Below are 54,076 nucleotides of genomic sequence, written 5' to 3'. Positions count from 1 at the left end.
CAGCTCTGCGGTTTGGGGACCCGCCTGCGCCGAGCCGGCGAACACGTACAGATCGTCGCCGTGCACCTTCACGGCCGTGTCAATGCCCAGGCCGTGGGCCAGGGCGCCGTCCAGGAAGGGCGCGTTGAGGACCGGTGCGAGTCCGGTGATCTGCCGGTTGACCGCCGTCACCCAAGGCCGGACCTCATTCCCGCAGGCGTCCCGCAGGATGTGCTGCGTCTGGCAGGTGCCCCCGAAGCTGTGATTGAAGTAGACAATTCCCCGGGCCCCGTGGATCAGGCTGCTCCACACGGCGGCACGGATCTGCGGGCCGCTGATCGTGGGCGCATGGTCCTGGGTGAACGGGTGCCCGACCTCCACAAACGCCCACACGGGCTTACTCACACCAGGCTTGATGAGGGACCTTACCTTGCTGACCGTCCAGCCGTAGTTGGCTGCGAGCCTGCACTTTTCGGGCGCCAGCTCCTGCCCGCCGCCGAGCACGGCGCCGCCCTCGCTCGGCCCGCAGATGTAGGGGTCCGTGAACCAGTAATTGTCGGCAGAGACAACGTGCTGAAAGTCGTTGACGAATGTGGTGGCATTGGCTTCGCCTTCCCAGAACGTCACGCCTTTACCGTAGTTGCTGTAGACGAGGGCCTCCGGCGGGATCGTCTTCAGCAGCTCGCGCTGGACCGTAAAACCACAGCCCTGGTCCACCGGCCTGCAGATCTCGCCCACACCGGGCCAGGACCCGGTCCACTCCGCGTCGCCCCCGCGGGCCCACATGTCCACTTCGTCGGAGAGCACCCTGCCCACTGCACCGGGCAGCGGTTCCTCGGTCAGGGCGTACGATCCCACTTCGGTGGCAAACGCCACGTCCGAGTCACCGGTCAGCTCCACGTACGTGTTGAGGAGAACCGCCCTGTCCTTCGGAGCGTCGGCCGGGTCGGTCAGGCTTTCTTTCCAGACGCCGATCGGGAAATAGGAGGGATCGGACGGCAGGGAGTTGGGAATTCGGTTGAAGTAACCGGGGCCGCCATCAACGTCCCGGAGGGAGATGGCTTCCGTGACCTGGGCCGGGGTTCCGGTGCCGCCGGAACCGGTGAGACCGCCGTCGGCCGCGGTTCCGAACGCTAGAAGGGCTGACACGCCGAGGACGCCCAGGCCCTTTGCTCCGGTTGTGATTACTACGCGTTGCTTCATAGTCATCCCGTAACTTCGCAGAGGGTGAGACCCTTACTGACTTGCTATGGTGCCCGCCATCCTGCAGCGGGTCAAGGCTCCGCGGATGGGCTGCCGTGGGCCGTGGCACTACCGGGCCTGACCCGCCGGCCCGCGCCCGCCACGGGGCGGGAATTGAAATCGTCGGCGGGAGCGGGGCCCAGGACCCGGCGCAGCCGCGTGGTGAGCTGATATTCGGCGAACCTGGCGAAAGCCCGCGCGTCCTGCCCGATGCTGGCGTCCCCGGCGGTTGCTGCGGCCTGCGAGTAGAAGTCCTCCACGGCAAGGGCCGCCCGCTCCAGTGAGAACCGCTCCTGGACCGTGGACAGCCCGAAACTGCCGAGCGTCTTGCGGCGGGACCCGTCAGGAAGGAGGCCGCGCAGCACGTGCGCCAGCCGTGCGGCGCCGTCGTGGGTCCCGGACCCGACGCCGTACCAGCCCTGGTCGAGGAAAAGCGGCAGGGTGTCCGGTGTGAGAAGCTCCCAGAAGCCCTGTTCGCCCTGCACGATCAGCGGTTTCGCAAAGGCCAGCGCCCGCAGCGCCGACCCGCCCATCCCAAGGGCAACATCCGCCACTGCGTAGGCCGGCCGGGGATCACTAAGCTCGCCGGTGAGCACGATGGCCCGCCGGCCGCTGGCGGCATTGACCGTCCGGGCACGGGCTTCCACCTGCTGCCGGGCGGGTCCGTCGCCGGCAATGACGAGCTGCACCCGGAGCCCCGCCGGAAGCAGTTCCACGCAGTCCATCGCGGCCAGGATGCCCTCGAGCTTGAGCTCTTTCGCCAGCCGGGACACCAGAACCACGGTGTAGGCGTCCGGATCCAGCCCCCACGACTCGCGGAAAGTCTGGCTGTCGGTGTTCCGCGACGGGTTGTTGGCGTCCAGGTCCACCGGCGGCTCGAGGAGCCCGGTCAGGCTGCGGCCGAATTTCTGTTCAGCCGCCAGGATCTCCCGGGTGCCCACCAGAAGCGGCATCGACTTGGGAATGAAGGGGGCCACCGACATTGACATGACCGTCGCCACGGCTGCGGTCCCCGGCGACCGCCGGGAGGCCAGGAGGCTTTCCAGCGCCGGGGGCCATTCATAGCCGTGCAGGATGTCGAGCCTTCGCTCCCGGGCCAGCCGGACCAGCGATTTCACGATTGACGGGGTCGGCCGGCGGTGCGGTTCCGGAGACGGTATGAACTCCAGTCCCAGCTCGTCGATGCGCGCGTTCAGCGCCCCCGGCCGTCCGTAGACGATGACCTCATGACCCAGCCGCTGCACGGCGGCGGCCAGCTCAATGGCGTTGAGCTGGCTGCCACCGATTCCCAGATCATGCGGATAAACCAGAACTCTCATACTGTCGCCTCCACAGTGGGCTGCTTCCCGATGGACCGGAGCTCCCGGACCTTGTCCCGCTGCAGGTACAGGAGGCCGGTTGTCGCCAGCGCCGCCACAGTTCCTGCAGCGCAAAGTGCCACGAAATGGTTGGGCACCGCGAGGGCCAGGACGCGTGCCGCCGCACCCGTTGCCAGCCCCGCCGCCACGGGCAGGATGAGTCCCTTGGCGATGCCCCGGAGGGCCAGACCGTGGCGTCTCAGTTTCCAGAGATACAGCGGAAGAACCACACATCCCGTGACGGCGGCCTGTGCGGCGGCGAGCCCTTCCAGCCCTCCCCAGGAAGCTCCTGCGACGAGCGCGGGAACCAGCACCAGCAGGCTGCCGGCCTGGATGGCGAAGACCGTCCCGGACCGGCCGAGGACCACCAGGTAGTCGTAGGAGAGATCGCAAAAGACCTTGCACATCGCCGCAATGACCAGCCAGGAAAGGGCCGCCGCGGCCGCCACCCAGGCCTTACCGTAAACAAAACCCACCAACGGGACTGCGGCCCCGGCCAGGAAGAGGATGACCGGGAGTGTCGCCGCCGCCAGCACTGCGACGATCGACCCCATGGCCGAGTTCATCTTTTCCCGGTCCCCCTGCAACGAGGAGAGCGCGGCGGGCGCCACCCTGCGGAGAGGTTGGGCAAGAATGCTCACGGGCCAGTTCGAGAGGTTGAAAGCCATGACGTAGAAGGCCAGGACCGTGGATCCCAGGACGGCTCCGGCCGTGAGCTGGTCGGCGTAGCCGACGGCGAAGAAGATGATGCTGGTCCCTGCCAGCGGGAGCCCGAAGCGCAGGAGGGGCCCCAGTTGCGTACGGTCCAGGCCAAAACGGTACGGCAGCGGGGAAGCGGCCAGGAACATCGCCCCGGAGACCAGGCTGCCCGCCAGGCGGCCGACCGCCAGCGCCATGGCGCCCATGCCGGCGAGGACCAGGGCCACCGACAGGACGGCACCAATCCAGACATTCGCCTGGTCGATGCCGAGCCGTTCCTTCTCCCTGAAGTCCCGCTGCAGCAGGGCCGCCGGCGAGGCAACCACCCCGTTGATGAAGACGCTCAGTATCAGGACCCGTACGACGTCGGTGGCGCCGGGGTCTCCCATGGCCGACGTAAACGCGGGTGCTGCGGCGATCGCGGCAGCGCAAAAGAGCGTGCTGCCGGCGACGGAAATGGTATTGACGGTCGGCGTGATTTTGGCCGGATCCCCGGGCCACCGGACGATGGCAAGGGAGACGCCGAGTTCGTTAAAGCTCAGCACCGCCATCAGGGCCACCATGGCGACGGCAAAAGTGCCGAAGGATTCGGGTCCCAACAGGCGGGCGAGGACAATTCCGATGCCGAGGGTCCCGAGCCGGGAAATCACGGTGTTCAGCAGCCCCCACGCGAATGCATTCGAGGCGCCGCTTTTCCGGTTGCCGCTGGCCGCCATATGCGCCCCTATTCTTCCCCAAAAGACCATTCAGGAGGGTTTGCGATGTTTCCCGGGAATGTTCGTTTCCCGCTGACATTTCACTGCTGCAGGCCAATTGCCAGCCCAGAATCGAAGCGCGGTCACGCTGGCCGGCGGAGGGCCTCCGGCCGGATGGCTGTAGCTTTTTGCAAATATAGCCGGGGCACAGCCGGGGGACTAGGCCGCAGGAATAGTCGAGTAGGCCGCGGCCCGAAGTCGAGTAGTCAACGTCCCCGTACTCGGTTTCCGTCCGGACACGGGGAAGGGTGACTGGCTCACCCGGGTTCCCACAGGCACGGCGAACGGCCGGTCAGCCACCGGTGGCCGGCCAGGGTTGTCCACATGGCGCCCCGTTGGGCTTCCGTCCCGCTCCGGGGCGTGCGTACGCTGGGCAGGCGTGGAATCGTGGAATCCGGTACCGATGCACTAAGCTATTGAAGTCTGTGCTGCGTCCTGCCCCCGATCCTGGGGGCCTGCGGGCACATGGCACCGCAAATGAACCTCCTGTTACGGAAATGCCGTAACCGCTTAGCCCAAAGGAGGTGGGTTCACATATGCGTCCTTACGAATTGATGGTAATCATCGACCCCGAGGTCGAAGAGCGTACCGTTGAGCCAACGCTTCAGAAGTTCCTGAACGTCATCACGACCGATGGTGGAACCATCGAAAAGGTTGACATCTGGGGCCGTCGTCGCCTGGCTTACGAAATCCAGAAGAAGTCTGAAGGTATCTACGCCGTGGTGAACTTCACCGCTGAGCCGGCTACCGCCAAGGAACTTGATCGCCAGCTGAGCCTCAATGAGACCATCATGCGCACCAAGATCACCCGCCCCGAAGAGCAGAAGGTCGTTGCTGAGTAATTCAGCTCCCGATTTTCACTCTTCACCCCCGCAGGAACGAACAAGGAGGCAGTAGATGGCAGGCGAAACCACTATTACGGTCATCGGTAATCTCACCAATGACCCCGAACTGAGGTTCACACCGTCCGGTTCGGCAGTAGCGAATTTCACCATCGCGTCCACTCCCCGCACCTTCGACCGCCAGTCCAATGAGTGGAAGGACGGGGAAACCCTGTTCCTCCGCGCGTCGGTCTGGCGTGAAGCCGCCGAGAACGTCGCCGAATCCCTGACCAAGGGCATGCGTGTGATCGTTTCCGGCCGGTTGAAGAGCCGTTCCTACGAAACCAAAGAAGGCGAGAAGCGCACCGTTATCGAGCTTGAGGTCGATGAAATCGGCCCCAGCCTGCGCTACGCCAACGCCAAGGTCAACCGCACCCAGCGCTCCGGCGGTGGGGGTGCCGGAAGCGGCGCCCAGGGTGGCTTCGGCGGCGGCAACGGCGGCGGCTTCGGTGGCGGTTCTGGTGGAAACCAGGGCGGCAACTCGGGTGGGAACTGGGGCGGCAACCAGCCCGCGCAGCAGGATGACCCCTGGGCCACGCCCGGTGTCAGCAATGCAGGCGGTGGCTGGGGCAACGGCCCCGATTCCGAACCTCCCTTCTAAACAACATCTAAGGTTCGACGGCGTAAACGCCGGAACGCCGCAAGGCGGACTGGCACGCAGCGCCGTCGGATCACCACCATCCCGTGGATCAATGTCCACGGGCTCCATCGAATAGGAGCTCCACGATGGCTAAGGCTGAACTCCGTAAGCCCAAACCAAAGTCCAACCCCTTGAAGGCCGCTGACATCACTGTCATCGACTACAAGGACGTAGCATTGCTGCGCAAGTTCATCTCCGACCGCGGAAAGATCCGCGCCCGTCGCGTTACCGGCGTCACGGTGCAGGAACAGCGCAAGATCGCACAGGCAATCAAGAACGCCCGCGAAGTTGCTCTGCTGCCTTACTCCGGCGCTGGCCGCGGCTAAGGAAGGGATTAACTAACATGGCAAAGCTCATTCTGACCCACGAAGTAACCGGTCTCGGTGCTGCTGGCGACGTTGTCGAGGTCAAGGACGGTTACGCACGTAACTACCTGCTGCCCCGCAACTTCGCCCTGACCTGGTCCAAGGGTGGCGAGAAGCAGGTTGAGTCCATCAAGGCTGCCCGCGCTGCCCGCGAGCACGCTTCCCTGGAAGATGCTCAGAAGCAGGCTGCTGCACTGCAGGCCAAGCCGGTCAAGCTCGTTGTCAAGGCTGGCGAGACCGGACGCCTGTTCGGCACCGTCAAGCAGGCCGACGTGGCTGACGCTGTTGAGGCTGCCGGCCTCGGCCGCATCGACAAGCGCAAGGTTGAACTGCCGGCTCACATCAAGTCGACCGGTTCCTACCAGGCAAACGTCCGTCTGCACGACGACGTTTCCGCTGTGATCGAACTCGACGTCGTCGCCAGCAAGTAGCGTTACGTAGCGCAGGGCGCCGTGCAGTAGCCTTCACCAGCTCTGCGGTCCTGAACTGCTGAAAGGCCCCCGTGCCCGGATTCCTCCCGAGGAACCGGACGCGGGGGCCTTCTGCTTAAACCAGGTGTCCCTGCCTGTGGAGGGTTCAGCCGTGGTGCAGCACCGTGGTCACATGCCGGTAGCCCGACCGGACCAGCTCCGCCAGCACCGCCTGATCGACGTCCTCCAGCTTGTTGATGTACAGGCATCCTGCACCGGTCCTGTGCTTCCCCAGCCTGCCGAGAAGTTCCGCCGCCTCGGGGCCGTAGGTCAGCCCGTAAAGGGACAGGCTGGCTTTCCGCGGCGAGAATCCGACGGCGGCAGCGTCGCCCTCGCGTCCGGACTCATACCTGTAGTGGTAGCGTCCGAAGCCGACGATTGTCGGACCCCACATCTGCGCGGGCTGGCCCGTGATTCCGGACATCAGTTCCAGCAGCCGGCGGCCGTCTTCCCTGCGCACAGGATGCTCGACGGCGGCCAGGAACTCCTCCACGGAGGCTCCCGTGGCCACAGTCTTGTTGTCGGTCGTCTTCGCTGCCATGGGGGCAGTCTCGCAGACCCCGCCACCCGTTGTCAGCCGGAACCGCCGCGGTGGTAGCCTGCTCCGGTGACTCCGACTACGCCAGCTGACCCCCGTTTACGGCCCTTCGGGCAGGTGGACGTCTTTTCCGCCGAACCTTACCGCGGCAATCCGCTGGCCGTCGTCGTCGACGCCGAGGGGCTCTCGCCTGCCGTCATGCAGCAGTTCGCCAACTGGACCAACCTGTCCGAGACCGCGTTCCTGCTGCCGCCCACGGAGCCCGGGGCCGACTACCGGGTCAGGATCTTCACCGGCAGCGAGGAGTTCCCCTTTGCCGGCCACCCAACGCTCGGCGCGGCGCATGCCTGGCTCGAGGCGGGCGGCGTCCCCCGTCAGGACGGCATGCTGGTCCAGGAGTGCGGGGCGGGGCTTGTCCGGGTCAAGCACGACGGCGGCCGGCTGGCTTTCGCGGCCCCGCCGCTGACACGCTCCGGACCGGTGGCCGGCGAAGTCCTCGCCCGCATCGCCGCCGGCCTGGGCCTGCCGCGGGAGGCGCTGCTGGACGCTTCCTGGCTTGTCAACGGCCCCGAGTGGATCGGTGTTCTCCTGGCGTCCGCCGAACTGGTCCTGTCCATCAGGCCCGACTATGCCGCCATGGCCGGCCTCAAAGTCGGTGTGATCGGTCCGCATCCGGCCGGTTCCGAAGCGGACTTCGAGGTGCGCACGTTCATCCCCGGCGATGCCGCGGCGGAAGACCCGGTAACGGGCAGTCTCAACGCCGGCGCAGCCCAGTGGCTGATCCGCAGCGGCCGGGCTCCGGAGTCCTATGTAGCGGCGCAGGGAACGGTGCTGGGCCGGGCCGGACGGGTCCACATCCAAGCGGCGGCGGACGACATCTGGGTCGGCGGCAGCGCCGTGAGCTGCATCGAAGGCTTTGTGCTGCTCTGAGGGAGGGAATAAACGGGGGTGAACCCGCCTTCTATGGATAGATGCAAACGCATATACTGAATCTGTCCCACTTCACCCCAGGAGCATTCCGTGGAAACCCGACGCATCACTGTTCTCTCCGCCGGACTCGGCGTCCCGTCGTCGAGCCGCCTGCTGGCCGACCAGCTGGCCGCTGCGGCGGAACGCCAACTCGCGGCCGCGGGGTATGGCGCGGACATCGAGGTCATTGAACTGCGGGACCTGGCGGTGGACATCGCTAACAACTTCGTAACCGGCTACCCGGCTCCCAAGCTGGCCGCTGTGATTTCCGGCGTCGAGGACTCGGACGGCATTATCGCGGTCAGCCCCGTCTTCAGTGCTTCCTACAGTGGACTTTTCAAGTCCTTCATCGACGTCCTGGACCCCAAGTCCCTTGAGGGCAAGGCCGTCCTGCTCGGCGCCACCGCGGGGACGGACCGGCACCAGCTGGTCCTGGACTACGCCATGCGGCCCCTGTTCACGTACCTGCGCACCCGCATCGCCGGCACGGCCGTCTTTGCCGGCCCCCAGGACTGGGGGAACAACGACGGCGGCGGTGCGGCGCTCTCCACCCGGATCGACCGGGCGGCGGGGGAGTTTGCGGGACTGCTGCAGGGCCCACAGCCCCGGCCGAAGCCGGGCGCCGCTGAATCACTGCCGTTCGAACAGCTGCTGGCAGGAATTTCGGGCGGTCAGTGATTCCGCGGCGGCGGGCTGTTCCACGTCCGAACGCCCGGCCCGAGGTCAGTCCTCCAGCAGGGCGATGAACTCGCGGGCCTGCTTGAGCGAGATGTCCGAGTGGCGGGTGAGTGCCTGCGCCGCCGCCTCGGTATCGCCGCTCCTGGCCAGGGTGCGGATCCTGCCGTAAATCTCATCGTTGAGCATGTTGCTGCTCACTTCGCGGGTCACATCTCCCTTGCTGGCAATGGCGCGGTAGCGGTAGGCGAAACGCTGCGGAGCGTCGTCCTCGTCCTCGGCAGGCGCCTGGACGGGTGCCTCGGGCCGGAACGGCTGCGGATGGGCGGCCAGGGCCCGTACGGCGTCGTGGGAGGCCCGCAGGCCGTCGCCGGTGGCCTCGAAGTAGACCTTCACGGCAGCCATTGCCTGCCCTTGGGCGATCAGCGCGTACAGGCGGCGGTGCTGCTCCTCGGTGAGCTTGGCTGCGGAGGAGCGGGCCAGCTCGATGGGGTCCAGTGCGGGCTGGGGCGTGGCCTCCGGCCGGGCATGGTCCTTCCGGCGGCCAAGGGCCCGGGCGGTAAGCAGCACGCCGACGCCGACGAGCGCCAGGATCAGGAGGGGGACAAGCAGGGATTCCATGAAACTACAGCCGATCTACAAAATTCTTGGCGGTCAAAAGATCTAATTGGGGTGCCTGCGGGCGTGGTCTGCCTGCTGGCGCTGCTGCTGTTCATTCTGGCTGGGCCGCGTGACGGCGTCCACGCGCGCACGGGCGGCCGTTGCGGCCTGTACCTGTGCGGCGTAGTGGGCCTGCGAACGGGCGGCCAGTTCGTGCTGGTATCGCTCCGCCTCGGACATGCCGAAGTCGCGCGGCTTGAGGGCCGTGACAACCGCCCACAGGACCGCTGCGAGAATGAGGGCAGGCAGTATGACCAGCAGTACATCGCCCATATAAAGAGCTTATGCCAGATCGCAGTTATCCACAGCACATTCCGTACCTGGCATGGCGCCGGGCGCGGCGCAGCCGCCGTCCCGGGCACTTCTGTGGGGACCATCACTTAATGTGCATATTTCTGCGGATGTATGGCCTCATGGGCCGCCGGGTATCCCCAGCCGCCCCGGTGGGCTGTGGATGAGCCGCGGCGAAAATTCTTTTGTGTCCACACGGTAAATACAGTGTTTCCCCAGTTCAGAGGCCTGTTATGGACTGAACATTTTTTCTATCCACAGCTGTTCCCACAGGCTGTGCACAAGCAGTGGACCGTAGTGCACAGGTTATCCACAGGCCCGGCGGCCGGCCGGGTTGGTGCCTGCCGGATCGGGCGATACCGTTGCTGGAGATCGAACCCTGGACACAGAATGCGGGTCCCGGCTGCGCGCGGATCCCACTCAAGTGCGGGCGCACAGCACGGGCGCCGGGCTGTGGACAACCGGCCCTTCCGCGAGCCAGCCAAAGTGTCGGAGCCGGCTGATAGGAATGAGCCAGCCGGGCATCCCGCGGGGGACGACGGCACCGGGCACTTACGCCCACGGCACACCGCGCCGCCGGCGCACGGACACGGCCGCGGCACACAACGGAGGACGGCAGTTTTGTCAGTAACGCATCTGGACTCAGTCGAGGGGACCCGGGGAGCCGAAGGCAGCCGCAAGCCGCCACAGGACATTCCCGCCGAGCAGTCGGTGCTGGGCGGCATGATGCTGTCGAAGGACGCCATCGCGGATGTCGTCGAAATCCTGCGCGGTGTCGACTTCTACCGGCCGGCCCACGAGACGATCTACGAGGCCATCATCGACCTCTACGGACGCGGCGAGCCCGCGGACGCCGTCACCGTCTCGGATGAACTGACCAAGCGGGGCGAGGTCAACCGGATCGGTGGCCCTGCCTACCTGCACGAGCTCATCCAGACCGTCCCCACCGCCGCGAACGCCGGCTACTACGCCGAGATCGTGGCGGAACGAGCGGTCCTGCGCCGCCTCGTCAATGCCGGCACCAAAATCGTCCAGCTGGGCTACGGCCAGGACGGCGAGGTCGAGGACCTGGTTAACCAGGCGCAGGCCGAAATCTATGCCGTGGCGGAGCGCCGCACCGCCGAGGACTATGTGGTCCTCAAGGACGTGATGGAATCCACCGTGGACGAAATCGAAGCGTCCGGACACCGCGAAGAGGGGATGACAGGCGTTCCGACGGGCTTCTACGAACTCGACGAGCTCACCCACGGACTCCACCCCGGCCAGATGATCGTCATCGCGGCGCGGCCCGCCGTCGGCAAGTCCACGTTCGCGCTGGACTTCGCCCGCTCCGCGGCCATCAAGAACAACCTCGCCACCGTCATGTTCTCGCTCGAAATGGGCCGGAACGAGATCGCCATGCGCCTGCTGTCAGCGGAGGCAACCATCGGCCTGCAGGACCTGCGCAAGGGCACCATCAAGGACGAGCAATGGTCCAAGATCGCCACCACGATGGGCCGGATGAATGAGGCTCCGCTCTTCATCGACGACAGCCCCAACATGTCCCTGATGGAAATCAGGGCCAAGTGCCGCCGCCTGAAGCAGCAGCACGATCTCAAGCTCGTCATCCTGGACTACCTCCAGCTGATGAGCTCGGGCAAAAAGGTGGAGTCCCGGCAGCAGGAAGTCTCCGAGTTCTCCCGCGCCCTGAAGCTCCTCGCCAAGGAACTGCAGGTCCCGGTCATCGCCCTGTCACAGCTGAACCGCGGTTCCGAGCAGCGCCAGGACAAGCGCCCCATGGTCTCGGACCTGCGTGAATCCGGCTCCATCGAGCAGGACGCCGACATGGTCATCCTCCTGCACCGCGAGGACGTCTACGACAAGGAGTCCCCGCGTGCCGGCGAGGCGGACATCCTCATCGCCAAGCACCGCAACGGCCCCACCAAGGACATTGTGGTCGCCTTCCAAGGCCACTACTCGCGGTTCGCCAACATGGCAGCCGATGCAGGGGGCGGCGGCTTTTAGCTGTCCCGGCCGGTTTCCGCCGGCCGCAGCAGGTGGTTGGGCAGCCGGTTACCCGGGGCCCGGCCCCGGATCTCCAGCAGCTCGCGGGCATGGGCGTGCAGCCGCTTGTCCTCGTCCGAGACCGGTACCCACTGCGGGACCGGGACGGACGTGCCGTGCTCGTCGCGTGCCACCATCACGGTCAGGCAGTAGGTGGTGAGCTCCAGCTCGCGCCCCTTGGGATCCCCGGAGCGGACATGGACCGCGATGTGCATGCCTTTGGTCCCGGTGTAGACCAGCCGGGCTTCCACTTCCACCACCTGGCCGATCAGCAGCGGCCGGTAGAAGCGCACGCCGCCGGAAAAGACGGCCACCGTGTCCATCCCGCAGTACCGGGAGGCGCAGACGTAGGCCGCCTCGTCGATCCACTTCATGACGATGCCGCCGTGCACCTTGCCGCCCCAGTTGACGTCCGTGGGGGCCGCCAAAAAGCGCAGGACCACGTTCTCGGCCGTCCCGGCCGCGGTGTACTCCTGTCCGCTCATCGCCTGGACGATGTCCTCGCGGACCTTGATCCGCGCCAGCGCGTGGTCGCGCTGTTCGATTTCCTCCGGCGTTTCCGGCTCAAACTGCGCCACCGGAACGGGTTTCCCGTCCTCGCCCACGGCCACGAAGATCACCATGCACTGGCTGCGCATCGTGGCAGGGCCGCCCTTCGGATCGCCGGAGGACACCACGGTGCGGATGTGCATGGAGGACCGGCCGGTGTAGACGATGGTCGCCTCCACTTCCACCATGTCCCCGCTGTTGACCGGATCCGCGAAGTGGATATTGCCCACATATGCCGTCACGCAGTAGGACTTGGCCCAGCCCACCGCGGCGGCGTAGGCGGCTTTGTCCACCCATTCGAGCACGGTTCCGGCGTCGACCGACCCGCTGTGCCCGACGTCGGTGGGGGCGGCCAGGAAGCGCAGGGTCACGGAATTGGCGGCTTTCTCACTCATGCGATGAGTTTACTGACCTGCCGCGGCCAGGTCCCGGCCTGGCCCTTAGGCCAGCGCGTGGAGCCTGCTGCCGCTGCGGCCGAAGAGGGCCTTGTCCACCGAGACCCTGCCGGCGCCTACGAGGGCCACGGCCGCAGCCGCGGCAGCCAGGAGCAGAACCAGTTCATAGCCACCCGTGGCGGCAAATATTCCAGCCGGGGCATGGACGAGGAACAGGGCGCCGAGCATGTTCAGCACGAGGAGGGCGGCGAACGCGCGGGTGAGGACACCGAGGATCAGGGCGACGCCGCCGACCAGTTCCAGGGTGGCGATCACCGGGGCGGCGATGTTGGCGGCCGGAACCCCCATCTGCGTGAAGGCGGCCTGGGTTCCCGCGATGGTGAACTCATTGAATTTCTGCCAGCCGTGGGCGGCGAAGAGGAATCCGGTGACGACGCGCAGGATGGTGCGGGCCGTTGTGGTGAGGGTGGACTGGTTCATGGTCATGCCTTTCGGGGGGCGGCAGGTGCAGCCTGCCGGGAATTTACTTGAAGATTCAACTACAAGTGTTCTGCCGGATGGTTGAAAAGTCAACTAATGCGAGGCTGTGCGACGCGGCCGGTGGCGTTAGGGTGGTGCCGTGCCCGCCTCCGCCCCGACTCCCGCAGCCCTCCCGGCAACCACCGGCCGGCGGCATGAAATCCTCCGCCTCGCGGTGCCGGCCTTCGGTGCGCTGATCGCCGAACCGCTGTTCCTCCTCGCGGACGCGGCCATCGTGGGGCACCTGGGGGTGGCCCAGCTGGCCGGCGTCGGACTGGCGTCCGCCGTGCTGCACACGGTGGTGGGGCTGATGGTGTTCCTCGCCTACTCCACCACCCCGGCCGTGGCGCGGGCCGTCGGCAACGGCCAGCTGGCCAAGGGCCTTGCGGCCGGGCGCGACGGCGTCTGGCTGGCGCTGCTGCTCGGCACGGTCCTGGCCGCCGCCGGATTCTTCGCCGCCGGTCCCCTCGTGGACCTGATGGGCGCCACCGGCGAGGTGCGGACCTTCGCCGTGGAGTATCTACGCTGGTCCATGCCCGGGCTTGTCGCGATGCTCCTCATTTTCGCCGGCACGGGGGTGCTGCGCGGCCTGCAGGACACGCGGACCCCGCTCGTCGTGGCCGCCGCCGGCTTCACCCTCAACGTGGTGCTCAACCTCTTCCTGGTCTACGGGCTGCAGTGGTCCGTCGCGGGCTCGGCGATCGGCACCAGCATCGCCCAGTGGGCCATGGCGCTGGTTTACGTGGTGATGGTCCAGCGCAACGCCCGCAACCACGGCGTGTCCATGCTGCCGGATTGGCACGGCATCCGCGCACTGGGCGGAGTGGGCTCCTGGCTTATGCTGCGGACGCTCAGCCTGCGCATTGCAATTCTCGCCACCGTTCTGGTGGTCACAGCCCAAGGGCCGGTCAATCTGGCGGCCCACCAGCTCGCAATGACAATCTTCACCTTCCTGGCATTCGCCCTTGATGCCCTCGCCATTGCCGCGCAGGCGCTGATCGGGAAGGAGCTTGGCGCGTCCCGCCCGAGGGCCGTGCGGGAGCTCACAGGGACCATGGTCCGGTGGGGTGTCGGCTTTGGCGTGCTGACGGGCGCGCTGCTGGCCGTTGTTGCGCCGTGGGCCGGGCTGCTCTTCACGTCCGACGGCGACGTGCAGGCTGCGCTCACGCTGGCGCTGTGGGTCCTTGCTGCAGGCCAGCCGCTGGCCGGTTACGTGTTTGTCCTGGATGGGGTGCTGATCGGCGCGGGCGATGCGCGGTACCTGGCGATAGCCGGGGTGGCCAACCTGGTGGTTTATATCCCGCTCCTGCTGGCCGTCGCGGCGTCCGCGGCCACCGGCGCCGCGGGGCTGCTCTGGCTGTGGGCGGCGTTCTCGCTGGGCTACATGGCCGCCCGGGCGGTCACGCTGGGCCTCCGCGCCCGGACGGACCGGTGGATGGTTCTCGGCCCGCAGTGACGCACTAAACTGATCGGGTGACTCTCCCCGCAGCCCCCGCCGACCCCGCATCCCTGCCGGCCGCAGCGGACCTCTGGAAACCTGTGCTTGTCCGCGCGGCCGTCGCACTCGGATTCGGAGCCCTGACCGTGTTCTGGGCCTCGCCCTCGCAGGCCGGCATGGCCTGGGCCGGCGGCCTGTACCTGCTGGCCACCGGCGTCGTGCTGCTCTGGAGCGTGAACAGGACCGGCCTGGTTGTCGGTTCCCGCCCCAGCAAGATCCTCTCCGCCGCCGGCGCCGTGCTGACCGGCACCGGCGCTGCGGTGGCCTTCCTTCCCAGCAGCCTGGTCTTCGGTGTGCTTGTGGCCCTGGGCCTTGGCCTCGCTGGCGCCGCGGAGCTGTACCTCGGCATCACCCACCGGGGCCGGTCGGTGCTCGCCCGCGACTGGATGGCGTCCGGCGCCGTCGCGCTGGGCACGGCCGGCCTGCTGCCCTTCTTTATCGACCTCGGCCCGCACGCCCTCCTCGGGGTGGCCGGCGGAGGCGCGATCATCACCGGGGTGCTCTGGGCGCTTGCCGGGCTGACCCTGCGGCATGATGCACGGGCCGATTCCCCGGAGGCCGTAAACTAGTACCGACAGGTTCTACCACGCGTAGAACGATTGCGGCATCACAACTGCCACGCCGGGCGGCGTCGGCTGCAGGAGGAAACCACCTTGGCACAGCAGAAATCCGGAGAACCGCGCAACCTGCGGACCTCGGTCAAGGGACCGCTTATGTTCTCCGCTTTCTGGGCAGTGGTGGCCTTCTTCGCCACGCTGATCTTTGCCTCCGGCGGCTCCGCCAAAGTGCCCCGCTTCGATCTGGCCTTCATTGCCGCGGGAATCGCGTTCATCGTGATCCTGGTGGTGCTCGCGATGCTTTCGATGGGCCACAAGCCCAACGCCGAACACCTCGGCAAAGGCTCCGGCGTGAACCTGAGCTCCCGGAACCCCGGCCACGGCGGCCATCAGGGAGCTTCCAGCCCCGAAACCGATGCTCAGGACCGCGGGGCCGGCGGCACTCCCGGCGAGGACCTCCGCTAGCGATCCGCTAAAAAAGCAGTGCGGCAGGCCTCCGCAGGCGGGGTCAGGACGCCGCTTTGCGGGCCCGGTAGGCCGCCACGTGGGCGCGGTTCGCGCAGTTGCCGGTATCGCAGTAGCGCTTGGAACGGTTCCGGCTGAGGTCCAGGACCACAGCGTCGCAGTCCTCGGCGGCGCACACCAGCATCCGGTCCATTTCCTTGCTGCGGATGACGTCAACCAGGGCCATCGCCGCCTCGGTGCTCATCCGGTCCGCAAGCGGTGCTTCCGGTGTGGTGGCGTGCAGATGCCAGTCCCACTGATCGTGTTTGACAAGCTGGGGGAGCGCCCGGGCTTCCCGCAGCAGCCGGTTGACGGTGTCCACCGCGGCGGATTCGTCCGCGAGCCAGAGGGTTGCGAGCTCCCCGCGGAGCCGGTGCACGCTGGCCAGCTCGGCCGCGTCCCGGGTCCGCGAGCCCGTGAACCCCTCGGCCTCCAGAAACCGGTCCAGGTCCTCGGTGGTCGCGAGCTGCTCGTCCCCGTTGGCCGCGGAGTTGACCAGGTTGACCACAGACCGCAGGGCCACCTCTGTGTCAGGGGCAAAAACCATCTTGACTCCTTACGTCGCCGTGGCGTACTGTCATGAGCATAACCCCACTTTACTCCTGACAGGAGGCAGCCCGTGTCTGCCGCACGCCGCACCGCCGAAGCACCGGCCACCACAGTGCCGGGCAGGCCTGCCCCCGGACCGGCCGGTGCCGGCGGCCCCGCCGCGGGATCAGCCTTTATGGCATCGGGCCTGGGGGTCGCACTGTTTTCCTCTGCCGTCTTCGGGCTCTCCGGGTCCTTCGCCAAAGCGCTCCTGGAAACCGGGTGGACCCCCGGTGCGGCCGTCACCGCCCGGCTCACCGGTGCGGCGCTGATCCTGGCCATTCCGGGCATCGTGGCGCTCCGCGGCCGCTGGCACCAGCTCCGGAGCAACTGGCTCACAGTCCTGCTGTTTGGCCTGATCGGCGTGGCCGCCTGCCAGCTGTTCTACTTCAACGCGGTGGCCAGGCTGTCGGTCGGGGTTGCCCTGCTGCTGGAATACCTCGCACCCGTGATCATTGTGCTGTGGCTCTGGGCCGCCAGCCGCAGGCGCCCGCGGGTCCTGACGATTGCCGGAACCCTGCTGTCCCTGGGCGGGCTGGTCCTGGTCCTGGACCTCACGGGCGCCGTCAAGATCGACGTCGTCGGCGTGCTGTGGGGCCTCGCGGCCGCGGTCTGCCTCGCCATCTACTTCTTCATCACGGCGAAGGAGAACGACAGCCTCCCGCCGATCGTGCTTGCCTCCGGCGGGCTCATGGTCGGTGCGGCCACCATGTGGAGCGCCGCGGCAACGGGCCTGCTGCCCATGGCCTTCAGCGCCGCCGACACCCGCCTGGGACCGTGGGTCACCCCCTGGTGGGTGGCCCTGGGTGGTCTCGTGGTGCTGGCCACCGTGCTGGCCTACGTCTCCGGTATCGTGGCGGCCCGGGCTCTTGGGTCCAAAGTGGCATCCTTCATCTCGTTGACCGAAGTGCTCTTCGCCGTCATCTGGGCGTGGCTCTTGCTCGGTGAACTGCCGGGGCCCATCCAGCTCGTGGGCGGGCTGCTGATTGTCGGCGGCGTCCTCCTGGTCCGGCTGGACGAGCTGCGGGCACCGTCCGGCGCGGCCCTGCCGCCAGCACTCGACCACGCGAACGACGTCGAGCCCGTTCCGTAAGCCAGTGCTGACGCAGAGCCGGCTCGGACGCTGCTGCGTCCGGGCCGGCGTGGGTCTGCGGGTTCCTGCCTAGCGTGAGGCGCTTTCCTGCTCGGTGGCGTTGCGGCTGGCCTGCTTGCCCGCCTCCTGCAGAGCCTGGGAGACCTTCGCGAGGGCCGCCACGTGCTGCCCGTTCCACTCGCTGCGGAACTTGTCGGCGTCCGGGCCCTTCCAGTCGGTGCCTTCCAGCACCTTGGTCAGCAGCGACTTCTGCTTGTCGATCTCGGACGAACCGGCCTGCAGCTTCGTCCCAAGAGTCTTAAGCTGAGCAATGTCTGCACCCCAAATAGCCATTCGAAAATCTCCTCAAGTGTTAGAAGCGGACGCGGATCCGGCCGGCGCCCCTCTCGGATCCCGGCTGCTCCGGAAGATCCAGTGCCCCCAAGCTATCCCGGGCCCCGGAACGGTGTCGATGGGCACCCCTCCCCATCCCGCGCAGGGCAGGGGGACTCTCGATCCGGGACGCCCGGGCGCCTAGCATGGAGGCATGTGCCGAAACATCCGGACCCTCCACAATTTTGAACCCCACGCCACCGACGCCGAGGTGGAAGCCGCCGCGCTGCAGTACGTGCGGAAGATCAGCGGCAGCACCAAACCGTCCAAGGCCAACGAGGAAGCGTTCAACCGTGCCGTGCATGAGATTGCCCATGCCACCCAGCACCTGCTCGACGCCCTGGTGACGCACGCCCCGGCCAAGGACCGTGCGGAGGAGGCTGCGAAGGCGAGGGCCAGGGCGGCCGTCCGCTACGGCACGCCCTGAGCAGTCGTCCGTTGCAGGCACCGCCGCAGCTGCCTACCGTCCGAAGCGCCGCAGCCGCAGCGAATTCGCCACTACCAGCACGGAACTGGCGGCCATGGCCGCACCCGCGATCATGGGGTTGAGCAGCCCCAGTGCCGCCACCGGGATCCCCACGGCGTTGTAGAAGAACGCCCAGAAAAGGTTCGTCTTGATGGTGGCCAGGGTCCTTCGGGACAGCTCGATCGCCTGGGCCACCTGCCCGAGGTCGCTGCCCATGACCGTCAGGTCGGCCGCCTCGATCGCCACGTCAGTGCCGGAGCCCATGGCAATGCCAAGGTCCGCCTGCGCCAGCGCGGCCGCATCGTTGACGCCGTCACCGGCCATGGCCACGGTGGCGCCGCCGGCCTGGAGCGTCCGCACCGCCTCGACCTTGCCCTCGGGCAGGACCCCGGCGAACACATCGTCCGCGGCGATGCCGACGGCGGCCGCCACCTGTGCGGCCACGGCGGCGTTGTCCCCGGTCAGGAGAATCGGCCGGAGGCCGAGGCTGCGGAGCTTGGCGATCGCGTCGGCCGAGCCCGGTTTAACGGTGTCCCGCAGGCTGATAATCCCGGCAGGCTCACCGTCCACGGCGAGCCAGATCGCGGTGGCGCCGGCAGCTTCGGCGTTGCCGAAGACCTCCCGTTGCGCCGCCGTGGGCGTAATGCCGCTCTCCTCCAGCCACCCTGTGCGGCCGGCCGTGACGAGCCTGCCCTCGACCGTTCCCTGGACCCCGCCGCCGGGCGCGGAGCGGAAGCCTTCGACGGCGGGCAGCCCGCCGGCGCCGGGTGTCCCCTGTCCGTGCTCCGCCGCAAGGGCAGCGGCGGCCACGGCGCGTCCGATCGGGTGTTCAGAGGCGGCCTCCACCGCCCCCGCCAGCCGCAGGACCTCCGCCGGGCCGGCGGTTCCGAACGACTCGGCGCCGTCGACCGCGAGGTGGCCAGTGGTCACGGTGCCCGTTTTGTCCAGCAGGATGGTGTCCACCGTCCGGGTGTCCTCAAGGACCTGCGGGCCCTTGATCAGGATGCCCAGCTGCGCACCGCGGCCGGTTCCCGTCAGCAGCCCCACCGGGGTGGCCAGGCCCAGGGCGCAGGGGCAGGCGATGACCAGCACGGCCACGGCAGCGGTAAAGGCGGCCCGGAGCTCAGTGTCGCTGATAGCCGGGGCGGCCACCAGCAGCCAGCCGGCAAAGGTGAGCACGGCGATGGCAAGGACCACCGGCACAAACACGGCGCTGATCCGGTCCGCGAGCCGGGCGATGGGTGCCTTTCCGGTCTGCGCCTGGGAGACCAGCCGGCCCATCTGGGCCAAGGTCGTTTCGGCGCCGACGCGGGTGGCCCGGACCAGCAGCCGGCCCGAGGTGTTGATGGTGGCCCCGGTGACCAGGCTGTCCGGGCCGACTTCCACCGGGACGGATTCACCCGTCACGAGGGAGGCGTCGACGGCGGAGGAGCCGTCGATGACGACGCCGTCGGTTGCGATCTTCTCGCCCGGGCGGACCACGATCACGTCGCCGACTGCCAGCTGGTCCGCCGGCAGCTGCTCCTCACGGCCGTCCCGGAGGACAGTGGCGTCTTTGGCCCCCAGGCTTAGCAGGGCCTTAAGGGCGTCCCCCGCTTTCTGCTTGGCGCGGGCCTCCAGGTACCGGCCCAGCAGCAGGAAAGTGGTCACCACGGCGGCGACTTCGAAGTAGAGGCCGCCGGAGGCCATCTCCTCCATCCCGCTCATATCACTCATACGCTGCGCGGGATCCGTCATCCACGGGTCCGCAATGAGCTGCCAGGCCGAGAACGCGTAGGCGGCGGTCACGCCGATGGACACCAGCGTGTCCATGGTGGATCCGAAGTGCCGGGCGTTGACCAGGGCGGCCCGGTGGAATGGCCATGCAGCCCAGGTGACCACGGGCAGGGCAAGGAACCCCACCACCCAGCCCCAATGGGGGAACTGGAGGGCCGGGAACATCGACACCAGGAATACCGGCACCGTCAGGGCCGCAGCCACGATGAGTCGCGGCCGGAGCCCGGCCGCCGGATGGTCGGCGGTGCGTGCAGCCGGGGCGCGGACGGTGGCCTTGTAGCCGGCCGCCGCGACAGTCTCGGTGATCTGCGCGTCGGTGATGGCGGAGGGCACCGTTACCCGGGCCGATTCCAGGGGCAGGTTGACGGACGCGCTGACACCGTCGAGCTTTCCAAGCTTGCGCTCGACGCGGCCGACGCAGGACGCGCAGGTCATGCCCTCGATATCGAGTTCAATCACCCGGCTTCCGGGCTGGTCCAGCAGTTGCTCTCTACTCACGGTGTTCCTCGTCTGTCCGGATGCTGTGCTCTGTGGTGCCATGCTCTGTGGTGCCTTGTTCTGTGGTGCCTTGCTCTCTGGTGCCGGGTGCCCCGGCGCGGGGTCAGGCCTCGTTGGCCACCACCAGGTACCCCGCTTCGGCAACGGCCTCGCCGATCTCGGCGGTGGACAGGGCCCCGGTGGATGTGATGGTGACGGTCGAAACCCCGCCGGAGTTAAGGTCGACGTCGACCGCCTCCACGCCGGCGAGGGCTTCGAGCTCCTCGCTGACAGAGGACACGCAGTGGCCGCAGGTCATGCCGGAAACGTTGACGGTGGTGGAAACGTGGCTCATGGCGTGCTCCTTGTTCGTGGACTGCCGGTCCGGCAGTCCGATGGTGTGATGGGTGGTGGTGCCGCTACCGCAGCAGGCGCCCGATGGCATCGGTGGCCTCCTTGACTTTCAGGTCGATGGCTTCGGCCCGCAGCTCCGCGTCCGGTTCCGACGCGGCACCGACGACGCAGTGGCCGATGTGCTCCTCCACCAGGCCGAGGCTGACGGCGTGGAGGGCCTTGGTTACGGCGGCGACCTGGGTGAGGATGTCGATGCAGTACTTGTCCTCATCCACCATCCGGGCGATGCCGCGCACCTGGCCCTCGATGCGCTTGAGCCGCAGGAGGTAGGCCGCCTTGTTGGCGGAGTAACCGTGCTGCTGGTGCGGCTCGGTGTCGGCTGTGTCCGGGGCGGAGGCTAGGTCGGGGACCGGGGCAACAGGTTCGTTCATACGCCCAACATATACCCCGAGGGGGTATCACGCAAGTACCCTCTGGGGGTATCCGTCAACCCGGGTCGGACACAAAAAAGCTCCGGAGTGCGTTATTGGGGGATACGCACTCCGGAGCAGCCTTTGGGTAGGCCTTCGATCCCTCGCGCCTACGAATTCCAGCTTACTTGGCAGTAGACGGGGAACGCCAGCACCCCGAATAACTACTTTCGCTTTATTTTCCGGGCCGCCCCGCCCACCGGAACAATGAGGATGGGCCGGTCCTGGTGGTGGCTCAGCCACGCCGCCACCGACCCGTTGAGTGCCGCGGAAATGCGGTGCCCCAGGCCGGGCTCCGGCGTGCCGACGATGATCATCGCTGCACCGGTCTCGGCGGCGAGCCGGCCCAGCGCCCGGGCGGGGTCTCCAGCCAGGGACCGCAGCGTCCAGTCGATGCCCAGCGGACCGCAGGCTGACCCGATGCTGTCCCGCAGTTCCTGGGTCACGGCCCGGATTTCGGCATTGTCTGTGTCCGGGTGGAGGGACAGCCGGTGAGCCGAGCGCGCCGGGTCCCACTCCACAAGGTAGCTCGCCTCGTCCACGTAGGCGCAGATCAGCCGGGTGGCGAGGCTCTGGGCCAGGGCGCCGGCGGTCTGCAACACCTCGGGGCTCTGCCCCGGGAGCACGCCGACCACCAGGGGCTGCGGGCCGGGGGTGGTCTCGTCGGACATACTCCATTGTGGCCCCGGTGCCGGGGTGCGAACAGGGGCTTTCTTCCCGGGCCGGCCGGGCATCAGTTCCCGCCGGCGCCGGCAGCTCTTGAAGACCTCCGGGCCGGGGCCTACCGTTGAAGAACTGACGAAAGGGTGACGGCCGTGGAGATCTTCATGTGGTGGCTGGATCTGGATCTGGCGAGCAAGGAGTGGCTGCGGGAAAACCTCCGCGCCGCGGAACTGCCGCTGCCCGTGCTGCAGGGCATTGCCGAGGCCGGCGGGCCACACCCGGATAACGTGTCCGGCGTGCTGACCGACGCGGACTGGGATTTCATCGAGACGCAGTCCGAATTCGTCGACTGAAACCATTGCGGGCACCAAAGCCCTGGTGGTTGCATGGGGGGCATGGCTACCGCAGAGAGTTACCTCTTGGCAATCGGCACCAAAAAAGGCCTCTGGCTCGCAACGAGCCCGGACCGCAAGGAATGGTCCCTCTCGGGGCCACATTTCCTGATGAGCGAAGTCCCCAGTATCGGCATCGACACCCGTGACGGCCGGACGCGGATCCTGGTCGGCGTCCGTTCCGAGCACTGGGGTCCCACAGTCTTTCACTCCGATGACCTGGGCGAAACGTGGAATGAACCCGAAGAGGGTGCCATCCGTTTCCCCGAAGATGCCGACGCCGCCCTGGAGCGCGTCTGGCAGATCCATCCCGACGCCGACTCCCGCCCCGGCGTGGTCTGGGCCGGCTGCGAGCCGATCTCGGTCTGGAAGTCCACCGACGGCGGCGAACACTTTGAGCTCAACCGCGGGCTGTGGGACCACCCCCACCGCGGCGACTGGGGTGCCGGGTACGGCGGGGCCGCCGCGCACTCGATCGTCATTGACCCCACGGGCGAGAAGGTCCACGTCGCCATGAGCACCGGCGGCGTCTACCGCTCGCTCGACGGCGGCACCTCCTGGGAGCCCCGCAACAACGGGATCTCCGCTTACTTCATGCCCGATCCCAACCCGGAATTCGGCCAGTGCGTGCACAAGATCGCCGCCGATGCGGCCGTGGACGGGCGGCTGTATGCACAGAACCACCACGGCGTCTATCGCAGCGATGACGGCGCCGAGAGCTGGGAATCGATCGCGGACGGGCTGCCGGCGGACTTCGGCTTCGTCATGCTGACCCATCCCCGCCGGGCCGGAACCGCCTGGGTCATCCCGCTGAAGGCAGACGGGGAGAGGATCCCACCGGACGGAAAGCTGGCTGTCCACCGCACCGACGACGCCGGGGCCACCTGGAAGCGCCTGGACCGCGGCCTGCCGGAGGCCGAATTCAACTCCGTGCTGCGGGATGCCGCCTGCGTTGATGCGGCAGACCCGGCCGGGGTCTACTTCGGCACCCGCGGCGGCACCGTCTATTCCAGCGCCGACGAGGGCGAACACTTCAGCGAGGTGGCCTCCCACCTGCCGGATGTGCTGTGTGTGCGTGCCTCGGCCGTGTCCGCTGCGGGCGTGCCCGGTTCCGGGAGCCTCGGCGCCGCTGTGAATGCGTGAGGTCCCATGACCGGGATCAGTGTGGTGCTCCCCAGTGTCCTCCAGCCGCTCGCCGGCGGGCAGTCCTTACTGACTGCGCCCGCGGAGACGGCGGTGACGGTGGAAGGAGTGCTGGACGCGGTGACCGGAGAGTACCCGGCCCTGTCGAGGCGGATACGGGATGAGACCGGCGCGGTCCGACGTTACGTGAATATATACGTCAACGGGAATGAGATCCGGCGCCTTGAGGGCCTGGCCACCGAGGTTGCCCCCGGCGGGGAGGTCCTGATCATCCAGTCCGTCGCGGGAGGCTAGCAGCCTCAGGCGACCCGCCACAGGCTGCATTCATCGGTGTTGATGGCTTTCCGGGTTCCGGACTGCCGGTCCAGGATCCAGACGACGCCGATCCCGGGCGCCGTCTCCTGGACACTGCCGCGGCGGATCACCACGTCGTCGTAATTGGGGCCGACCTTGAGGCGGGCTTCGATCTCGTCGCCGCGGTGCAGCTGATCCAGGGCGCGGATTCGGGTGACAGGGGCGTTGGCTTCCTTCAACATGGCGGGGCCTCCTGGACTGGAGAATGATGCCTGCTCTTGCCGGCTCTTCCAGTGTCCTGCGCCAATGTTGCCGCTGCGTTTCAGCCCGGTAAGGGGCGGGTAAGCGTTCGGCGCCGCCGCCGTTACCGGGCCGGCACGGCGGCCGGCGGCCTCAGGGGATGTGGCGCTGGCCCGGCCGCTGGACCCGGAGCCAGCGGTAGCCGTAGCGGTCCAGCTCCAGTTCGAAGCCTCCGTCCGGCGCCAGTTCCACGTCCTCACCGTCCAGCAGGTCCCGCAGGTAGGCGCCCTCGAACCCGGTCTCCGCGTCCCCGGCCAGGCTGGCGGCCACGGAGGCTGGCTCCGCCCCGAAATTGTGGACCAGGACCAGCGTTGAACCGTCCCAGGTGCACCGGTGGAGAAGCACCTTCGGGTCGGATTGTTTGATCAGTTCGAAGTCGCCCCAGCCCAGTTCGGGGCTCTCCCGGTAGCGCTGGATCAGGGTGGCCATAAAGTTCCACAGCGACCCCGGGTCCCTCTTCGCCGCGGCCGCGTTGACGTTCTTCGGCCCGAAGTATCCGTCCACGACCTGCGCCACCAGATCCTTCGCGGGAGCCGTGGAGAACCCGCCGTTGTCGCCGTCGGTCCACTGCATCGGGGACCGCACAGCCGAGCGGCCCTTCGCCGACAGGTCCTCGCCCATGCCGATCTCCTCGCCGTAGAACAGCACCGGGGTCCCGGGCAGAGCGAACATCAGCGAGTAGACCATCCGGATCCGGGCGGGATCGCCTTTGAGCATGGTGGGCAGCCGGCGGCGCAGGCCGCGGCCGTACATCTGCATGTCCTCGTCCGGGCCGAACGCCGCAAAGACCTCCTCGCGCTCACTGTCGCTGAGCTTGTCGAGGGTCAGCTCGTCGTGGTTCCGGACAAACATGGCCCACTGGTTGTCCGGGTGGATCTTCGGCCGGGAGGCCAGCGATTTTGCCAGCGGCCGGGCGTCCTCGCGGGCGAGTGACAGGTACAGGTTCTGCATGGACAGGAAATCGAACTGCATGTTCAGTTCGTTTCCCGCCGCCCCGCCGAAGTATTTCAGCTGGTCCTTGTAGGGCACGTTGACCTCCCCCAGGAGCAGCCCGCTGCCGTTGCGGCGGTTGAGGAAACTGCGGAGCGCGCTGAGGTAGTCGTGCGGGTCGACCGTTGCCGAGCCCTCCTTTGACGTGCCCTGCAGCTCAAGGAAGAACGGGACGGCGTCCAGCCGGAAGCCGTCCAGTCCCATCTGCAGCCAGAACCCCATGGACTTGGCGATCTCATCCCGCACCAGGGGGTTCGCCACGTTCAGGTCCGGCTGGTGCTTCGCGAACATGTGCAGGTACCACTCGCCGGTGGCCTTGTCCTGGGTCCAGATGGACGTCTCCTCGCCGGGAAACACCACCTGATCCGAGGTGTCCGGGGGTGTGTCCTTGCGCCAGACGTAGTAATCGCGGAACGGGTTGTCCACCGATTTGCGGGACTCCACGAACCACGGGTGCTTGTCCGAGGTGTGGTTGAGGACGAAGTCCGCGATCACGCGCATGCCCCGGTCCTTGGCGGTCCGGATGAACTCCACCACGTCGCCCAGGTTTCCCAGGCGCGGGTCCACGCTGTAGAGGTCCGTGACGTCGTAGCCGTCGTCCCGGTCCGGGGTGGGGTAGAACGGCATCAACCAGATGCACGTCACGCCCAGGGCCGCGAGGTAGTCCACTCGCTGGATCAGGCCGCCGAAGTCCCCGGTGCCGTCGCCGTCGTCGTCGAAGAACGTTTCCGGATCCAGGCAGTAAATGACGGCATTCTTCCACCAGAGGTCAGAGGTTTCGGCGATCCTCACAGGGCTGCCGCCCGGTCCTGCCGCGGGGCTCCGGAGAGGCGGAGTTGGGGCAGCACGTGTTCGGCGAAGGCCCGGATGAACGGCGCCTGCTCCTGGCCGACGAAGTGCAGGTACAGCTCGTCGAAGCCGAGATCAAGATATTCGGCGAGCCACTGGGCGTGCTGTCCGGTGTCAGCGGAGATGTTGACGACGCTGCGGACCTGTTCCTCGCCGACGTCGGCGCTGACGACGTCGAAATGCCCCGCCGTCGGCAGGTCCCACGGGACCGGCGGGGCAAAGACGTTGCTGCGCCACTGGTCCATGGCCACCGCCACGGCTTCCCGCTCCGTCGGCGCCCAGGACAGGTGGACCTGCAGCACGGCATTTCCCTTGCCGCCGGCGTCGCGGTAGGCCGCGAGCATGTCCTTCAGCTTGGCGTGCGGCTGGTTCACGGTGACCAGTCCGTCCGCCCATGCTGCGCCCCGGCGGGCCGTTTCCACGCTGACGGCCGGGGCGATCAGCGGCGGCTTGATCTCCGGAACGTCCCAGATGCGGGCCTGCTGGACGGTGACCAGGCCGTCCCGGGTGACCTCCTTGCCGTCGTGGAGGTCCCGGATGATCCGGACCGCTTCCTCGAGGCGCTGCTGGCGGGTGGCCTTGTCCGGCCAGGCCTGGCCCGTGACGTGTTCATTCATGTATTCGCCGCTGCCCGGCGCCATCCAGAACCGGCCGGGAAACATGTCCGCCAGCGTGGCCGAGGCGTGCGCGATGATGGCGGGGTGGTAGCGCTGGCCCGGTGCCGTCACGGTGCCGAAGCGCAGCCCGGTGGTGGCCAGGGCCGCCCCCAGCCAGGACCAGGCAAAGCCGGAATGCCCCTGCCGGGCGGACCACGGCTCAATGTGGTCCGAGCACATGGCGGCATCAAAGCCCGCCTGCTCCGCCAGCTGGACGTCCTTCAGCAGCTGGCCGGGACTGATCTGTTCATGGGATGCGTGGAAACCGAGGGTAGCCATCGTCCATCTTTACCGTCGCCACCGCCGGTTGTCGAGCGAAGACCGTGTGCATCCTCCGCCGCAAGCCCTCTGGCGGGCGGCGGAACGGCGGACCAGAATGGGGCCTATGCGACTGCCGCTGATGCCCCCGATAGCGCCCATGCTGGCGAAGTCCGTCAATGCCCTGCCCGAGGGGCCGGTGATGTTCGAACCGAAGTGGGACGGGTTCCGGTCCATCATCTTCCGCGACGGTGACGACGTGGAGATCGGCAGCCGCAACGGCAAGCCCCTGACCCGCTATTTCCCTGAGCTCGTCGAGGCGCTCAAGGCCAACCTTCCGCCGCGCTGTGTGCTCGACGGCGAGATCATCCTGGTCGGCGCCTCGGGCGACCGCCTCGACTTCGACATGCTGCAGCAACGGATCCATCCGGCCGCGAGCAGGGTCCGGCTGCTGGCCGAACAGACCCCGGCACGGTTCGTCGCGTTCGATCTGCTGGCCCTCGACGACGAGGACTACACGGCGCGCCCCTTCACCGAGCGGCGCGGGGCGCTGGAAGGCGTGCTCGCCGGAAGTGCGGCGCCCATCCACCTCACCGCCGCGACCCGGGACAGGGCCACGGCCGAGGAGTGGTTCCACCAGTTCGAGGGGGCCGGCCTCGACGGGATCGTGGCCAAACCCCTGGACGGGCACTACCTGCCGGACAAACGCTCCATGTTTAAGGTCAAACATGTCCGCACCGCGGACTGCGTCCTCGCCGGGTACCGTGTGCACACGTCCGGGCCTGGCCGCATCGGTTCCCTCCTGCTGGGCCTCTATGACGACGACGGCGCCCTCGCGAACGTCGGCGTCGTGGGCGCCTTCCCGATGCGCCGCCGCGAGGAGCTCTTTGAGGAACTCCAGCCGCTGGTGACCGGGTTCGAGGACCACCCCTGGGCGTGGGCGCGCCAGGAGGAGGGCGGCCGCACGCCCCGCAATGCCCAGGGCAGCCGGTGGAGCGGCGGCAAGGACCTGTCCTTCGTCCCGCTCCGGCCGGACCGCGTGCTGGAAGTGAAATATGACCATATGGAGGGCGAGCGGTTCCGGCACACGACGCAGTTTGTCCGCTGGCGCCCGGACCGCGACCCGAGGTCGTGCACCTACGGACAGCTCGAGGAACCGGTCAAATACGATCTCGGCGCGGTGCTGGGGACCGGAAAAGCCTGACAGCGGGGAGCAACCGGGCGGGGATGCCGTGCTGCTTCAGCCCGGTCCGGGCGGCGGCCGTGGCCCCCGCCGCGCTCATCTCCGCCGACCTGTCGTCCGGGCGCTGACTGCAGCTAGCCGTCGTTGCCTTGAACCGGCGCGGTGGAAACTGTGATGGTGACTCCCGCGGCGGCGTCGCGGATTTTGAGGTGCAGGTCCTTGCCCACCAGCGAGGCGTGAATGTCCTCGCTGTCCGCGGGGGCGAGCTGTTCCGCCAGCCGGGTGACCGCCAGCGCCATGGCCCGGCCCCAGTCGTGGGGATCCCTGCTGGACGCGTCGGCCTCTGCCGAGTGGTTCTGCTGTGGTTCGGACATGTGCTCCTGCTTCCCGCCCGGCACCCGGGCACGGCCAGTCTAGTGACCCCGCCGCACGAACGTCCACGGGCCGCACCGCGGCTGCGCCGGTTAGGCCCGGAACCCCGCTAGGATTTCAATCCGGGACACCCCACGCCCGCCTGCCTCAGAAGGATGCCATGCCAGAGAACAATCACGCGCCTGACAGCACCCCCCGGGTCCGGCGCGCCGCCGTCGTCATCAACCCGGCCAAATCTGTCGGTGAGGCGCTCAAGGGCGCCATTTTCCGGCTGTGCGAAACGCAGGGCTGGGCCGAGCCGCTGTGGCTGGAAACCACTGTCGAAGACCCGGGCGTCGGCCAGGCGCGCGAGGCGCTGAAAGCCGGCGTCGACGTCGTGATCGCCGCCGGCGGCGACGGAACCGTCCGCTGCGTCGCGGAGGTGCTGGCCGGCACCGGAACGCCCATGGGCCTGGTGCCACTGGGCACCGGCAACCTGCTGGCCCGCAACCTCGGAGTGGACATTACCGATCCGGTGTCCGCCTGCTACGACGTGCTCAACGGCAGCGAGCAGGCCATCGACGTCGTGAAATCCCGCCTGAACCGCGCGGACGACGAGCAGGTGTTCCTCGTCATGGCCGGCTTGGGGTACGACGCCGCCATCATGGCGGACACCGTCGACGTGCTGAAGGACCGCATGGGCTGGCTTGCCTACGTGGAGGCCGGCATCCGCAAACTCCCCGGCAAACCGGTGAAGGCGAGCATCAGCGTCGACGGCAAGGAACCCGTCCGCCGCCGCATCCGCAGCGTGATGATCGGAAACTGCGGCCGGATCATGGGCGGCATTGAGATCTTCCCGGACGCCAAGATCGACGACGGTGTGCTGGACCTTCTGGTCCTCGCCCCGCGCGGCCGGCTGGGCTGGCTGGGAGTGGTGGCTGGCATCTTTGGCCGGAACAAGAACGAGACCGAGTCAGTGGAGTATTTCCAGGGCAAGTCCGCGGAGATCACGCTGGAGCGCGAACAGGAGTTCCAGCTGGACGGCGACCACCTTGGCACCGGAACGCATCTTGCGGTGACGGTCGAGCGCGGCGGGCTGTTGGTCCGGATGGCCGCCACCGGCGTGTAGCGTCCCCGCCCCGCGGGCCGGCTACTTGTCAGCCGGGCTTCCCGTGCAGATGCGGGGGCGGCGGTCCGGGTAGTGAGTACTACCCGGGCCGCCCCACCGGCGATGATTCGCAAAGGCAAGTATCGGTTCGGGTAAGAACCACTCGTGACCGGCGCGCTCCCACCAACTTGGATTGGCTCAGGCATCAATCGATGCAGCCAATTGCCTTTGGGAGGGAGTCGCAGTGGCTCGCGCATTCCTTGTCGCCCCGGATGTCCGTTTTGCCAACCGGGCACCCCATTTTCATCCGGACCAGGCGGCGCAGGTCCCGCCGCTCTCCGGCCGCGAGTGGGCGCGGTTCCTGCGCCGCGTGCTGCACACCTCGGATGCCCTGCTGGTCAGCATCATTGTCCTGGCCGGCTTCCTCGTCCACTCCGAGGGCAACCCGCGCTTCGGATCGGCCCTGGCGGACTTCAACGGGGCACTCATCGGAGCCACCCTCGGCGCGATGTGGGCTGCCGCCCTGGCCCTTTACCGCACCAGGGACCCGAAAATCCTGGGCGCCGGGAGCAGCGAGTACAAGCGCGTGGCCGCCGCCAGCGTTGCGGTCTTCGGCCTGCTTGCTGTCGGGCTGGTGACGTTCCGTGTGCAGCCGGCGTCGGCTTTCTATCACGTATCCCTCCCGCTGGGGCTGGTCCTCCTGCCCGCCAGCCGCTGGGCGGCCCGCCGCTGGTACAACGGGCGCCAGGCCCACGGGCAATACCTCGTCAAAGCGGTGGTTATCGGGCAGCCCGAGGATGTGCGGTACGTGCTCAAGCGGATCGCCCGGAAGTCGGGCGCCTTCTACGAGATTCTCGGTGTATCGCTGCCCGGCGGACGGCGGGGCACCTGGTTCGATGCCGACGGGCGCCGCATGCAGGTGCTCTCCTCCACCGATGACGTGGTCAGGACGGTGGGCATCTGCGGGGCGGAGGCGGTCATCGTGGCAGGTCCCGTGCCGGGTGGCAACCAGTTCATCCGCGAACTGGGCTGGGGGCTGGAGGAGCACCGGGCGGAACTGGTGCTGGCCTCCTCCCTGACCAACGTTGCGGGCCCCCGGATCCACTGGCGCCCGGTGGAAGGGCTGCCGCTGATGCATGTCGACGTGCCCCGTTACAGCGGCGCCAAACACGCCTGCAAGCGGCTGCTCGATATCGCGGTGGCCGGCACGGCACTGGTCCTGCTCTCGCCCGTGCTCCTGGCTCTGGCTCTTATCGTCAAACTCGACAGCCCCGGGCCGGTCCTCTTCCGGCAGGAGCGGGTGGGCAAGGCCGGGCAACCATTCCGGATGCTCAAATTCCGGTCCATGGTGGTCAACGCCGAGGCCGCGCTGGACGCGCTGGGGGTGCACAACCAGGGCGCCGGTGTCCTCTTCAAAATGCACAACGATCCCCGGGTCACGCGCTGCGGTCGCTGGATGCGCCGGTTCTCGCTGGACGAGTTGCCCCAGTTCTGGAACGTCCTCACGGGCGAGATGAGCCTGGTGGGGCCCCGCCCGCCGCTGCCGCGCGAGGTGGGCCGCTACGAGCGCCACACGCGCCGGAGGCTTCTGATCAAACCCGGGATCACCGGGCTGTGGCAGGTCAACGGCAGGTCCGACCTGCCGTGGGACGAGGCCGTGCGCCTCGATCTCTATTACGTCGAAAACTGGTCGATCATGGGTGACGTCATCATCATGTGGCGCACCTTCCGAGCTATGTGCGCGCCAGCCGGCGCTTACTGACGGAGTGAGGATACACAATGGATGAATCACGTTCGGGGTACTTCCGCGGCCTGGAACCGGTCGCGGCCGGCGGCCCGCTCAGGGTCGCCGTCGTCGGCGCCGGCTACTGGGGGCCCAACCTGGCCCGGAATTTCACTGCCAGCCCTGACTGGGACCTGGCCGGCATCGTGGACCTGGACCGGGCCAGGGCTGCGGGGCTCGCGGCCGCCCAGGGCGGCGCTCCGGTCTTCGCCTCCATCGACGAACTGCTGGACACAGCGGACGTCGACGCCGTGGCCATCGCGACGCCGGCCCACACACATCACGGGATCGCGCTGACGGCCCTCAAAGCGGGGAAGCATGTGCTGGTCGAAAAGCCCCTCGCGGACAGCCGGGTCAAGGGACTGGAGATGGTCGAGGAGGCGGAGGAACGCGGCCTGGTGCTGATGGCGGACCACACCTACTGCTACACCCCGGCCGTGCTGAAGATCCGCGAGTTGATCGCGGACGGGTCGCTGGGCGAGATCCTCTTCATCGACTCGGTCCGGATCAACCTAGGGCTCGTGCAGCCGGACGTGGACGTCTTCTGGGACCTCGCCCCGCATGACCTGTCCATCCTCGACTTCATCCTCCCCGACGGGCTGCGGCCGGCGGAAGTGTCAGCGCACGGCGCGGATCCGCTCGGAACAGGCCAGGCCTGCGTCGGGCACCTGAACTTCGCGCTCGCCAATGACGCCATGGCCCACGTCCACGTCAACTGGCTGAGCCCGACCAAGATCCGCCAGCTGGTGGTGGGCGGCTCCCGGCGGACCCTGGTCTGGGACGACCTGAACCCCCAGCAGCGGCTCAGCGTCTACGACCGTGGAGTCAGCCTCGAGCGGCAATCGCCGTCGGCGGCGGACCGGAAGGCCTCCGCCATCTCCTACCGGCTGGGCGACACATGGTCCCCGGCACTGCCCGAACACGAGGCCCTCGGCCAGATGGTGGCCGAGTTCGCCGCCAGCATCCGGCAGCACCGCCCCGCCCGGACCAGCGGGGCCTCCGGCCTCCGCGTGCTGTCCGTCCTGGAGGCCGTCAGCGACAGCCTCAGCGCGGACGGGAAGGCCAGCGTCGTCGTCGGCACCGAGGCGCGGCTGGGGGCAACCCGATGAGCATCCTGCAGGGCGCACAGGTCCTGGTCACAGGCGGAGCGGGCACCATCGGTTCCACGGTGGTGGACCACCTGCTCGACGCCGGCGCCGGCCGGGTGGACGTGCTCGACAACCTGGTGCGCGGCCGGCGCGCCAACCTCGGCCCGGCGCTGGCCGGCGGGCGGGTGGAACTCATCGAGGGCGACCTCCGGGACCGGGACCTGGTCCACGACCTGAGCCGGGGCAAGGACATCGTCTTCCACCAGGCGGCCATCCGGATCACCCAGTGCGCCGAGGAACCCCGGCTCGCCCTCGAGGTGCTGGTGGACGGGACCTTCAACGTGCTCGAGGCGGCGTCCGCGCAGCGGGTCGGGAAGCTGGTGGCGGCCTCGAGCGCCTCGGTCTACGGCATGGCGGAGACGTTCCCGACGCCGGAACGCCACCACCACTACAACAACGACACGTTCTACGGCGCGGCGAAGTCCTTCAACGAGGCCATGGCCCGCAGCTTCCGCGCCATGTCCGGGCTGGACTACGTCCTGCTGCGCTACTTCAACGTGTACGGCCCGCGGATGGACGTCCACGGCCTGTACACCGAGGTGCTGGTGCGCTGGATGGAGCGCGTCGACGACGGGCTTCCGCCCCTGATCTTCGGCGACGGACGGCAGACCATGGACTTCGTCCACGCGAGGGACGTGGCCCGGGCCAACATCCTGGCCGCGGGCAGCGGGGCGGTCGACGGCGTCTACAACGTCGCCAGCGGCGCCGAGACCAGCCTGCTGGAACTGGCCGAGGCGCTGCTGCGGGCCATGGATTCGGACCTCCACGTTGAGCACGGCCCCGAACGCGCCGTCAACGGCGTCGTCAGGCGGCAGGCGGATACGGCCGCGGCGTGGCGGGACCTCGGATTCAGGGCGGAAACCGGCCTCGAGGAGGGCCTGCGGGAACTCGTTGACTGGTGGCGGCCCCTGCGCGCAGAGATTGCCGACGCCAGGGTCGGCGGTGCGCGGTGATCCTCGACCAGGACCGGTCCCTGAGCCGGATCAACGTCATGAAGCCGTGGCTCGGGGCGGAAGAGGCTGCGGCGGTGGCCGAGGTCATCGCCTCCGGCTGGGTGGCGCAGGGTCCCCGCGTGGCGCGCTTCGAGGAAGCCTTCGCGGCCGCTCAGCAGGCCGGCCACGCCGTGGCGGTCTCCAACTGCACCACGGCGCTGCACCTGGCACTGAAAGTGGCCGGCGTCGGGCCCGGGGACGACGTGGTAGTCCCCTCCCTGTCCTTCATCGCCACCGCCAACGCTGCCACGTACGTCGGGGCACGGCCGGTCTTCGCCGACGTCGAGGCGGACACCGGGAACGTGTCCGTGCGCACCCTCGCCGCCGCCCTCACCCCGGCCACCCGGGCCGTGATCGTGGTGGACCAGGGCGGCATGCCGGTGGACCTCGATCCGATCCGCGCCCTCTGCGACGGGCTGGGCATCACCGTCATCGAGGATGCGGCCTGCGCGGCGGGCAGCACCTACCGGGGCCGTCCGGCGGGAGCGGGCGCCGAGATCGCCGCCTGGTCCTTCCACCCGCGCAAGATCCTCACCACCGGGGAGGGCGGGATGCTGACGCTGCGCAACGCCGGCTGGGCCGACCGTGCCCGGAAGCTCCGCGAACACGCCATGAGCGTCTCCGCGAACGACCGCCATGCCTCGATCCTGGCGCCCGCGGAGGAATACGGGGAGATCGGGTTCAACTACCGGATGACCGACATGCAGGCCGCCGTCGGGCTGGTGCAGCTGGACCGGCTGGGCGAGGCGGTGTCCCGGCGCCGGGCCATCGCCGCGGCCTACCGGAAGGCGCTCGCCGGCGTCGAGGGCCTGCGGTTCAGCGAGGACCCCCTCTACGGCACCAGCAACTTCCAGTCTTTCTGGGTGGAGGTCCTGCCGGAGTTCGCCCTGGGCCGGGACGAACTGCTGGAACGGCTGGCGCTGGACGGAATTTCCGCCCGGCGCGGCATCATGGCCGCGCACCGGCAGCCCGCCTACGCCGGGTTGGACACCGGCCGGGCAGACCTGTCCGTGACCGAGCGGCTCACGGACCACACCGTGATCCTGCCCGTCTACCACCAGCTGACCCTGGACGAGCAGTCCCGGGTCATCCGTTCGATCCTGAAGGCTGCGGGGGAGTTCCATGACTGAGTTGCTGCTGCTCGGTGCCAGCGGCCTGGCCCGGGAGGTGCTGGCCTGCGTCCGCGAGGAGGGCCAGTTCGACGTCGTCGGAGTGCTCGACGACGACGAATCCAGGGCGGGGACGGACCTGGACGGCGCACCGATCCTGGGACCCGCCAGCCTCGCCCTCCGGTACCCGGAGGCCCGGGCGGTTGTCTGCATCGGGCCGGGCGCCGGGCGTGAACGGGTGGTTGCCCGGCTGGCCGGGCTGGGGTTCCCGGCCCACCGCTTCGCGACCGTGGTGGACCGCTCTGTCAGGGTCCCGTACTGCTGCGACGTTGGTCCCGGAAGCATCTTGCTGGGGAACGTCACGCTCACCGCCGGAATCACAGTGGGCAGCCATGTGGTGATGATGCCCGGCGTAACGCTGACCCACGACGTGGTGGTGGAGGACTTCGCCACCCTCGCCGCGGGCGTCTCGCTGGGCGGCGGCGTTCGAATCGGGCGTGCCGCGTACCTGGGCATGAATTCGTCGGTGCGTGAAGCCAGGGCGGTGGGCGCCGGAAGCCGCGTCGGAATGGGGGCCGCCGTCCTGGTTGACGTGCCCGACGGGGAGACCTGGGCCGGTGTTCCGGCCCGGGTGCTCGAACCCTCAGCGGCCGCCGCGGGAGGCGGGCGGTGACCCGGCCGGCGGGCGGCAGCGTCCCCATGGTTGACCTGGCCGCCCAGCAGGACGAGATCGCCGACGAAGTCGCCACGGGGCTGAAGGACATCTTCACTCAGGGGTCGTTTATCGGGGGACCCGCGGTCGCGGACTTCGAGCAGGCGTACGCGCGGTTCCTCGGCGCCGGGAACTGCGTAGGGGTGGCCAACGGCACCGACGCCCTGGAGCTGGCACTGCGCGCGTGCGGGGTGAGGCCCGGGGGCGAGGTCATCCTGCCCGCCAACACGTTCATCGCCACCGCGGAGGCGGTGAGCCGGATCGCTGCGGTGCCGGTCCTTGTGGACGTCGACCCGGTGCACCTCCTGGTCGAGCCGGACCAGGTGGCCGCTGCGGTGACCTCCCGGACCCAGGCGATCATGCCGGTCCACCTCTTCGGCCAGACAGCGTTTGTGGAGCGGCTGGCCCCGGTGGCGGAGGCCTGCGGCGCCGTTATTGTCGAAGACGCCGCCCAGGCCCAGGGTGCCTCCCGGCACGGCCGGTCCGCCGGCACGCTGGGGCACGCGGCCGGCACCAGCTTCTATCCGGGCAAGAACCTCGGCGCCGCCGGGGACGCAGGGGCGGTGCTGACGGACGACGACGGCACGGCCGCCCGGGTGCGGATGCTGGGCGCCCACGGCAGCGAACGGAAGTACCAGCACGACGCGATCGGCATGAACTCGCGCCTCGACACCATCCAGGCGGTGGTGCTCCACGCCAAGCTGCGCCGGCTGGCCGGGTGGAACGAGCGGCGGCGGCGCGCCGCGGACCGCTACCAGGAACTCCTGGCGGACCTGCCGGGCGTGATCCTTCCGCGCACGGCCGAGGGCAACGTCGACGTCTGGCATTTGTATGTCATCCGGGTCGCGGAACGGGACCGGGTCCTTGCCGCGCTGAACGGTGCAGGAATCGGCGCCGGCATCCACTACCCGGTGCCGGTGCACCTCAGCCGCGCCTACCGGGAGCTGGGCTACGGCCCCGGCGACTTCCCCGTCGCGGAGCGGGCTGCCGGCGGCATCCTGTCGCTGCCGATATTCCCGCACATCAGCGAGACGCAGCAGCAGTATGTGGCGGACCAGCTGCGGGCCGCCCTGCAGCGCCCCAGTACCCCGTCCGCCCACCCACTCCGGGCCGGAGGCCGGGCATGAACGGCCAGGGACCCGTCGTCTGGATAGCCGGCACCAGCTGGGACGGCGTCGCCGGAACCGACAAACGCCTGGTCGAATCGCTGGCCAGGTTCCGCCCCGTGCTGTGGGTTGACCCGCCCGCCCGCGCATCGCTGAAAACGGCGGGCCGGCTGTGGACCCGCCGGGAGTCCCCCGGCACGGACCGGCCGGCGGACCCGGTCCGGGTGGCCGGCTCGATCCTGCGCCTCCGGGTGGCCGCGCCCCCGGGGGTGACGCGGCCCGGCGTGCGCGCTCTGACGGCGCTGCTGCTGGAGCGTGCCATCAGCGCAGCCCTGGTCCGGACCGGCTGGGAGCCCGAGGCGGTGGTGGTCGCCAACCCGCTGGCCCGCTTCCCCGGGAAGGTGCCGGGGAGCAAGACCCTGTACCTCACTGACGACTGGATTGCAGGGGCACGCCTCATGGGTTTGTCGCGCGCGGTCATCCGCCGGGTGCTGGAGGCCAACCTCGCCCAGGCCGACGGGGTGGCGGCGGTCTCGGCGGAACTCCTGGCCCAGGCCGTGGCGCTCCGCCCGTCCGCGCCCGGGACAGTCTCCGCCGTGGTCCCCAACGGCTGCCCCGAGCCGGCACCGCCGTCGTCCACCCGCCGCACGCCCACAGCGTGCCTCGTCGGCCAGCTCAATGAACGGCTGGACCTCGACCTGCTCGAAGCCGTGCAGGCCTCCGGCGAGGACATGGTGGTGATCGGGCCGCGGGCCGACCGGGACCCCGCCTTCCGGCGCCGGCTGGATGCGCTCCTGGCAGCCGGCAACGTCCGCTGGCTGGGACGCCTCGAAGCCGCCGAGCTGCAGCACCAGCTGGGCGTGCACGGCGTGGGACTGACGCCGTACGCCGACTCCTCCTTCAACCGGGCCAGCTTCCCGCTGAAAACCCTTGAGTACCTGGCAGCCGGCATGGCCGTGGTCTCCACGGACATGCCGTCCGCGCGGTGGCTGGGCACCGGCCTGATCACCCTGACGTCGGTGCCGCAGGAATTCGCGCTGGCGGTCAAGGCGGCCCTGGCCCGGGTTGACGACCAGGACCAGGAGCGCCTCAGGAAAGAGTTCGCCGCGCAGCACACCTGGGGCGCCCGGGGCGCCGAGTTCCAGCGCTTTCTGACGTCGGCAGGGAACTCCTCCGGACGCCGGACCACGGGGACCGCCAACATGTCCCGGCGCCCTGCGACACAACTTTCGGGAGGATCGAGATGACAACCATTTCCGGGACAGCAGACGTGGCAGAGACGGCACGGATCGGGAACGGGACGCAGGTGTGGCATCTGGCGCAGATCCGGGAGGATGCCACCGTGGGCCGGAACTGCATTGTGGGCCGCGGCGCGTATATCGGCCCCGCAGTGGTGGTCGGCGACAACTGCAAGCTGCAGAACTACGCCCTGGTCTACGAACCGGCCGTTCTGGGTGCCGGCGTGTTTGTGGGCCCGGCGGCGGTGCTCACCAATGACCTGCACCCCAGGGCCGTCACCCCGGAGGGGAAACTCAAGGGCGCCGACGACTGGGTTGCCGTGGGCGTGACCGTCGGAGACGGGGCCTCCATCGGGGCGGGCGCCGTCTGTGTCGCCCCGGTCCGGATCGGGGCCTGGGCCACGGTTGCCGCCGGGGCGGTGGTGGCCCGGGATGTTCCCGCCTACGCCGTGGTGGCCGGGGTGCCTGCCCGGCAGATGGGCTGGGTGGGCAAGGCCGGGCACCGGCTCAAGCCCGACCGCGGCCATACCTGGCTCTGCCCGGAAACCGGTGCGCGCTACGACGAAATCAACGGGCAACTGCAGCCCGCGGAATCCACTGACGGGCGGGGCGGACATGCTGGGTAACAACAAAGTCATTCTTGGCGGCACTCCGGTGGACCTGATGGATCCCGAACCGGCGCTGGAGCGGATCCTCGACCGGGCCCGCCGCGGCCGCGTTCGGCGGCCGCTCGGAGTGGCGTCCGTCAATCTGGACCACCTGCACCACTTCGGCACCGGCGGCCGCTGGGCCGGCACGCTGCACGCCGACCCCGCTAGCACCGTGGAGTGGCTCTACCTGCTGGACGGGGCGCCCCTGGTGTCCCAGTCCCAGCGGCTCACCGGACACCGGTGGCCGCGGCTGGCCGGCAGCGACCTGGCCTCCCCCCTCCTGGTGCGGGCGGGGGAGCTTGGGCTGCGCGTGGGATTCCTGGGCGGGTCTGCCGCCAACCAGCAGCTCCTGGCCCGGAAGATCGCCACTGACCATCCCGGCCTGAAACTTGTCGGCATGTGGTGCCCCAGCCGCGAGGAGCTGGCCTCCACCGCGGACTCCGAACGGATTGCCAGGGACATTTCCCGCGCCGGCGTCGACATCCTCTACGTGGGGCTCGGCAAACCGCGCCAGGAACTCTGGATCGACCGGTACGCGGAGCTCACGGGGGCGGCCGTCCTGCTGGCTTTCGGCGCCGCCGTCGACTTCCTCGCCGGGCGCGTCCAGCGGGCACCCCAGTGGTTTTGCGAGCACGGACTGGAGTGGGGGTACCGGCTGGCCCTGGAGCCCAAACGGCTGGCCGGGCGTTACCTGGTTGACGGGCCCCCGGCCTACCTGAAGCTGCGGACCACCTCCTGCTGTGTGCCGCCGGCCAGGACGGACAGCCCGACGGCGGCGGACCCGGCCCCCCGGACACCCGGCCACTTCACCGGGCCCGACGGCACGGCGGACGCTGCAGTGATCATCGTGACCTACAACAGTGCAGGCTGCCTGGATGCGCTGCTCAAGAGCCTCAGGGCCGAAACGGCCGACCTGACCCTGCGCGTCATCGTGGCAGACAATTCCTCCAGCGACGGAACGCTGGAGTCCGCGCGCACCCGGCACCCGGACGTGCTGGCCTTCGCAACCGGCGGGAACCTGGGATACTCCGGCGGCATCAACGCAGCCATGCGGAAGGTGGGCGAAGCTGCCGCCATTGTGGTGTTGAACCCCGATCTCACCGTGGGACGCGGTTCCCTGGCGGCCATGATGCAGCGGCTGCGTGCCTCGCAGGCGGGTGCGGTGGTCCCGCGCCTGCTGAACCCCGGCGGGAGCACCAGCCTGTCGCTGTACCGCGAGCCCACCATCGCCACCGCCGTCGGCGACGCACTGCTGGGCCGGCGGGCGCCCAACCGGCCGGCCTGGCTTTCCGGCACTGACCTCAACCCGGAGAGCTACGCCCATCCCCACACGGTGGACTGGGCGACCGGCGCGGCGCTGATGGTCCGCCGCCCGGTGGCGGACGCACTCGCCTGGGACGAGTCCTACTTCCTTTACAGCGAAGAGACCGACTTCTTCCGGAGCCTGCGCACCATGGGGGAGACCGTCTGGTACGAACCTGCGGCGGTGATGGGCCACGCCGGCGGGGCCTCCGGCAGCTCCCCCCGGCTGAATGCGCTCCTGGCAGTCAACCGCGTCCGCTACATCCGTAAGTACCATTCTGCGGCCTACGCGGCGGTGTTCCACGGGGTGGTGGCATTCTCGGAGCTGTTGCGGTGCTGGAAACCGGACCGCAGGGGTGTGCTGCAGACGGTGCTCCACGAGGAGCGCTGGGTAGCCCTGCCAGGACAGGCTCCGGACCCGGCCGCGGAACCGTCAAAAGCCGCGGTCAGGATCCCTCATGGGTCGGTGATTATCCCGGCGCACAACGAGGCCGCCGTGATCGCCCGGACCCTGGCGCCGCTCGCCCCCCTGGCCGCGGCCGGCCAGCTGGAGGTCATTGTGGCCTGCAACGGCTGCACCGATGACACCGCTGCGATCGCGCGGCAGTTCGAGGGCGTGCACGTCCTGGAGTTGCCGCAGCCGTCCAAGACTGCCGCCCTCAACGCCGGGGACGCCGTCGCCTCGTTCTGGCCCCGGCTGTACCTCGACGCGGACGTGCAGGTCAGCCCGGGAACGGTGGGCGAAGTCCTCAGCGCCCTGGTCGACGGAGAGGTGCTGGCGGCCCGGCCGGCCGTGCGCTTTGATCTCCAGGACGCCCACCCTCTGATCCACTCGTACTACCGGACCCGCCAGCAGCTGCCGGTGGCCCGCAGCGGCCTGTGGGGCGGCGGCGTGTATGCCCTCTCCCAGGAAGGACGGCAGCGCTTCGAGCAGTTCCCGGATCTGATCGCCGATGACCTCTTCGTGGACCGCCTCTTCGAGCCCGGCGAAAAGGCCGTCCTGGACGGCGACCCGGCGGTGGTCTGCCCGCCGCGCACGCCCAAGGACCACGTGGCGGTGCTGCACCGCGTCTACCGCGGCAACGCCGAGCAGCGCGGCGGGCACGGCAGTGCCGGCCGGACGCTGTCCGAGGTGGTGCGCACTATCCGCGGGCCGTTGTCCGCCGGCCATGCGCTGGTCTACGTGGGGTTCGCCTTTGCCGGCCGCCGAGGGAGCGGCCGGCCAGGGGCCTGGGAGCGGGATGCCAGCACCCGGCAGCCCGCGGGCGGCGGTGGCCCGTGCTGACAAGCGCACCGGCTCCGGCGCTGCCCGCCCACCGAAAATCCACGGGACCGCCCTGGCTGCTCAAGGCGGCCGGCTTCTCCATCCTGGCATTTCCGCCCTACATGGTGCTGGAGCCGATCGGCGCCAGCAGCAGCCTGGCGCAACTGCTCGCCCTGGGCGTCTTCGGGCTCTGGGCCATTTCGTCGTTGCTGGGGCTGCACGATCCGGTGGCGTTCCGGCACCCGGGGCGGGCCGCCGTCCTGGCCCTCCTGCTGGCCTCGTGCCTGAGCTACGCGCACCTCTTCGCCGGGCTCAGCGGGGCCAGCACCATCGACGGGCGGGCAGCGGCTGACCGCTGGATGCTCCTGATGTTCGCGGCGGCCGGCATAGCCTTTGTCACCACCGACTGCGTGCGGACCGTCAAGGACGCCATGGAGATCACCAGGTGGGTGATCGCCGGTGGTGCGGTATGCAGCGTGGCGGCAGTCATCCAGTTCACCACGCAGACGAATCCCGTCGACTGGATCAGCGCCATCATGGTGGGATTCGTGGAAAACGGGGACTTTGACGCCTTCCAGGCCCGCGGCTCGCTCATGCGGGTGGCGGGCACCACACTGCACCCCATCGAACTCGGTGTTGTCAGTGCCATGCTCCTGCCCCTCGCCATGTGGCGGGCACTTTATGACTGGCGGGGCAAGAAAGCGCTGCACTGGATTGTTGTGGGCCTGTTCGTGCTCGCCAATGCCCTCACTGTCTCCCGGTCCGGTTTGCTGGCACTGGTCATCGCCCTGGCCGTCACCGTTCCCTTTCTGCCCAGGACCGCACGGCAGTGGGCCACAATCGTCATGCCGCTGGGCGCCGCGGGACTCTTCATCGCCGTTCCGGGCCTCATTTCCACGCTGTTCAAAACTGCGACGGCGGGAAGCTCGGACTCGTCCATCACGTACCGGACCGAGGACTATCCGCTGGCCCTTCGCCTGGTCGCGGACCGACCTTGGTTCGGGACCGGACCGGGAACCTGGATCCCCACGAATGCGCTCGATATTTTCGACAACGAGTACCTGCTTACGGCCGTGACAATGGGCGTCGTGGGATTGGTGGGGCTGATTGCCTACCTCCTGATTCCGGCCCTCGCCGCGGTGGCCGCCGCCAGGAACGCTGAGGGGGCCGAGCTGAAACTGCTGGCCGCCTCGGCCGCAGCTGCCGGGCTCATCGCCACCGTGGCCTCAGGCACCTTCGACTCTATGTCGTTCCCGGCGTTTGCCCTGCTTTATCCGTTTTTCATAGGTCTGTCAGGCGCGTCCTGGCTGATGGTCAAGAGCCACATTGAACACGGTCCGGCGGTTCCCTCGGGGACGCAACCGGTCCGGCAACCCGGGGGATAGGAAGAGACTATGGATCCGATTTCGGTACTCAAAACGCTGTGGCGGCACAAGTGGGCCGCCCTGCCCATTGCCCTGCTGACAATTTTCGCCTGCCTCTACGTGATGTTCTTCGCCCAGCGAACGTATGAGGCCACCATGACCTACGCCCTGCTCAGCCCCAAGGTGCCCACCGAGGCGGAACTGCAGGCCCGGCCGGAACTTGCCGCGGTCAACGGAGACAACCCGTACCTGCGCAGCGGCGACCGTGCGCTCCTGGCGCAGGTGCTGATCACCAAGCTCGGCGCGCAGGAGACCGCGGAGCAGTTGGCATCCCTGGGGCTGGGGGCGGAGTACACCGTGGCGCAATCCCTGAGCTCAGGTTCCGGCATGCTGGTGGAGATTGCGGCTTCGGGAAAGTCGCCCGCCCAGGCGGTGGACACCGCCACGGAACTCGGCAAGCGGCTCAACAGCACACTGCGCGACGTGCAGACCATCAACGGTGCGGACGACAGCTACCTGTATACGGCGCTGGCCATTGACGGCCCGGGCCAGGCGGCTGAGATCTTCTCCAGCAGGCTCCGCACGCTGATCATCGTCGCCGTGGTGGGTGCGCTGCTGCTGTTTGTGTCAGTGTCCGTGGCGCGCTCCGTGGAACTGGCACGGGCGCGGCGGCCCGTCGTCGAGAAGCCGGCAAAACATCTTGACCGGGACGCGGACGGGAGGGCGGAAGTGACCGGCGTCCGGGCCGGCAGGGACCATGGCGCCGCCCGGCAGGCGCGCCGCGTGGAGCGGGCGGAGCAGGCGCCCGCTGAACCCGGCCCGGAAACGTCCCTGGTGACGGTACCCGACCGGGAGGTCCGCTCGCACAGGAGCTAAGTGATCCCGGCAGGGCGGTTCGGCGGTGGGGAAACCCGTCCCGTCAGCGGCCGGCGGCCGGTCGGTGCGCGAGAATTTCGGCGAGTTCGGCCAGCCGGTGTGCCCGGGCCGATTCCGCCGGGGTAAACGGCTCGCCGGGACGGACGAACGTGATTGGACCGTGCCACGCGGTCGGGATCCGCAACACGCTCCCGTCCGCCGGCACCGCGGCCTGACCCGCCCCGGTGCCGGCCGAGGCATCGGTGTCCGTATCCGGCACGGGTGCGATCCGCGCGTGCAGCAGCTCAGCCACTGCCATCGGCAGTTCCTCGGGGTTGGCCGCTATCCGGGCTGCGAGGCTCAGTGCCCCCGTCTGCCCGTCGGCCATGGCCAGCGCCGTGGTGGGCCAGACCTGCGGTTCGCTGCCGCCGCCGTCGCGCAGGGCCTGCAGAAGCTCCGCTTCGCGCAGTCCGCCGGGCGCGGACAGCACGAATTCGTCCAGCACACCTCCGTTGACCGGGTGCACGTGGATGCTCAGGATGTTGGTGTCCAGCCGTGCCAGCGCGTGGGTGAGCTTCTGCAGCGATCCGGGCAGGTCCTTCACCACAGTCCGGGCCCGCCACAGGGCAGGTGCCTGGCCGAGGCGGCTGCGGTGGCGCAGGGCGGGGGCATGCAGCCAGGTCCGCAGTATCCGCGTCGCCGACGGTTCCGCCACCCAGATGACCAGGATGGTGGCGGTCAGTGTGAGGACAAGGACTTTGGCCACATAGGGCAGGGCGGTACTGACCACGGCCGCGTGGACCATCAGTTCGATGGGCAACATCACGGCGACGTTCGCCACGGTCAGCCTGGTCTTGGTGGGTTCGGGCATCTGGCCGCAGACTTCACAGCTCAGTTCCGAGGGGGACGGGGTTTTGCCGGGTGTCTTGCCGCGGGCTGGGGGCATCATGGGTCCCATGGTGTCCGTCCGCTGTTACGGTCCCGTTGCTGGGCCGTGAAGATTTTGCGCGGCCTAGTGGCTGCGCCCGCCCGCCGCTTCGACCGGGCGTCCGCTGTCCCCGCCGGAGGGTCCGCCGGCGGTGCGGCGGGCGGCCACGCCGTCGGTCCGGGTGTGATCCGCAGCGGCGCCCTGGGCCAGCAGGTCACGGATTTCCGCCAGCAGCGCCGTGTCGGCCGGGAGCGGCTTCTCTTCCGGCTCCGCCGTGGCGAGGCGCTTCTTGACCAGGTGGTTGATGCGGTTCATCGGCGCCACGAAGATGAAGTACACCACGGCGGCCGTGATCATAAACGTGATGAACGCCGTGATGACTGCTCCGATATTGACGAACGTCTTGTCATTGCCCGGCCAGATCCGGAAGCCCAGCCCGCCGGTCTCCACACCGCCGGCTGCCGCGATGATGGGGTTCACGATGTTTGAGGTGAAAGCGCTGACCAGGGAGGTAAACGCGGTGCCCATCACCACAGCGATGGACAGTTCGATCACGTTGCCGCGCAGGATGAAGTCCTTGAATCCTTTGAGCATGGGGTCCTCCGGGTGCCTCGATGTACTCTGTGTGCCGCGCCCCGGAAACGGGGAATCAACCGCTAGACGCTATCACTTCTGGCGGCCGGTCTCCCGTCCCTGGGCGATGGTGGCTAGTCTGGACACGTCGGGGCAGCAGAGGCATCGGGGGGATTGCTGGTGGAAGCAGTGCAGGTACAAACCAGGGACGTGCTGGACGTCAGCGGACTCGTCCGCCGCTACGGGGACCTGACCGCCGTCGACGGCGTGTCCTTCCAGATCCGCGCCGGGGAAACGTACGGGCTGCTGGGCCCCAACGGCGCCGGCAAGACCACTATTATTTCCATGGTCGCCGGCCTGATCCCGGCCGACGAGGGCACCGTCCGCGTGGCTGGCCGGGACATGACCCCGTCCGAGACGGACGCCAAGCGGGACATCGGCCTGGTCCCGCAGGAACTGGCCATCTACCCGGACCTGACTGCGCGGGAGAACCTGAAGTTCTTCGGCCGGCTGCAGGGGCTCGCCGGCAAGGACCTCACCCGGCGCACCAACGAGGTGCTAGAACTGATCGGCCTGGCCGACCGCGCCGGGGACCAGACCAAGAAGTATTCCGGCGGCATGAAACGCCGGCTGAACATCGGCATCGGGCTGCTGCACCGGCCCACGCTCCTGATCCTGGACGAGCCGACCGTGGGGGTGGACCCGCAGTCCCGCAACTCCATCCTCGAATCCGTGGAAAGGCTCTCGGTCGAAGGCATGGCCGTCCTGTACACCACCCACTACATGGAGGAAGCGGAGCGGCTCTGCGACCGGATCGCCATCATCGACGAGGGCCGGATCCAGGCCGAGGGCACCCGCGATGAGCTGATCACACTCACCGGCGGGGTGGACCGGATCAACCTCCGCGGCGGCGGCAGCACGGCCCGGGCCGCGGACGCCCTGCGCGGGCTGCCCGCCGTCCAGCACGTCGACAACGACGGCTCCGGGCTCATGCTCACCGTCAGTGACGGGCCCACGGCCCTGGCCGGGATCGTCACCGGCGCCGGGGCCGCCGGCATGTCCGTGACATCCGTTGAGATCGTCCGGCCCGACCTGGAATCCGTCTTCCTGCACCTCACCGGGAAAGCGCTGAGGGACTGACATGCGCGGACTGTGGACCATGGTCGCGAACGATCTGCGCCAGCGCATCCGGGACAAGTCGGTGTTCATCTTCTCCCTCATCGTCCCGCTCGCCCTCATGGGCGTGTTGAGCCTCGTGTTCGGCGGCCTCGGCGACGACACCGTGGACCTGCAGCCGGCCACCGTCATCGCCAGCGCGGACGACGCCGGGCCGCTGGGCGCCGCGCTGCTCGGCGCCGTCGATTCCCTCGAGATCATGGACGTGACCGTCAGGAACGTCCCGGCCGGGGAGGTCCACAGCGAGACCCAGGCCAGCGGGGCCGCGCTCGGCATCATCATCCCCGCCGGTTTCAGCGACGCCGCGCTGTCCGGCCGGCCCGCAGCGGTCCAGCTGGTCGAGGGCAACGGCGCCGCCCTTGAGACGGGTGTGCTGGTCTCTGTGGTCCAGGGAATCGTGGACCAGTTCGCCGCGGGGACGGTCACCGCCGCCGCCGGCGGCGCGGCCGGGTTGCCGGACGAGGAGCTCGCGGCCTTGGCCCGGGAAGCCGCCGCCGGACCGCCCCTGCTCACCCTGGCCGAGGGGCAGGCCGCCGCCGAGCAGCTCTCCCTCCGCGGCACGCTCGTCGCGGGCCAGGCCGGCCTGTTCCTGATGTTCACGGTCGGTTTCGGCGTGCTGGGCCTGCTGGCCGAACGGGAACAGGGGACCCTGGCCCGCCTGCGCTCGATGCCGGTCACCGGCGGGGCGGTGATCGCGGCCAAGGCCTGCACCGGTTTCATCCTGGGCGCCGTCGCCACCACCGTCCTGCTCACCGCCGGGTCCCGGCTGTTCGGCGTCTCCTTCGGCTCTCCGCCGGTGGTGGCCGTCCTGATCCTCAGCGTCGTCACCGCCGCGACCAGCCTCACGTTTGTGGTCGCGCGGCTGGTCCGCACCGCGGAGCAGGCCAACGTGGCACAGTCCATCCTGGCCATGGTGCTGGGCATCGCGGGAGGCGCCTTCTTCCCGGTCCAGGGCACCGGATTCGCCGCAACGCTGCTGGACCTCAACCCGATCGGGGCGTTCATCAGGGGCCTCGGCATCTCCGCCGGCGGCGGAACCTTCGGCGACGTGGCGGGCCCGGTCGTGGTGATGCTGGGCTTTGCGGCGGCCGGCCTGGTCCTGTCCCGGATCCTGCCGAACCGGGGAGCCCAGGTATGAGCGCCGTGGCCGCGATCGCGTCCGTGGAACTGCGGCGGTTCCTGCGCGACAAATCGAACATCTTTTTCGTCTTCGTCTTCCCCCTGGTGCTGATCCTGCTGCTTGGTTCACAGTTCGGTGCCGGCAGCGGGCAGGCCAGGGTGGCCATTGCCGGCCCCGGCTCCGCTCTGGCCCAGGCACTGACCGCGGAACTTGAGTCCGCCGGCATCGAGGTCACCGCCACCGGCGCGGACGCCGCCCGGGCGGACCTCAGCCGCGGACGCACCGACGTCGGATTGTTCCTTGACGACGCCGACGGCAGGGCATACGACGCCGGGCAGCCGGCGCAGCTCGACGTCGTGATGGCCCCGCAGTCCTCCGGCCAGGCCGTGCTGCAGCAGGTCCGCACCGCCGTGCAGGCGGTGGGCCTGGACCGGAGCCAGCTGGCTGCACTCACCGGCGCCGGGGTTCCCGGCGGGCAGGCCGGCGCCGCCCTGGCACAGGCCGCCGAGCAGGTGACGGTGCCGACCGTGCAGGTCGTGGACACCGACGACGTCGTCCAGGACTTCCAGGGGCTGGGCAAGTTCGACCTCGGCGCGTCGCAGCAGCTGCTGCTTTTTGTGTTCCTGAGCTCGCTCACCGGTGCGGCCACGCTGATCCAGGCCCGGCGCTTCGGTGTGATCGGGCGGGTCATGTCCGCCCCCGTATCCAGCGGCCAGGTGGTGGCCGGGCAGGCCCTGGGCCGGTTCGCCATCGCCTTCGTCCAGGGCGGCTTCATCATGGTCGGCACTGCGCTGCTGTTCGGCGTGGACTGGGGCAGCCTGTGGCTGTCGGCCCTGGTGCTGGTGCTGTTCTGCGCCGTCTCCGCGGCCGCAGCGATGATGGTCGGTGCCGTGATGGACAACGACACCGCCGCGTCCGGCGTCGGCGTGGGCGGCGGCCTGGTGCTGGGCGGGCTGGGCGGCTGTATGGTGCCGCCCGAGTTCTTTCCCGCCACCCTGGCCGCGGTCTCCTACGCCACCCCGCACCGCTGGGCCTACGACGCGCTCGCCGACATTCAGCGCCACGGCGGCACCCTGGCCGATATCCTGCCCCAGCTCGGGGTGCTCGCCGGCATGGCCGCGGCGCTGCTCCTGCTGGGGGCCTGGCTCCTGCGGCGGAGCCTCGGCCGGGCCCTGTAACGGCCCGGCCGTGCGCCGCAGCTAGAGAACGCAGTTAGGGCACGCGGACGGATTCCGCCGGTGCGGCCTCGACCATGACCGGTGCCGTTCCGCCCGTGCTGTCCCTACCAGTGCCGCCCGTCCCCGCCTTGGCGGACTTGCCCTTCTTCCGGCCCGCCCGGCCGTAGACCAGGTACATCGTCACGCCCGTGATGACCATCAGCAGCACCGTGTAGACAAAGGTGTTGGAGACCCCGTCCACGCCCTCGGCGCCGTCCGTGTTCGCCTTGATCACCAGGCCGAGGGGCTGGTACAGCGGGTGGGCCAGGAAGATGGCGGTGTCGTAGTCGTCCAGCATGCTGTTGAAGTTGAGCGCCGTGATGGCAGCCGCGGCCGGCAGGACGATCGGCAGCAGGATCCGGCGGAACACGTACAGCGTCTTGGCACCCATGATCCCTGCAGCTTCTTCCAGCGAGGAGTTGACCGAGGCGAAGGAGGCCTTGAGCATCCGCAGGGTGAAGGGGATCTTGACGGTCACGAAAGCGATCAGCAGGATCACCGTGGTGCCGGTCAGGACGGCGCCGCCCACCAGCGGGTTCGGGTGGTCGTAGCTGAGGATCAGGCCCAGGGCGAGCAGGGCGGAGGGAAGGATCCACGGGATGTGGAGCAGATACTCCACCGCCGACGTGACCCAGTTGCGGTACTTCTGCAGGAGCCGGGCAACAAAAAGCAGGCCTCCCACGGCGATCAGCGCGGCCAGCGCGCTGTAGACGATGCTGATGATGAACGGCCGAAGGCCCGAGGGCTGGGTGAGGACACGGACGTAGTTGTCGAACGTCAGGGCCCCCGGTGACAGCCGGCCGGTCTGGATCGCGGCGCCGTCGGCGAAGGAATACAGCACGATCAGCACCACGGGCAGCGTGTAGATGGCGAACAGCAGGTACGCCGCGACGTGCACCGCGGCGTTGGCCACCGGGTTGCGGATCTGCTGCTTCTGCAGCCCGGCGGAGACTTTGGACACCGAGAAGTACGTTCCGCCCTTTTCCAGCCTGGTCATTCCCGCCAGCATCAGCATGGTGGCCACGCCGAGGATCACGGCGAGCAGGGCCGCGAGGTCCCTCGACGTCGGGCTGTTGCTGAACGTGAGAATCATGGGGGTGATGGTCTGGAAGTCCCGGCCGCCGAGGACCTGCGGCGCGCTGAGTGCTCCCAGCCCGGTCAGGAACGACAGGACGGTGACGGCGAAGAGCGTGGGCTTGAGCATTGGCAGGACGATCCGCCGGAGGATGGTCCAGGTGGAGGCCCCCATGTTCCGCGCCGCTTCGATGGTCTGGTAATCCACGCCCTTCAGGGCGTTGGTGACGAACAGCATGTGGTTGGTGGTGGTGGCAAAGGTCATGACCGCCAGGACGGCAAAGAACCCGGAAAACCAGCCGGGATCCATGCCGGGGAACAGTCCCACCAGGAAGCCGGTCACGATGCCCTTGTCCCCGTAGATGAACTTGTAGCCCGCCGCCAGCACAATGCCGCCGTAAATGAAGGTCGTAGCGTAGCCGAGGAACAGGACCCGCGAGCCGCGGATCTTGAAGTACTGGGTCACCAGCACAATGAAGATCCCCACCACGTTGACGGTGATGGACAAGGCGACGGCGAGCAGGAAGCTGTTGCCCAGGGATTTCATGGCCCGCGGGGAGGAGATGAGCTTTTCCGCGGCGCGTCCGGAGAAGTTTCCGTCCGGGAAGAAGGTCTGGATCAGCACATTCGCGTTGGGCCAGACGAGGAATGCCGCGATAAACCAGGTCAGCACCACGCCGGCGACCAGCACTGCGGGGGACCGGAACATGCTCCGGATGCTCCGGCCGTTCGAGCCGGCCGCCGCGCTCACAGGCTGGTCGCTTCCTGCAGCCGGTTGCCGAGCGAGGCGCCTGTTTCCGGGTGGTACTGCAGGACGTGGGAGGGCTGGACGTACACCGTGGCCTGGCTGCCCGTGGCGGGGTGGGTTCCGCCGTCCTCCTTGACCAGCAGCCGGATGTCGGCGCCGTGGCAGCGGACCACGTACCGGCTGTGCAGGCCGTGGTAGGTCTTCGAGATGACGGTTCCCTGCACGGGCACGGCCGCGCCGCCCCCGCCCGCGGGATCAAGGGACGCCTTTTCCACCCGCAGGTAGGAGTTGGCCGCGGGATCGAGGCCGGAACCGGACTGCCGGTTCAGTTCCTCGACAAACCCGGACGTCAGCCGTGAACTGTCCCCGATGAAATTGCACACGAATTCGGTGGCCGACTCGTCGTAGATGCTCTGCGGCGTGCCGATCTGCTCCACCACCCCCTTGTTGAAGACGGCCACCCGGTCGCTCATGGCAAGGGCCTCATCCTGGTCGTGGGTGACGTAGACCGTGGTGATGCCGAATTCGCTTTGGAGGTCCTTGAGCTGCTGCCGGAGCTGGTGGCGCAGTTTCGCGTCCAGGTTCGAGAGCGGCTCATCCAGCAGCAGGATCTTGGGCTGCAGCACCAGCGCCCGGGCGACGGCGACGCGCTGCTGCTGCCCGCCGGACAGCTCCGCCACGTTCTTGCGCAGCTGTTCCTCGGACAGGTCAACCCGGCGGGCGATCTCGCGGACGAGGCGGTCAGTGTCGGCCGGCTTCTCCTTGCGCACACGGAGGCCGAATGCGATGTTCTCCCACACGCTCATGCTGGGGAACAGCGCATAGTTCTGGAACACCATGCCCACCTGGCGCTTGTCGCTGGGAAGCCGGGTGACGGCCTTCCCGTCGACGTAGACCTCGCCGGCGGACGGCTCGATGAACCCCGCCAGTGTGCGCAGGGCGGTCGTCTTGCCGCAGCCCGAGGGGCCCAGCAGCGTAAAGAATTCCCCCGGCTCCACCTGCAGATCGAGGCCGGGGATGGCGGTGAAGTCGCCGAACGTGACCTCAATGTTCTCGAAACGGATCATGGCGGTCAGCTCATGTATTCAAGTTCGATTTTTTCGACCCAGGCGCCCATGTTCTTCTGCACGAAGTTCCAGTCGATGTCCTGCTGCTTGAGCGTGTTGAAGAATTCCACCACCTCGGGCTTGGCCGAGGCCACGGCGGCCTTATTGACCGGCATCGAGTTGAACTGCTGGGACCATTCGCCCTGGACCTGTGCGCTGCCAAACCAGTCGATGAACTTGAGGGCTTCATCCTGCTTGTCCGTTCCATTGACCAGGGCAACCTGCTCGATGGCCAGCGGCACCCCTACGGACGGCATGACGGTCTCGACATCGACGTTGAACGACTTCTCGCGTTCGGGGATGACCGAGGAGGCCATCTGCCCCATGTCCGTCTCGCCCGAGGCGATGCGGGCGAAGAGATCGGTCTTGGCCACGGCCGGGGTGCCGTTCTTGAAGTACTCTTCGATCTGCTTCCAGCCCTCCTCCGAGACGCCCAGATCGCCGGCGTCGTCCTTGTAGCGCGTCAGGATTCCGGCGAAGACCAGCTGTGCTGTTGCCGTGCCAAGGCCGGTGACCCGCTCGTAGCGGGATTTGAACTCGTCCCGGGTCCAGAGGTCGGTCCAGTCCTTGGGGGCCTGGTCCGCGCTGAACTTCTCGGTGTTGTAGCCGAGCAGGATTGCCTGCTGGACCAGCGGCCAGTAGGCCTTGCTGTCGGACTGGTCCCCCTTGGCAGTGTCGACTTCGGCGGCCCAGGCGGGGGTGAACGGTGCGATGGCACCGGCAGCCTTGATCTGCTCGAAGTACATGTTGTTCAGCCCGAAAGCCACGTCAGCGATCGGGTTGTTCTTTTCCGCGATCAGTTTGTTGGTGGCGTCCGCGCCGCCGGCGCCGACAATCTCAATCTTGAAGCCGGCTTCCGCGGCCTTTGCAGTCAGCCATTCACCACGGCCTTCACCGTTGGAGTTGGTGTAGACGACAAGTGTTTCTCCGGAGGGCGGTCCGGACGGCGCGACGGCGGCGGGCCCGGTGACTGCTCCGGAGGAGGCAGGGGCAGCAGCGCCCGCGCCGCAGCCGGAAAGAAGGGTGACGGCGACGGCGCCGGCAATCAAAGTTTTCAATCTGCGCACGAGTGGGACTCATTTCTGAACGGGGCCAGGTGGCATTTGTCCGGCCAGCCTATAGGGGAGAAGACCGGAATCGGCGGTTATGGCCATCAAGTTGATGAAATACCTTTGGCCTGGCATCCGAGTCTGGTGGGTCCGGATGAACATCCTGCGCCCTGGAACCCAACCCGCAGTGAACATGCGGCCCATCGACAGGTCCATGGACCGGGAATAGCCTTAATTCGTCCCACCAAATACCCGACAAGGATGACGGAGGTGCCCGAAATGGGAGCCGCAGAGAATGCTGAACTGGTCCGGCGGGGGTACGAGGCCTTCAACGCAGGGGATATGGCGACCCTTGGCGAGATCTTCGCCGAGGACGCAGTCTGGCACGCCGCCGGGGGCGGCGTGCTCTCGGGAACCAAACAGGGCCGGGATGCTGTGCTGGCCTATTTCGGCGAGCTGGGGGCGCGCAGCCAGGGTTCGTTCCAGGCCGATGTCCAGGACATCGTCGGCGGGGAGGAACACACGGTCGCGATCCAGCAGAACCACAGCGAGGCCAACGGCAAGACGATCGACACGGGCACCGTGATCGTGTTCGTGGTCCGCGACGGAAAGATTGCCGAAGGCCGCGAATACTCCCAGGACACCGCCGCCTGGGACGACTTCTGGGCCTGACCGGGCGGCAGGCCGGTCAGGGAACGCGGATGCACCGGCCGTAGACTCGGGGCATGGAGGATGTATCGGTTGTCGGCGGCGGCATCGCCGGCCTGGCGGTCGCCGCATGCCTTGACCCGGAGCGCTTTCGGGTGGTCGTCCACGAGCGGCGGGAGGAGCCGCCGTCGGTGGAGACGTCCCTGGCAATGTGGCCGGAAGCCCAGCGTGCCCTGGCTCAGGTGGGTATTCTCCCCGGAGTCCGGCAGGCCGGCTCGGGGTTCGGCGGCATGGCACTGCGGAACGAGTCCGGCGACGTCCTGCTCTCGGCCCGGCCATCGGGCGTCATTGGCGTGTCCCGCGCGGACCTGCTCAAGCTGCTGGCCGCCGCGCTGCCCGCCTCGGTGGTCCGGGCCTACGGCCCGGTGGCGTCGCTGCCGCGGCCGGGACTGGTGGTCGGCGCCGACGGGGTGCACAGCATTGTCCGCCGGAGTGTCTGGGGCGACCGCACCAGTGCCAGTCTCACGCCCTATCTTACGCTGCGCGGCATCATCGACGGGACGGTCCCGCCTGGTGGAGGCGGGGAGTACTGGGGGCGCGGTCAATTGTTCGGCATAGCGCCGGCATCACGTGGCCGGACCTACTGGTATGCCTCCTACCGGTCGGACCTGGGGCCCGCCGGCGTCGACGTGGACCAGGCACTGGCCATCACGCGTGCGCGATTTTCCCGCCATACTGACGCTATCGACCGTGTCCTGATGGCCGCGGCGCCGGCACAGACGCTGGCCCAACGGGTCTGGACAGTGCCATGTCCGGGCAGCTACCAGCGGGACGGTGCGGTGTTGGTGGGCGATGCGGCACACGGCATGACGCCGAATCTGGGGCGCGGTGCCTGCGAGGCGCTGATCGACGCGGTAACACTCGCCGATCTCCTCAATACCCGGCCGCTCCCGGACGCCCTCCGGTCCTACAACCGGCGGAGACTTTTGCGCAGCCAAGTATTGCGCGTGGCTTCGTCCGCCATGGCGCGGCTGGCGCTGGCGGAAAAGGGCCAGCCGCTGCGCGACGGCATACTGCGGCTGGCCCATAAGCCATGGGCCGCTGCCGCCGTCGAACGCTGACGCAGCTCAGGCCATGGCAGTATGTGCGGCGCTGTGGGAGTCGATGGACTTCGCGTAGCAGTAGGAGTGTTCCAGCCCGATGTACGGTCCAAAGTTCGGCACCGGCGTGAACCCGGAGTTCTGGTAGAACTGCCGGCCGTCCGTCTGCACCGAGCCGGCCTCCGCCGTGATGGACGTGATCCCCATGGCATGGGCGTGTGCCTCCAGGGCCGCGAGGATGGAGCTGGCCACGCCGGAGCCGCGCATGTAGGGGAGCACATACAGCCGTTTGATCTCGGCGGTCCTGGCATCGAGGATGCGCAGGCCGCCGCAGCCCACGGGCTGCCCGGACGCCTTGTCATGCGCCACAAGGAACACCGCCGTGTCAGCCTCCGACGGCGGGGGCCCGGGTTCGTGGTCGCTGGTGCCGAAGCGGGCGTCGAG

At 68.5% G+C, this 54,076-nt stretch carries 57 protein-coding genes (2 of these 57 only partly in view); 33 read left to right on the top strand and 24 right to left on the bottom strand.

Going from position 1 to position 54,076, the window contains the following annotated elements; translation table 11 throughout:
- The 3 genes from ACTWQD_RS00815 to ACTWQD_RS00805 form a co-directional block, all read right to left on the bottom strand.
- Positions 1-1,188, bottom strand: partial view of a hypothetical protein gene (locus ACTWQD_RS00815; protein ID WP_443194310.1) — the 5' portion only. The gene continues 159 nt to the left of window position 1, outside the view; only the first 1,188 of its 1,347 coding nucleotides appear in the window; its start codon is at positions 1,186-1,188; its stop codon lies beyond the left edge, outside the window.
- Between the two features lie 65 nt (positions 1,189-1,253).
- Positions 1,254-2,540 (bottom strand): glycosyltransferase family 4 protein, encoded by a 1,287-nt coding sequence (locus ACTWQD_RS00810; RefSeq protein ID WP_443194309.1) that lies wholly within the window; start codon positions 2,538-2,540, stop codon positions 1,254-1,256.
- On the bottom strand, positions 2,537-3,994 hold the full coding sequence (locus ACTWQD_RS00805) for an oligosaccharide flippase family protein (RefSeq protein WP_443194308.1): 1,458 nt from the start codon (positions 3,992-3,994) through the stop codon (positions 2,537-2,539). Before ACTWQD_RS00805 ends, ACTWQD_RS00810 begins: the two co-directional genes overlap by 4 nt.
- Before the next feature lie 575 nt (positions 3,995-4,569).
- Here ACTWQD_RS00805 and rpsF point away from each other — a divergent pair.
- The 4 genes from rpsF (at position 4,570) to rplI (ending at position 6,350) form a co-directional block, all read left to right on the top strand.
- On the top strand, positions 4,570-4,875 hold the full coding sequence (rpsF, locus tag ACTWQD_RS00800) for a 30S ribosomal protein S6 (protein ID WP_056428835.1): 306 nt from the start codon (positions 4,570-4,572) through the stop codon (positions 4,873-4,875).
- Positions 4,876-4,930: 55 nt separating this feature from the next.
- Positions 4,931-5,515 carry a single-stranded DNA-binding protein gene (locus ACTWQD_RS00795; RefSeq protein ID WP_443194307.1) on the top strand — a complete coding sequence of 195 codons (585 nt, stop codon included), beginning with the start codon at positions 4,931-4,933 and terminating at the stop codon, positions 5,513-5,515.
- 125 nt (positions 5,516-5,640) lie between these two features.
- Positions 5,641-5,880 (top strand): 30S ribosomal protein S18, encoded by a 240-nt coding sequence (gene rpsR / locus ACTWQD_RS00790; RefSeq protein ID WP_003800144.1) that lies wholly within the window; start codon positions 5,641-5,643, stop codon positions 5,878-5,880.
- A 17-nt stretch (positions 5,881-5,897) separates the two neighbouring features.
- A complete protein-coding gene (rplI, locus tag ACTWQD_RS00785; RefSeq protein WP_066431879.1) occupies positions 5,898-6,350 on the top strand; it encodes a 50S ribosomal protein L9 in 453 nt (150 codons plus the stop codon).
- A gap of 145 nt (positions 6,351-6,495) precedes the next feature.
- On the opposite strand, the gene ACTWQD_RS00780 is transcribed toward rplI, so the two are convergent.
- On the bottom strand, positions 6,496-6,930 hold the full coding sequence (locus tag ACTWQD_RS00780; protein ID WP_443194306.1) for a DUF1801 domain-containing protein: 435 nt from the start codon (positions 6,928-6,930) through the stop codon (positions 6,496-6,498).
- Between the two features lie 66 nt (positions 6,931-6,996).
- On the opposite strand from ACTWQD_RS00780, the gene ACTWQD_RS00775 reads away from it, so the two are divergent.
- A complete protein-coding gene (locus tag ACTWQD_RS00775) occupies positions 6,997-7,857 on the top strand; it encodes a PhzF family phenazine biosynthesis protein (protein WP_443194305.1) in 861 nt (286 codons plus the stop codon).
- 90 nt (positions 7,858-7,947) lie between these two features.
- Positions 7,948-8,574, top strand: coding sequence for an FMN reductase (locus ACTWQD_RS00770; RefSeq protein WP_443194304.1), 627 nt, complete (start codon positions 7,948-7,950; stop codon positions 8,572-8,574).
- A 45-nt stretch (positions 8,575-8,619) separates the two neighbouring features.
- Here ACTWQD_RS00770 and ACTWQD_RS00765 read toward each other — a convergent pair whose 3' ends face one another.
- A complete protein-coding gene (locus ACTWQD_RS00765) occupies positions 8,620-9,192 on the bottom strand; it encodes a hypothetical protein (RefSeq protein ID WP_443194303.1) in 573 nt (190 codons plus the stop codon).
- Positions 9,193-9,234: 42 nt separating this feature from the next.
- Positions 9,235-9,504: a hypothetical protein gene (locus ACTWQD_RS00760; RefSeq protein WP_443194302.1), complete on the bottom strand. Its 270-nt coding sequence runs from the start codon at positions 9,502-9,504 to the stop codon at positions 9,235-9,237.
- Positions 9,505-10,143: 639 nt separating this feature from the next.
- On the opposite strand from ACTWQD_RS00760, the gene dnaB reads away from it, so the two are divergent.
- A complete protein-coding gene (gene dnaB / locus ACTWQD_RS00755; protein ID WP_066431900.1) occupies positions 10,144-11,526 on the top strand; it encodes a replicative DNA helicase in 1,383 nt (460 codons plus the stop codon).
- Here the strand turns inward: dnaB and ACTWQD_RS00750 are convergent.
- Both ACTWQD_RS00750 and ACTWQD_RS00745 read right to left on the bottom strand, forming a co-directional pair.
- On the bottom strand, positions 11,523-12,509 hold the full coding sequence (locus ACTWQD_RS00750; RefSeq protein WP_443194301.1) for an acyl-CoA thioesterase: 987 nt from the start codon (positions 12,507-12,509) through the stop codon (positions 11,523-11,525). The two genes, dnaB and ACTWQD_RS00750, sit on opposite strands and share 4 nt — an antisense overlap.
- Before the next feature lie 45 nt (positions 12,510-12,554).
- The gene (locus ACTWQD_RS00745) at positions 12,555-12,989 is read right to left on the bottom strand and encodes a DoxX family protein (protein ID WP_443194300.1); all 435 of its coding nucleotides are present in this window, start codon (positions 12,987-12,989) and stop codon (positions 12,555-12,557) included.
- 139 nt (positions 12,990-13,128) lie between these two features.
- Between ACTWQD_RS00745 and ACTWQD_RS00740 the strand changes: the two genes are divergently transcribed.
- The 3 genes from ACTWQD_RS00740 (at position 13,129) to ACTWQD_RS00730 (ending at position 15,548) form a co-directional block, all read left to right on the top strand.
- The gene (locus ACTWQD_RS00740) at positions 13,129-14,484 is read left to right on the top strand and encodes an MATE family efflux transporter (protein ID WP_443194299.1); all 1,356 of its coding nucleotides are present in this window, start codon (positions 13,129-13,131) and stop codon (positions 14,482-14,484) included.
- Between the two features lie 17 nt (positions 14,485-14,501).
- Positions 14,502-15,095: a hypothetical protein gene (locus ACTWQD_RS00735; protein ID WP_443194298.1), complete on the top strand. Its 594-nt coding sequence runs from the start codon at positions 14,502-14,504 to the stop codon at positions 15,093-15,095.
- A gap of 84 nt (positions 15,096-15,179) precedes the next feature.
- Positions 15,180-15,548 carry a hypothetical protein gene (locus ACTWQD_RS00730; protein ID WP_443194297.1) on the top strand — a complete coding sequence of 123 codons (369 nt, stop codon included), beginning with the start codon at positions 15,180-15,182 and terminating at the stop codon, positions 15,546-15,548.
- Between the two features lie 43 nt (positions 15,549-15,591).
- Here ACTWQD_RS00730 and ACTWQD_RS00725 read toward each other — a convergent pair whose 3' ends face one another.
- A complete protein-coding gene (locus ACTWQD_RS00725; protein ID WP_443194296.1) occupies positions 15,592-16,134 on the bottom strand; it encodes a CGNR zinc finger domain-containing protein in 543 nt (180 codons plus the stop codon).
- 177 nt (positions 16,135-16,311) lie between these two features.
- Here ACTWQD_RS00725 and ACTWQD_RS00720 point away from each other — a divergent pair, with 177 nt between their 5' ends.
- Positions 16,312-17,268, top strand: a complete 957-nt coding sequence (locus ACTWQD_RS00720; RefSeq protein ID WP_443194895.1) for an EamA family transporter — start codon at positions 16,312-16,314, stop codon at positions 17,266-17,268.
- Between the two features lie 69 nt (positions 17,269-17,337).
- On the opposite strand, the gene ACTWQD_RS00715 is transcribed toward ACTWQD_RS00720, so the two are convergent.
- Entirely contained in the window at positions 17,338-17,601 is a 264-nt protein-coding gene (locus ACTWQD_RS00715) for a hypothetical protein (protein WP_056432770.1), read from the bottom strand.
- 193 nt (positions 17,602-17,794) lie between these two features.
- Here ACTWQD_RS00715 and ACTWQD_RS00710 point away from each other — a divergent pair, with 193 nt between their 5' ends.
- Positions 17,795-18,067 carry a DUF2277 domain-containing protein gene (locus ACTWQD_RS00710; RefSeq protein WP_443194295.1) on the top strand — a complete coding sequence of 91 codons (273 nt, stop codon included), beginning with the start codon at positions 17,795-17,797 and terminating at the stop codon, positions 18,065-18,067.
- 33 nt (positions 18,068-18,100) lie between these two features.
- Here the strand turns inward: ACTWQD_RS00710 and ACTWQD_RS00705 are convergent, their stop codons facing one another.
- From ACTWQD_RS00705 to ACTWQD_RS00690, 4 genes are all read right to left on the bottom strand, one after another.
- Complete coding sequence (locus tag ACTWQD_RS00705; protein ID WP_443194294.1) at positions 18,101-20,380, bottom strand: heavy metal translocating P-type ATPase; 2,280 nt, start codon at positions 20,378-20,380, stop codon at positions 18,101-18,103.
- A 103-nt stretch (positions 20,381-20,483) separates the two neighbouring features.
- On the bottom strand, positions 20,484-20,714 hold the full coding sequence (locus ACTWQD_RS00700; RefSeq protein ID WP_443194293.1) for a heavy-metal-associated domain-containing protein: 231 nt from the start codon (positions 20,712-20,714) through the stop codon (positions 20,484-20,486).
- 64 nt (positions 20,715-20,778) lie between these two features.
- Positions 20,779-21,144 carry a metal-sensitive transcriptional regulator gene (locus ACTWQD_RS00695; RefSeq protein ID WP_443194292.1) on the bottom strand — a complete coding sequence of 122 codons (366 nt, stop codon included), beginning with the start codon at positions 21,142-21,144 and terminating at the stop codon, positions 20,779-20,781.
- A 203-nt stretch (positions 21,145-21,347) separates the two neighbouring features.
- Positions 21,348-21,854 carry a universal stress protein gene (locus ACTWQD_RS00690; protein WP_443194291.1) on the bottom strand — a complete coding sequence of 169 codons (507 nt, stop codon included), beginning with the start codon at positions 21,852-21,854 and terminating at the stop codon, positions 21,348-21,350.
- A 144-nt stretch (positions 21,855-21,998) separates the two neighbouring features.
- On the opposite strand from ACTWQD_RS00690, the gene ACTWQD_RS00685 reads away from it, so the two are divergent.
- From ACTWQD_RS00685 to ACTWQD_RS00675, 3 genes are read left to right on the top strand one after another with little or no spacing between them, the layout of a single operon-like run.
- Positions 21,999-22,199: a hypothetical protein gene (locus tag ACTWQD_RS00685; RefSeq protein WP_443194290.1), complete on the top strand. Its 201-nt coding sequence runs from the start codon at positions 21,999-22,001 to the stop codon at positions 22,197-22,199.
- A gap of 33 nt (positions 22,200-22,232) precedes the next feature.
- Positions 22,233-23,381 carry a WD40/YVTN/BNR-like repeat-containing protein gene (locus tag ACTWQD_RS00680; protein WP_443194289.1) on the top strand — a complete coding sequence of 383 codons (1,149 nt, stop codon included), beginning with the start codon at positions 22,233-22,235 and terminating at the stop codon, positions 23,379-23,381.
- 6 nt (positions 23,382-23,387) lie between these two features.
- Complete coding sequence (locus ACTWQD_RS00675; protein WP_443194288.1) at positions 23,388-23,675, top strand: MoaD/ThiS family protein; 288 nt, start codon at positions 23,388-23,390, stop codon at positions 23,673-23,675.
- A gap of 5 nt (positions 23,676-23,680) precedes the next feature.
- Here ACTWQD_RS00675 and ACTWQD_RS00670 read toward each other — a convergent pair whose 3' ends face one another.
- From ACTWQD_RS00670 to ACTWQD_RS00660, 3 genes are all read right to left on the bottom strand, one after another.
- On the bottom strand, positions 23,681-23,917 hold the full coding sequence (locus ACTWQD_RS00670; protein WP_443194287.1) for a hypothetical protein: 237 nt from the start codon (positions 23,915-23,917) through the stop codon (positions 23,681-23,683).
- Between the two features lie 151 nt (positions 23,918-24,068).
- Positions 24,069-25,757: an alpha-amylase family protein gene (locus ACTWQD_RS00665; protein ID WP_443194286.1), complete on the bottom strand. Its 1,689-nt coding sequence runs from the start codon at positions 25,755-25,757 to the stop codon at positions 24,069-24,071.
- Positions 25,754-26,749 carry a TIGR03885 family FMN-dependent LLM class oxidoreductase gene (locus ACTWQD_RS00660; RefSeq protein ID WP_443194285.1) on the bottom strand — a complete coding sequence of 332 codons (996 nt, stop codon included), beginning with the start codon at positions 26,747-26,749 and terminating at the stop codon, positions 25,754-25,756. Before ACTWQD_RS00660 ends, ACTWQD_RS00665 begins: the two co-directional genes overlap by 4 nt.
- A 106-nt stretch (positions 26,750-26,855) precedes the next feature.
- Here ACTWQD_RS00660 and ACTWQD_RS00655 point away from each other — a divergent pair, with 106 nt between their 5' ends.
- Positions 26,856-27,932: an ATP-dependent DNA ligase gene (locus tag ACTWQD_RS00655; protein WP_443194284.1), complete on the top strand. Its 1,077-nt coding sequence runs from the start codon at positions 26,856-26,858 to the stop codon at positions 27,930-27,932.
- A 113-nt stretch (positions 27,933-28,045) separates the two neighbouring features.
- Here ACTWQD_RS00655 and ACTWQD_RS00650 read toward each other — a convergent pair whose 3' ends face one another.
- The gene (locus ACTWQD_RS00650) at positions 28,046-28,285 is read right to left on the bottom strand and encodes a hypothetical protein (RefSeq protein ID WP_443194283.1); all 240 of its coding nucleotides are present in this window, start codon (positions 28,283-28,285) and stop codon (positions 28,046-28,048) included.
- Between the two features lie 158 nt (positions 28,286-28,443).
- Between ACTWQD_RS00650 and ACTWQD_RS00645 the strand changes: the two genes are divergently transcribed.
- The 12 genes from ACTWQD_RS00645 (at position 28,444) to ACTWQD_RS00590 (ending at position 42,914) form a co-directional block, all read left to right on the top strand.
- Positions 28,444-29,391, top strand: a complete 948-nt coding sequence (locus tag ACTWQD_RS00645; protein WP_443194282.1) for a diacylglycerol/lipid kinase family protein — start codon at positions 28,444-28,446, stop codon at positions 29,389-29,391.
- Positions 29,392-29,614: 223 nt separating this feature from the next.
- Entirely contained in the window at positions 29,615-31,132 is a 1,518-nt protein-coding gene (locus ACTWQD_RS00640; RefSeq protein ID WP_443194281.1) for a sugar transferase, read from the top strand.
- Between the two features lie 17 nt (positions 31,133-31,149).
- Positions 31,150-32,262 carry a Gfo/Idh/MocA family protein gene (locus ACTWQD_RS00635; protein ID WP_443194280.1) on the top strand — a complete coding sequence of 371 codons (1,113 nt, stop codon included), beginning with the start codon at positions 31,150-31,152 and terminating at the stop codon, positions 32,260-32,262.
- Positions 32,259-33,254, top strand: coding sequence for an NAD-dependent epimerase/dehydratase family protein (locus ACTWQD_RS00630; RefSeq protein ID WP_443194279.1), 996 nt, complete (start codon positions 32,259-32,261; stop codon positions 33,252-33,254). Before ACTWQD_RS00635 ends, ACTWQD_RS00630 begins: the two co-directional genes overlap by 4 nt.
- A 38-nt stretch (positions 33,255-33,292) precedes the next feature.
- Entirely contained in the window at positions 33,293-34,423 is a 1,131-nt protein-coding gene (locus ACTWQD_RS00625; protein ID WP_443194894.1) for a DegT/DnrJ/EryC1/StrS family aminotransferase, read from the top strand.
- Positions 34,416-35,075 (top strand): NeuD/PglB/VioB family sugar acetyltransferase, encoded by a 660-nt coding sequence (locus tag ACTWQD_RS00620; protein ID WP_443194278.1) that lies wholly within the window; start codon positions 34,416-34,418, stop codon positions 35,073-35,075. The genes ACTWQD_RS00625 and ACTWQD_RS00620 overlap by 8 nt, the downstream gene beginning before the upstream one ends.
- A 26-nt stretch (positions 35,076-35,101) precedes the next feature.
- On the top strand, positions 35,102-36,241 hold the full coding sequence (locus ACTWQD_RS00615) for a DegT/DnrJ/EryC1/StrS family aminotransferase (RefSeq protein ID WP_443194893.1): 1,140 nt from the start codon (positions 35,102-35,104) through the stop codon (positions 36,239-36,241).
- A complete protein-coding gene (locus tag ACTWQD_RS00610) occupies positions 36,238-37,467 on the top strand; it encodes a glycosyltransferase (RefSeq protein WP_443194277.1) in 1,230 nt (409 codons plus the stop codon). Before ACTWQD_RS00615 ends, ACTWQD_RS00610 begins: the two co-directional genes overlap by 4 nt.
- Positions 37,464-38,084, top strand: coding sequence for an acyltransferase (locus ACTWQD_RS00605; RefSeq protein WP_443194276.1), 621 nt, complete (start codon positions 37,464-37,466; stop codon positions 38,082-38,084). The genes ACTWQD_RS00610 and ACTWQD_RS00605 overlap by 4 nt, the downstream gene beginning before the upstream one ends.
- On the top strand, positions 38,074-40,695 hold the full coding sequence (locus tag ACTWQD_RS00600; RefSeq protein WP_443194275.1) for a WecB/TagA/CpsF family glycosyltransferase: 2,622 nt from the start codon (positions 38,074-38,076) through the stop codon (positions 40,693-40,695). The genes ACTWQD_RS00605 and ACTWQD_RS00600 overlap by 11 nt, the downstream gene beginning before the upstream one ends.
- Entirely contained in the window at positions 40,689-42,059 is a 1,371-nt protein-coding gene (locus tag ACTWQD_RS00595; RefSeq protein WP_443194274.1) for an O-antigen ligase family protein, read from the top strand. Before ACTWQD_RS00600 ends, ACTWQD_RS00595 begins: the two co-directional genes overlap by 7 nt.
- Positions 42,060-42,068: 9 nt before the next feature.
- On the top strand, positions 42,069-42,914 hold the full coding sequence (locus ACTWQD_RS00590) for a chain-length determining protein (protein ID WP_443194273.1): 846 nt from the start codon (positions 42,069-42,071) through the stop codon (positions 42,912-42,914).
- 43 nt (positions 42,915-42,957) lie between these two features.
- On the opposite strand, the gene ACTWQD_RS00585 is transcribed toward ACTWQD_RS00590, so the two are convergent.
- Together ACTWQD_RS00585 and mscL are read right to left on the bottom strand one after the other, a co-directional pair.
- Entirely contained in the window at positions 42,958-43,839 is an 882-nt protein-coding gene (locus tag ACTWQD_RS00585) for an amino acid-binding protein (protein ID WP_443194892.1), read from the bottom strand.
- A gap of 66 nt (positions 43,840-43,905) precedes the next feature.
- Positions 43,906-44,415 carry a large conductance mechanosensitive channel protein MscL gene (mscL, locus tag ACTWQD_RS00580; protein ID WP_443194272.1) on the bottom strand — a complete coding sequence of 170 codons (510 nt, stop codon included), beginning with the start codon at positions 44,413-44,415 and terminating at the stop codon, positions 43,906-43,908.
- A gap of 159 nt (positions 44,416-44,574) precedes the next feature.
- Here mscL and ACTWQD_RS00575 point away from each other — a divergent pair, with 159 nt between their 5' ends.
- From ACTWQD_RS00575 to ACTWQD_RS00565, 3 genes are read left to right on the top strand one after another with little or no spacing between them, the layout of a single operon-like run.
- Positions 44,575-45,534, top strand: coding sequence for an ABC transporter ATP-binding protein (locus ACTWQD_RS00575; protein WP_443194271.1), 960 nt, complete (start codon positions 44,575-44,577; stop codon positions 45,532-45,534).
- A 1-nt stretch (position 45,535) separates the two neighbouring features.
- Positions 45,536-46,708 carry an ABC transporter permease gene (locus ACTWQD_RS00570; protein WP_443194270.1) on the top strand — a complete coding sequence of 391 codons (1,173 nt, stop codon included), beginning with the start codon at positions 45,536-45,538 and terminating at the stop codon, positions 46,706-46,708.
- Positions 46,705-47,868: an ABC transporter permease gene (locus ACTWQD_RS00565; protein WP_443194269.1), complete on the top strand. Its 1,164-nt coding sequence runs from the start codon at positions 46,705-46,707 to the stop codon at positions 47,866-47,868. Before ACTWQD_RS00570 ends, ACTWQD_RS00565 begins: the two co-directional genes overlap by 4 nt.
- A 34-nt stretch (positions 47,869-47,902) precedes the next feature.
- On the opposite strand, the gene ACTWQD_RS00560 is transcribed toward ACTWQD_RS00565, so the two are convergent.
- From ACTWQD_RS00560 to ACTWQD_RS00550, 3 genes are read right to left on the bottom strand one after another with little or no spacing between them, the layout of a single operon-like run.
- Entirely contained in the window at positions 47,903-49,690 is a 1,788-nt protein-coding gene (locus ACTWQD_RS00560; protein ID WP_443194267.1) for an ABC transporter permease, read from the bottom strand.
- A gap of 38 nt (positions 49,691-49,728) precedes the next feature.
- Positions 49,729-50,796, bottom strand: a complete 1,068-nt coding sequence (locus ACTWQD_RS00555; RefSeq protein WP_443194266.1) for an ABC transporter ATP-binding protein — start codon at positions 50,794-50,796, stop codon at positions 49,729-49,731.
- A 5-nt stretch (positions 50,797-50,801) separates the two neighbouring features.
- The gene (locus ACTWQD_RS00550) at positions 50,802-51,902 is read right to left on the bottom strand and encodes an extracellular solute-binding protein (protein ID WP_443194265.1); all 1,101 of its coding nucleotides are present in this window, start codon (positions 51,900-51,902) and stop codon (positions 50,802-50,804) included.
- Between the two features lie 261 nt (positions 51,903-52,163).
- Between ACTWQD_RS00550 and ACTWQD_RS00545 the strand changes: the two genes are divergently transcribed.
- Together ACTWQD_RS00545 and ACTWQD_RS00540 are read left to right on the top strand one after the other, a co-directional pair.
- A complete protein-coding gene (locus tag ACTWQD_RS00545) occupies positions 52,164-52,556 on the top strand; it encodes a nuclear transport factor 2 family protein (RefSeq protein WP_443194264.1) in 393 nt (130 codons plus the stop codon).
- Positions 52,557-52,609: 53 nt separating this feature from the next.
- Positions 52,610-53,653 (top strand): FAD-dependent monooxygenase, encoded by a 1,044-nt coding sequence (locus tag ACTWQD_RS00540; protein WP_443194263.1) that lies wholly within the window; start codon positions 52,610-52,612, stop codon positions 53,651-53,653.
- 6 nt (positions 53,654-53,659) lie between these two features.
- Here the strand turns inward: ACTWQD_RS00540 and ACTWQD_RS00535 are convergent, their stop codons facing one another.
- Positions 53,660-54,076, bottom strand: the 3' portion of a protein-coding gene (locus tag ACTWQD_RS00535) for a GNAT family N-acetyltransferase (protein WP_443194262.1). Its footprint extends 87 nt past the window's final position; 417 of the gene's 504 nt are visible here — the last part of the coding sequence; the start codon falls outside the window, past its right edge; it ends in the stop codon at positions 53,660-53,662.

Source organism: Pseudarthrobacter sp. 1C304 (assembly GCF_052245515.1).
Classification (GTDB): domain Bacteria; phylum Actinomycetota; class Actinomycetes; order Actinomycetales; family Micrococcaceae; genus Arthrobacter.
Note: the sequence above shows the minus strand (reverse complement) of the source record. Positions and strands in the feature narration are given on the sequence as shown.

Bases quoted from the DNA above. Each gene is read 5' to 3' on its own strand.
- ACTWQD_RS00810 (WP_443194309.1), bottom strand. From the start codon at position 2,540: ATGAGAGTTCTGGTTTATCCGCATGATCTGGGAATCGGTGGCAGCCAG.
- ACTWQD_RS00805 (WP_443194308.1), bottom strand. From the start codon at position 3,994: ATGGCGGCCAGCGGCAACCGGAAAAGCGGCGCCTCGAATGCATTCGCG.
- rpsF (WP_056428835.1), top strand. From the start codon at position 4,570: ATGCGTCCTTACGAATTGATGGTAATCATCGACCCCGAGGTCGAAGAG.
- ACTWQD_RS00795 (WP_443194307.1), top strand. From the start codon at position 4,931: ATGGCAGGCGAAACCACTATTACGGTCATCGGTAATCTCACCAATGAC.
- rpsR (WP_003800144.1), top strand. From the start codon at position 5,641: ATGGCTAAGGCTGAACTCCGTAAGCCCAAACCAAAGTCCAACCCCTTG.
- rplI (WP_066431879.1), top strand. From the start codon at position 5,898: ATGGCAAAGCTCATTCTGACCCACGAAGTAACCGGTCTCGGTGCTGCT.
- ACTWQD_RS00780 (WP_443194306.1), bottom strand. From the start codon at position 6,930: ATGGCAGCGAAGACGACCGACAACAAGACTGTGGCCACGGGAGCCTCC.
- ACTWQD_RS00765 (WP_443194303.1), bottom strand. From the start codon at position 9,192: ATGGAATCCCTGCTTGTCCCCCTCCTGATCCTGGCGCTCGTCGGCGTC.
- ACTWQD_RS00760 (WP_443194302.1), bottom strand. From the start codon at position 9,504: ATGGGCGATGTACTGCTGGTCATACTGCCTGCCCTCATTCTCGCAGCG.
- ACTWQD_RS00750 (WP_443194301.1), bottom strand. From the start codon at position 12,509: ATGAGTGAGAAAGCCGCCAATTCCGTGACCCTGCGCTTCCTGGCCGCC.
- ACTWQD_RS00745 (WP_443194300.1), bottom strand. From the start codon at position 12,989: ATGAACCAGTCCACCCTCACCACAACGGCCCGCACCATCCTGCGCGTC.
- ACTWQD_RS00725 (WP_443194296.1), bottom strand. From the start codon at position 16,134: ATGGTTTTTGCCCCTGACACAGAGGTGGCCCTGCGGTCTGTGGTCAAC.
- ACTWQD_RS00720 (WP_443194895.1), top strand. From the start codon at position 16,312: ATGGCATCGGGCCTGGGGGTCGCACTGTTTTCCTCTGCCGTCTTCGGG.
- ACTWQD_RS00715 (WP_056432770.1), bottom strand. From the start codon at position 17,601: ATGGCTATTTGGGGTGCAGACATTGCTCAGCTTAAGACTCTTGGGACG.
- ACTWQD_RS00710 (WP_443194295.1), top strand. From the start codon at position 17,795: ATGTGCCGAAACATCCGGACCCTCCACAATTTTGAACCCCACGCCACC.
- ACTWQD_RS00700 (WP_443194293.1), bottom strand. From the start codon at position 20,714: ATGAGCCACGTTTCCACCACCGTCAACGTTTCCGGCATGACCTGCGGC.
- ACTWQD_RS00695 (WP_443194292.1), bottom strand. From the start codon at position 21,144: ATGAACGAACCTGTTGCCCCGGTCCCCGACCTAGCCTCCGCCCCGGAC.
- ACTWQD_RS00690 (WP_443194291.1), bottom strand. From the start codon at position 21,854: ATGTCCGACGAGACCACCCCCGGCCCGCAGCCCCTGGTGGTCGGCGTG.
- ACTWQD_RS00680 (WP_443194289.1), top strand. From the start codon at position 22,233: ATGGGGGGCATGGCTACCGCAGAGAGTTACCTCTTGGCAATCGGCACC.
- ACTWQD_RS00675 (WP_443194288.1), top strand. From the start codon at position 23,388: ATGACCGGGATCAGTGTGGTGCTCCCCAGTGTCCTCCAGCCGCTCGCC.
- ACTWQD_RS00670 (WP_443194287.1), bottom strand. From the start codon at position 23,917: ATGTTGAAGGAAGCCAACGCCCCTGTCACCCGAATCCGCGCCCTGGAT.
- ACTWQD_RS00660 (WP_443194285.1), bottom strand. From the start codon at position 26,749: ATGGCTACCCTCGGTTTCCACGCATCCCATGAACAGATCAGTCCCGGC.
- ACTWQD_RS00655 (WP_443194284.1), top strand. From the start codon at position 26,856: ATGCGACTGCCGCTGATGCCCCCGATAGCGCCCATGCTGGCGAAGTCC.
- ACTWQD_RS00650 (WP_443194283.1), bottom strand. From the start codon at position 28,285: ATGTCCGAACCACAGCAGAACCACTCGGCAGAGGCCGACGCGTCCAGC.
- ACTWQD_RS00645 (WP_443194282.1), top strand. From the start codon at position 28,444: ATGCCAGAGAACAATCACGCGCCTGACAGCACCCCCCGGGTCCGGCGC.
- ACTWQD_RS00635 (WP_443194280.1), top strand. From the start codon at position 31,150: ATGGATGAATCACGTTCGGGGTACTTCCGCGGCCTGGAACCGGTCGCG.
- ACTWQD_RS00630 (WP_443194279.1), top strand. From the start codon at position 32,259: ATGAGCATCCTGCAGGGCGCACAGGTCCTGGTCACAGGCGGAGCGGGC.
- ACTWQD_RS00625 (WP_443194894.1), top strand. From the start codon at position 33,293: ATGAAGCCGTGGCTCGGGGCGGAAGAGGCTGCGGCGGTGGCCGAGGTC.
- ACTWQD_RS00620 (WP_443194278.1), top strand. From the start codon at position 34,416: ATGACTGAGTTGCTGCTGCTCGGTGCCAGCGGCCTGGCCCGGGAGGTG.
- ACTWQD_RS00615 (WP_443194893.1), top strand. From the start codon at position 35,102: ATGGTTGACCTGGCCGCCCAGCAGGACGAGATCGCCGACGAAGTCGCC.
- ACTWQD_RS00610 (WP_443194277.1), top strand. From the start codon at position 36,238: ATGAACGGCCAGGGACCCGTCGTCTGGATAGCCGGCACCAGCTGGGAC.
- ACTWQD_RS00605 (WP_443194276.1), top strand. From the start codon at position 37,464: ATGACAACCATTTCCGGGACAGCAGACGTGGCAGAGACGGCACGGATC.
- ACTWQD_RS00600 (WP_443194275.1), top strand. From the start codon at position 38,074: ATGCTGGGTAACAACAAAGTCATTCTTGGCGGCACTCCGGTGGACCTG.
- ACTWQD_RS00590 (WP_443194273.1), top strand. From the start codon at position 42,069: ATGGATCCGATTTCGGTACTCAAAACGCTGTGGCGGCACAAGTGGGCC.
- ACTWQD_RS00585 (WP_443194892.1), bottom strand. From the start codon at position 43,839: ATGCCCCCAGCCCGCGGCAAGACACCCGGCAAAACCCCGTCCCCCTCG.
- mscL (WP_443194272.1), bottom strand. From the start codon at position 44,415: ATGCTCAAAGGATTCAAGGACTTCATCCTGCGCGGCAACGTGATCGAA.
- ACTWQD_RS00570 (WP_443194270.1), top strand. From the start codon at position 45,536: ATGCGCGGACTGTGGACCATGGTCGCGAACGATCTGCGCCAGCGCATC.
- ACTWQD_RS00565 (WP_443194269.1), top strand. From the start codon at position 46,705: ATGAGCGCCGTGGCCGCGATCGCGTCCGTGGAACTGCGGCGGTTCCTG.
- ACTWQD_RS00560 (WP_443194267.1), bottom strand. From the start codon at position 49,690: ATGTTCCGGTCCCCCGCAGTGCTGGTCGCCGGCGTGGTGCTGACCTGG.
- ACTWQD_RS00555 (WP_443194266.1), bottom strand. From the start codon at position 50,796: ATGATCCGTTTCGAGAACATTGAGGTCACGTTCGGCGACTTCACCGCC.
- ACTWQD_RS00545 (WP_443194264.1), top strand. From the start codon at position 52,164: ATGGGAGCCGCAGAGAATGCTGAACTGGTCCGGCGGGGGTACGAGGCC.
- ACTWQD_RS00540 (WP_443194263.1), top strand. From the start codon at position 52,610: ATGGAGGATGTATCGGTTGTCGGCGGCGGCATCGCCGGCCTGGCGGTC.